The organism is Mesorhizobium sp. B2-3-12 (assembly GCF_006442205.1).
GTDB lineage: Bacteria > Pseudomonadota > Alphaproteobacteria > Rhizobiales > Rhizobiaceae > Mesorhizobium.
Map to the genome: position 1 here is coordinate 1 of NZ_VFVR01000004.1, position 56,491 is coordinate 56,491.

Here is a 56,491-nt window from a genome sequence, read left to right on the forward strand (position 1 = left end):
CGATAGGATCAGGTCGTGATTTGACATTTGCGGCGCGGGACTGGGATCTAGGATGGCCGGGTGCGGATAGAATTCGCGCCCGGCTGTTCCCGTCTACTTCTGTGCTTCGGCCGCGTCGGCCATCGCATTGGCGCCGTCCTCGGGTGACATGTCGGGAGTCGCCACGAACTCCGTGATGGCGTCCATGATCGCGCCGCGCATCTTCTGCGGGATGGTCATATTGTGCGCCATCGAGCGGACCAGCGTGCCGTCCTTGATCGAGGCCTGCAGATCCTTCTGCGAGAGCTGCTGGCACGGATTGAAGCCGTTCGACAGATCGATATCAAGGCGCGCGGGGATCGAGCCCTTGGCCTGGTTGAAGACCGTCTGGAAGTCCGGCGACAGGATCAGGCTGGCAAGCAGCTTCTGGCCGTCGATGTAATCCTGGTCCTTTTGCTTGAAGAACACGACCGAGTCCGAGTTGAGGATGAAGCCGGGTTTGCCCCAATCGGTCGGTGCCTGGGCGCAGACATAGTCCGTGCCTTCCTTGAAGCCGGCGGCGGTCAGCAGGCCGATTGTCCAGTCGCCCATGATGTGGAAGGCCGCGTCACCCTTGCCCACGAGCGCCGACATCGAATCCCAGTCGCGGCCAACCATGCCCGGATCCATGTACTTGGTTGTCATCAGGCGCATCTGCTGGAAGGCCTTGACCATCCCCGGGCTGCGCATGGATTCGACATCGCCCTCGACGAAGGCCTTGCGATAGAGATCGATGTCCTGGCCGTAGAGCACGACCTCGAACACCGTCGAATCCGTCCAGTCGGCGGTCGAATGCGAGATGCAGATCTTGCCGGAGGCGATAATCTTGTCGCAGGCTGCATTGAATTCGGCCCAGGTCTTGGGCATTTCCTTCACACCGGCGGCCTGCATGACCTTCGGCGAGGCCCAGAGCCAGTTGATGCGGTGGATGTTCATGGGGGCGGCGACCCATTTGCCTGTCGGCTTCATCACCGGAAGCAATTCCGGCGCGACCACTTTCTCCCATCCTTCCGAAGCCGCCAGTTCGTCGAGATCAGCGGTCATGCCGGTCTTGTTCCACTCGGCGATTTCCGGACCTTTCAACTGCACGGCGGGCGGGGCATTGCCGGCGATCACGTCGGCGCGCAGCTTGGCCAGCGTATTGGCTGTGTGACCGGCGATCGAGGTCTGTTCCCACTTGCCGCCCTTGGCGGTGAACATCTCGCCGAGCTTGGCGATCGCCTGGGCGTCCGATCCAGTCGCCCATTGGTGCAGTAGGTTCGTCTTGGGCTCGGCGAAGGCTGCCCCGGCGGCAAAGGTGCATGCAAGAGCGGCCGCGAGGGCGGTCATGACGCAATTCATAGTTTCACTCCCATATGGTGTTGCACGGTTCGTATCGACCGCTTATGGCCGCGGTTTGAGGCCGCCGCCGGCGAGATGCGTTAATCTCGAGTTCTTTCCAAGATGACATATTGGAGCTATCAGTCAACGATGTTTATGTTGGTCCATGACAAAACCCTCGCTTAGAGCCTGGCTGATCGACAGGCCGTCCGCATCGCCGGAGAGCATGATCGTGCGCTGCCTGAGCGAGCGCGGCGCCCTCTCGGCGTCGCAGATCGCACGCGTCACCGGCCTGGCGCGCTCGACGGTCTCAACCGCGCTCAATGGCTTGAGAAAATCGGGCATGGTGATCGACACCCCGACCAGTCGCGAGGGGATCAGGGCTATCGGGAGGCCAGCCGCGGCCGTGACGCTCAATCCGACGGCGGGTACCTGCGTCGGAATTCACCTGGGACTTCACGAGATGCGGCTGATCGTTGCCGATGTCTCGCATTCCGTCATCGTCGAACAAACTATCCCCATGGCACTGGACTACCAACCGCAACAGGCGGCCCAGATGGCCAAATCGGCAATTGCGCAATCTTACGAGGAAAATGGTCTGCCGGTGGCGGGGCTCCTGGGGGTTGGGATTTCCGTCTCTGGTCCTGTCAGCCGCGATGGAATGGTCCTGCGCGCGAGCATCGTTCCAACATGGGCCGGCGTCAACATACCAGATGTGTTCGGACCCATCTTGGAGCAGCCCATCTTCGCCGACAACGAGAGCAATTGCTCGGCCATTGCGGAACTGATGTGGGGTGCGGCAGTCGGCCATGACGATTTCGTGCTGTTCAAGATCGATCTGGGGGTCGGTGGCGCCATTGTCCAGAATGGCCGGCTGGTCACGGGCATTGCCGGCGGCGCCGGCGAATTCGGGCACATCAGCATCGATCCTGGCGGCGATCTTTGTCGGTGCGGCAATCGCGGATGCCTGGAACTCTATGCGAGTTTTGCCCGGCCGCTGGAACAGATTTCGCGTGTTGTGCGGCGGCAGGTCACGATGGACGATGTCATCATGATGGCCAGGGAGGGCGACGTCAGGGCGTTGCGGATGATCGAGGACACCGCCGAGATCGCCGGCCGGGGTCTCGGCTTGATCGGCTCGGTGCTCAATCCGCCGCTCATCATCATCGGGGGCCAGATGGCGTTGGCGGGCGACATTCTGTTGACGCCGCTGATCGCGTCCTATGAACGCCACACGCTCATCAAGTCCCGCGATATCGCTCCGGCGCTTCGCACGCGCATAATCGTTGGCAAGCACACCGAGAACGATGCATTGCTGGGCGCGGTCGGCCTCGTCCTGAGACACCAGACGAAGGAACTCTCGCTCGGCTGATCGGCTTGGGTCACGTCGCGACATGCCTGGGGCCGTCGATCGCCCGCCGACGTCCACGCGGAGATTATGGGCAGCCTGAATGCGGCCATTCATACCAAATGCGCCGGCCGGGCTCTGGACGTGCGCCGGCATGACCGGGGTCGGGGATCGCCGCCAGCCAGACTTCCAACGCCTGCGAGCCACGGACCAGGATTTCGGGTATGGGCCACGCGCTCGTCAAGGTCCCGACTTCACGGCGTTCAATCGAGAGGAGATATGGCCCCGCACCTTTGCTCACGAACGGACAGCCAAAGTCCGTCGTGTCCAAGCACCAACGCTCTCACGCTTGCGGAAACCACGCTCACTGTAGGGCGGATGGCTGACCGTCAGAGCCTCACGAACCGATAGACGAGGCGATCGGTCTCGCCCTTGATCGAGGGATCGAACACCTTGATCGAGTGCGGATCGTCCTTGTTCGCGAGCATGGTGCTTTCCGCGTCCAATACGAAGCCGGCCGCCTCCACCTCCTCGCGAACGGATGCAGGCTCAATCCGATGCAACGACTGGGCGTCGCTCGTGCCGGCCCCTAGGGCGGCGGCGTGATCCACGATGACGTAGGACCCGCCGGGCTTGAGCCGCTGATGGACGGCTCGATTGAAGTCGGCCGCCGTAGCACCCCTGGCCTGGATCAGTGCGGTGTGGAGATCGTGGTAGAACAGGTGCAGCCACAGGACATCCGCTGGCTGCGTGACATCCGGCATCGCCACAAGGTCCGCCGAGACGGCTTCGACGTTCTCTCGGCCCGGCTCCTTCGCCAGCGTCCGCATGCGGCCAACCGGATCGTTCTTGAAATGAGCGACTTCGGCCGGCACGAAGCTGTAGACTCGTCCTTGGGGGCCCACGATGTCCGAGAAGAGACGGGTCCAGTCGCCGTCGCCTGGATAGACGTCAATGACGGTGGAGCCCGCATCGATGCGTGCGAACCGGATCAACTCGGATAGCTTGGATGGGTCGTACATCGGGATCTCCTTTCGGTCTGGACGTTCTTTTCGCTACCCATGGAGATTCTCCATTTCCCACGGATCGGATCGCGCGCGATCCGATCCGTGCGTCCTTCCTCAGTCAAACTTGATCAGATCCTTGAAGATCAGATGGCCCCAGCTGTTTCCGCGGGCCTGGACCAGCAGCCCACCTTCCGACAGCCCGCCAAGTTTGATCGGCGAGAAGCCGAGATTTTCCGCGAGCGCACCAATCTCCGCCGCGGCAGCGTCATCGTCGCTCGCCAGGAACACCACTCTCCTGCCACCATGCACGGCCGGGGCTTGGTCGAGGGTGGCAGCGATCAAATGGTTGAAGCCTTTGACCAGCCTTGCACCAGAGAATGCCTGCGCGATGAACTTGGAAGAAGGCTGTCCTCCCAGTTGCTCAGGGGGCACGCCATAGGCATTGGTTACATCGACGATGGTCTTCCCCTGCCAGGTGGGCAGCGCCTTCGCGACGTCCGGATGCGACTCGAAACGAACTGCCAAAAAGATGATGTCCGCCTTGACGGCTTCCGCCAGTGTTTTGGGAATGATCGTGGGTCCGATCGCGGCGGCCGCGGATGCAAAGCTTTCGGGGTCGCGCGTGGTTGCCACGGATACTTCGATGCCGTTGCGGGCAAACGCCTTGGCCAGGGCCTTGCCGATATTGCCGAAGCCGATGATTGCGTAGCTCATGATGTTTCTCCGATCGTGTGTGATGCCAGGGGTCAGACTTGCGCCAGCCCTCCGTCGACGGCGAGATCCACGCCGGTGATGTAAGAACTTTCATTGGAGGCGAGGAACGTGACAGCAGCCGCGATTTCCTCTGGCTGGCCCCTGCGGCCCATGGGGACCTGCGAGGCGAATTGGGCGGCCGCCTGCTCAGCTTGCTCAGGCGTAAGGCCCGTCGTTGTCGCCAGGGCGGGGGTCTCGATCGGTCCCGGGCTCATCGTATTCACCCTGATCTTGCGGTCCTTCAGCTCCAGTGTCCAAGCGCGCGCGAAGTTGCGCACAGCCGCCTTGGTCGCGGCGTAAACGCTGAACCCGGGCAGCCCCATCACGTTCGAAACCGAAGAGGTCAGGATAATCGAACCGCCGTCCCGGAAGAGGGGAAGGGCTTTCTGCACCGTAAAGAATAGCCCCTTCACGTTCACATCGAAGGTCTGGTCGAAATGCGCCTCCGTCGCCGCAGCGAGCGGAGCGATTGTCCCCGCGCCCGCGTTCGCGAAGAGAACGTCGATGTGACCATGTTTCTCTTTCACGACGGCGTAGAGCCGGTCCAGATCGTCCAGGCGCGCCACGTCGCCGACGACCGCCGTAACGTTTTCTTTGATGGCGGCGGCGGCCTCCTTCAGCTCTTTCTCGCGTCGGCCGGTGATCACGACGTGCGCGCCTTCTTCCACGAAGCGCTTGGCCGTGGCCAACCCGATCCCGCTGCTGCCGCCGGTGATGACTGCGATCTTACCTGCAAGTCTTTCCATGATGTTTATCCTTCGTTGTGCGTGTGCCAGGCTTGGGACCAAGAGGGGGTCAGAGCTGCGCCAGGCCGCCGTCGACGGCGACTTCGCTGGCGGTCATGAAGCTGCTGTCCGACGATGCGAGAAAGGCGGCCACGGCCCCAATCTCCGCCGGATCCGCCATGCGCTGGAGCGGAGTCATCGAGGCGAAGGCCTTCTGGCCCTCCTCGCCCAGCGCTTCCTTCGCGAGTTCGGTCGCCGTCGCCCCGGGCGACAGCACGTTTACACGGATGCCGGTTCCCTTCAGGTCCTCTGCCCAGGTCCGCGCGAGATTGCGCACCGCCGCCTTGCTCGCGCTGTATGCGGTGAATGCGGGCGCGCCCGTCGTGCCGGCGCTCGATCCGGTCAGGATGATCGAACCGCCCTTGCCCATCAGCGGCAGCGCCTTCTGGACCGTGAAGATCGTACCCTTCACATTGGTGTCGAAAGTTTCGTCAATGTGCTCGGGGGTGATCTTGCCGAGCGCAAGCGGGCTTCCCGTCCCGGCATTGGCGAAGACGATGTCGAGGGTTCCGCGCTCGGCCTTCACCGCCGTGTAGAGCCTGTCGAGGTCGGCCAGATCGGACACAGAGCCGTTCACCGCGCGGGAATTGGACCCGAGGTCGGCCACAGCGGCGTCAAGCGCTTCCTGCCGACGACCGAAGATGAAGACGAAGGCGCCCTCCGCGATGAAGCGCTTTGCAGCGGCGAGGCCGATGCCGGTAGCGCCGCCGGTGATCACGGCGGTCTTTCCATTCAGTCTGTTCATGTCATGCATCCTTCGTGGACTTGCTCAGAAACCGGAGAAATGCTTGCCCTCAAGCTTTCCCATGCCTTCTCTTGTCGTGGGTCGGGACCGCATCTGGCCCGAGACCCTCGAAATGGGTCCGGCGGCATCAGTTGTTGAGTGCGCAAGCACGCACATCGGTGGTGCAAAATCGATCCGGGTGACCGACTGACGCCAGCCGCGGCGATCGGTTTCTGCCGTTCGAAATTGGGCCGCGCTCGTCGACAAGGCTATGATGACGGCCGTACTGCTGTACGATGGGCTGGATAAGGGCTTTGAAAGGCGCACCGCGCGGTGCCGGATTGCACCATGATCGACTGGGATGACGTTCGCTACTTTCTTGCCGCCGCACGCGGAGGCTCGGTGCGGGCTGCCGCCAAGCGGCTCGGTGTGAACCACGCGACCGTGCTGCGACGCATCGCTCATCTCGAGGAACGCCTCGGGGCGCAGATGTTCGAAAAGCTGCCTTCGGGCTACCGCCTGACGGCTGCGGGCGAGGAGGTCCTCGATCTCGCGCACCAGATGGAAGCGTCGTCGCACTTGCTGGAGACGCGCGTCTTCGGTCGCGACCAGAGCGCGCGCGGGCTTTTGCGGGTGACGCTTCCACCGTTCCTCGCCACACACTTGCTCATGCCGGATCTTGCCGACTTCGCGCGTTTGCATCCGGACATCGAGATGGAAATCTTGACGTCCGGCGAGGTGGCGAATCTGACCAACCGAGAGGCCGACGTCGCGATCCGCATTGTCGCCGACCGCAAAACCCTGCCGCTCAATCTTCACGCCCTAAAGGGACCGCAGTTGTTCAGCGGCGTCTACATGTCTCGCGATCGACTAGTCGCATTGCGTGCGGGCACGCCTGATCCCATCCGTTGGATCGTCATAGACAGTCATGGAATTCCGGACTGGGCGCGTGACGGAGAAGTTCACACCACGGGAGCTCCGTTCAGGACGCCGGACGCCGAGACGCAGATCATCGCGGCACAGCAAGGGATCGGGATGACGAAACTGCCGTGCTTCGTCGGAGATACCGACCCCCTGCTGGTGAGAGTGCCGGGCACCAATCTGCCCATGCATGGGACACTCTGGCTTCTCACGCAAGGGGAGACGCGCAAGACGAAGCGCGTGCGGCTCTTCACCGAGTTCGTATCCCGCAGGCTCGCCGCGCACGCTCCGCTTCTCGCCGGGCTGTCCATGTCGCGCGACTGACGCCTGGAGCAATTCCAGGAAAAGTGTGTACGGTTTTCCCGGGAGAAGCGCGTAGCGCTTCCCCTTGGGAATTGCGTGAAAACAAAGAGTTAGAGCGGGTCGGCGATTCCATCAGACGCTGAACCGCTCTAGCGGGTCACAGGCGACGCCGGTTGCGGAACCGAGCAAGCAAATGCGGGGATTTGCGTCGAGTGAGCCCTTGCTGAACGAGGGAGAGAGCTCGTCCGTCAATCAAAATTTCGGGTTGGCTTTCCGCCAAGCCTCATACTCGTCATTGGCACTTGGGTGCAGCGGATAATAGCGTTGCAACGACCCGCCTTCCATGAGCTTCGCGCGCGAGAATTCCTCCCAATCGTGATGCTTCCGGGATTCCTCGATCACCTTCGCGGCCATTGCGACGGGAAGCACCACCACCCCGTCGTCGTCGGCGACGATGATGTCGCCGGGGATCACCGTGACACCGCCGCAGGCAATGGGAACGTTGACGGCGTTGGGATAGATGCTGGTTTGCACATGGTAGTTGGGCGTCCAGCCGCGCAGCCAGAGGGCCAGATCGAGCTTTTCGACATTGGGCCGGTCGCGCATGCACCCGTCGATGACGATCCCCGCGCCGCCTCTGCCCTTGAAGTAGGTCGACATCATGTCGCCGAAGACGCCCGAACTCATGTCGCCGCGCGCGTCGACCACGACCACATCGCCCTCCTGCGCATGGTAGAGCACGTGCCGGTGCAACTGTGTCTCCGGATCGGCATATTCTCCCTCGTTGAAAAGGTCGGGCCGCTGCGGCAGGAACTGCAGCGTCAGCGCCGGCCCCACGATCGACTTGCCGTGGTTCTGCGCCACCGGGCCGACCATGTGCGGATTGCGGAAGCCCATATGGCCAAGCGTGCCGGCAACCGTCGCGGCGCCGATCTCGCTTAGCGCGTCGATCAGGTCCTTGGGCGGCCGCGTGATGTCGGAAGTATGGGTCATTGTGGACTCCGATTGAAAGGAAACTACCAGTTCGTGACAGAACCATCGCGGCGCTTGAGGTGGGGCGCTTCCCAGAAACGGAAGCTCTGCGCCTGGACCGCCTCTTCGTTGACCTCGACGCCGAGCCCCGGCAGATCGGTAACGGGATAATCGGGGCCGTCGAGCCGTGGTTGCACCGGAAAGAATTCGGAATTGTCGAAGCCCAGCTTTGTTTCGGGCGCCCTGGTCTCCAGCCACGCGAAATTGGGTACCGCGGCGGCCAGATGCACGGTCGCGGCCGTGCACACCGGACCGAGCGGATTGTGCGGCATCAGGTCCACATAGTGCGCTTCGCTCCAGCCGGCGACTTTCATCGCTTCGGTGAAGCCGCCGACATTGCAGATGTCGAGCCGGTTGAACTGGTGGATGCCGCGCTCGATATAGGGCAGGAACTGCCACTTGCTGGCAAACTCCTCGCCGATGGCAAAGGGGATGTCGATCATCTTGCGCAGGGCCTCGTAGGCTTCCGGCGTCTCGTCGCGTATCGGCTCCTCGAGGAAGTCGAGCACGCCGCGGTCGAGCTTGTTGCAGAAGCTCGCCGCCTCCGCCACCGACAGCCGATGATGATAGTCGATGCCGAGCACGACGTCGTCGCCGAGCGCCCGGCGCGCCTTGTTCAGCATCGTCGCCGTAGGGCCGATCGACTCGCGGGGCTCGAAGATGTCCTTGCTGTCTTGCCCAACGGGAAAGAAGCGGATCGCCTGCCAGCCCTGCGCGCGCAATTCGCGGGCCCGTTCGACGGCCACGTCGCCCTCGGCCTCGTCTCCCGTCGAGGCGAAGGTGGGGATTCGGTCACGCTGCTTGCCACCGAGCAGCTCGTAGACCGGCACCCCCAGCGCCTTGCCCTTGATGTCGTGAAGGGCGATGTCGATGGCCGATATCGCCGCCTGGAGAACGCGTCCGCCCTCGAAATACTGGCTGCGATAAACCTCCTGCCAGATCCGCCCGGTCTGCATCGGGTCGCGGCCGATGAGAAACTCGCGATAGTGCTCGACCGCGCCAGCCACGGCCTTCTCGCGACCGCTCAAGCCGCTCTCGCCCCAACCAGAGATGCCCTGGTCGGTCTCGATCTTGACCAGCATCTGGTTGCGCGTTCCCACCCACACCGGATAGGGCTTGATCGCGGTGATCTTAAGCTTCGTAGTCATCCACGCCCACGTCCCACAAGCGTCCGCCCTGTCTCAGTCGGCCTCGAGGGCCATTTCGGTTTCACCGTCGAACAGATGCATCCGCTCCTGGTCGAACTCGAGCCAGATCCGCTCGTCGGGCGCCACGGCAATGTTCGGCGGCACGCTGACATTGACGATGGCACCGGACAGGAACGCCTGCACGAAGGTGACGTCTCCGGTTGGCTCCACCGTGTAGACCTTGGCCGGGATGCTGCCTGGCACCGCGCTCTTGTGCAGCTTGATCGTCGAGTGGCGTGCGCCGAGCACGACCTTTTTGGTCGCTGCCTTCGTGACCTTCTGGACGTTGCGCGGCGAGAGCCCGAGGCTCCAGCCCTCCGCGCTGGTCAACGCGGTGCCGCCGTTTGCCGTCGATGTTTCCAGCGGAATGAGGCTCATTGCCGGGCTGCCGATGAAACTGGCGACGAACATGTTCACCGGATGGGCAAAGACCTGAGCAGGCGAGTCGTATTGCTGCAGGAAGCCACCGTTCATCACCGCCATCTTGTCGGCCATCGTCACGGCTTCGAGCTGGTCGTGCGTCACATAGATGATCGTCGCCTTGAGGTCCTGGTGGAAGCGCTTGATCTCCGACCGCATCTGTACGCGCAGTTTGGCGTCGAGGTTGGAGAGCGGCTCGTCCATGAGGAACACGGCTGGGTCGCGCACGAGGGCGCGGCCCAGGGCCACACGCTGCTGCTGGCCACCCGAAAGTTCGCGAGGCTTGCGCTCGAGCAGGTGCGTCATGTCGAGCACCCGCGCCGCCTCCTTGACCTTCTTGTCGATCTCGTCCCTCGGCAGTTTGCGCATCTGCAGCGGGAACGCCAGGTTCATGTAAACCGACTTTTGCGGATAGAGCGCATAGTTCTGGAACACCATTGCGATGTCGCGGTCCTTGGGATCGAGGTCGTTGACCACCCGGTCGCCGATGACGATGTCGCCCGAGGTGATCGAGGTCAGCCCCGCGACAAGATTGAGCGTGGTTGTCTTGCCGCAGCCCGACGGGCCGACGAGCGCAACGAACTCGCCGTCGTTGACCGTCAGCGAAACGTCGTTGACGGCCTTGAAGCTGCCGTAGGTCTTGACGAGATCTTTGAGGACCACGTGGGCCATTGGCAACTCCCTAATGCTTGACCGCGCCTTCTGTCAGGGCGCGTACGAAGTATCGTTGCAGGACGAGGAAAAGCACCACGACGGGCACGCTCATCATGAAGCTCGCCGCCATCAGGCCTGGAAAGTCCGTCGTATTTTCCGAGAAGAAGCGCTGGATGCCGACCGGCAGCGTCAGCTGCTCGTTCTTTGAGAGGAAGGTGTAGGCGTAGATGTACTCGTTCCACGCGCCGATGAAGGAATAGATCGCGGTGGCGATGATCCCCGGCGTCGAAAGCGGCATCACGATCATGATGAATGCCTGGAACCGTGTTGCCCCGTCGATGCGCGCCGCCTGCTCGAGCTGCACCGGGATGTTGTCGTAAAACCCCTTGAGCAGCCAGATCGCCAGCGGCAGGCCGAAGGTGAGATAGGTCAGGATCAGCGAGCCATGCGTGTTCACCAGCCCGATCGCGCGCATCAGGATGAAGAGCGGTACGAGAAAGATCACCGCCGGGAACATGTTGCGCAGCAGCACGGCGAAGAACAGGAAGTTGCGTCCCGGGAACGTGAAGCGCGAAAATGCGTAGGCCGCGGGGACAGCCACGATCACGGAAAGGATCGTCGTGACGGTCGACACGAAAAGGCTGTTCCAGAAGAAGCGCAGGAAGTCCTGGCCGACGCTGTTCTGCGGATCCAGCAGCTTCTGGTAGCTGGCAAGCGTAGGCTCGTCCGGCCACCATTGCGGCGGGAATTGCGTCGCCGCGAAGCCGGACTTGATCGAGGTGATCAGCATCCAGATCATTGGCACGGCGGTGTAGAGCAGCATGAACAAGAGGAAGATCCGCCCCGCCCACCGCCATCCGTCGATGCGCATACGGCGACGGGTCTGGCCCCGAGCGGTGGCCTCGGCGATCGTGCTCATGCGCTCCCCTCTTTCCGCTCGTTGCCGCTCAGTGCACGGACGTAGAAGTAGCCCAGCGCCATCAGGATGAGGAACAGGAGCACCGAATAGGCCGACGCCACGCCCCAGCGCTGCCGGCCGAAGGCAAGCTCGTAAATGTGGGTTATCCAGATATGCGATGCGTTCGACGGCCCGCCCGCGGTCATGATCCAGGGGATGATGAAGGAATTGAAGTTGGCCACCGCAAGCAACAGGATCGTGACCACCGAGACGTTGCGCAAGTGCGGGAAGGTGACGTGCCAGAAGCGCTGCCATGCGTTGGCCCCGTCGACCTTGGCGGCGCGCAACAACTGCTCGGGGACTGTCTGGAGGCCGGCCATCATCATGATCATGGCAAACGGGAATTCGCGCCAGATGTTGACGACGATCAGGGAGGGCAGCACCGTGCTGACGTTGTCGATGAAATTGGGCGGCCGGTCGGTCAATCCGAGGCCGACCAGCACCGCGCCGATGATGCCGAAATCCGAATGGTAGATCCACTTCCAGATATAGGAGGCGGCGACCGCGCTGATCACCCAGGGAATGATCAGGATGGCGCGCAGGACGCCTCGGCCGACAAAGTCCCGGTGCAGCGCCAGCGCCGTGGCAAACCCCAGGACAAAGGAGATGAAGGTGGACCCGAATGTCCAGATCAAAGTGTTCCAGGTGACTTTCCAGAACACCTCGCTGGTCAGGATGGTGGTGTAATTGTCGAAGCCGATGAAGGTCTTGTCGCGGAGCTGCAGGCCGGGCGGCGTCTTATAGAACGACAGCTCGATCGTGTAGTAGATCGGATAGGCGATGACGACGAGCATCACGGCGATCGCCGGGAGCACGTATGCGTAGTCGGCGCGATGCGCCCAGATATTCCGCAACGCACCGGATCTGACGGGTTGTAATTTTCGGCGAGCCTCGGTCTTGCCGGTCACGATCGTCACTGTGGCGTGCCCTTGTTCTTCGGAACGAACCGGCCGCGCTCTCGGCGCGGCCGGCCAGATCGGAGGTCAGGTCCGGACTAGAGTCCGCCCATCAGGTCTTTCACCTTCTTGGCCGCGTCGTCCGCTGCCTGATCGACCGTCATCGCTCCGGTCAGGGCATTCTGCAGCATGTCCGGGACGATGATGTTCATGATCTCGGGGGACTCCGGCAGCGCCGGGAACGGGATGCCGTACGGAAGCATGGAGGTCGTGACGTCGAGGAACTTGATATGCTCCAGACGTTCCTTCATCCATTTGGTCTTGAAGCCGTTGAGGTTGCCCGGGTTCGAGCCGGCATAGGCCATCTTCAGCGACCATTCCGGACTCGCCCACATGCAGATCATCGCCTTCGCGGCCGGCTCGTCCACTTTTCCGCCCTCGACATATTCTGGCTTCAGGATGTGAATGTTCGAGCCGCCGAACACGACGGCGCGCTTGCCGTCGGGGCCAGTCGGGATCAGGCCGTAGCGCATGTTGTCGATGACGGTCTGCGCCTTTTCCTTGTCGGTGCCGGTCGCCTTCGCCTGCAGGTCGAGCATGACGTTGTAGTCGGACGGGTGCGAGACCATCATGCCCAACTGGCCGGCGACGAACAGAGGCTGGTTGTCGGCCTGCTGGTTGGTAAGTGCCGAGACCGGGACCGACTTGTCGCGGACATACATATCGTAGGAGGCTTGCAGCGCCGCCTTGCTCTGCGGGCTGTCGAGCTCCACCTCCTTGTAAGTCGGATTCGCCGTGGCTTCGTCGAAGACGCCGCCGCCATAGGCCCACAGCTGCGGCATGAAGCGATAGGGCGTGTTGCCGGCATTCTTGCGAGCCACGAGACCGTAACCGGCAATGCCGAGCTTGTCGTGGATCTGCTTGGAATATTTGACGACGTCGTCCCAGGTTGCCGGAGCCTTGTCCGGATCGAGACCCGCACGCTTGAAGATGTCGGCATTCCAGATGAACGCCATCGTCTCGTTGTTCGTCGGTACGCCGTAGGTAACTCCATCCCAGGTCACGGCCTTCATGGCGCCGGGCCAGAAATCCTCGGTCGAATAGCCAACATCCTCCGGCTTGAGCGGCTGCAGATAGCCCTTCGAGGCAAATTCGGTACCGCCCAGGATTTGCAGACGCACCGCCATCGGCGCGGCATTGCCCAGGAGTGCCGTGCGGAATTTGTCGAGAAGGTCGTTATAGGTGAGGGCCTGTTCCTCGAGCTGGATGTTTGGATAGGTCTTGCGGAAAGTCTCGAAGAAATCCTTGTAGTATTGGCGCAGGAGGTCGGGATCGCCCTCGAACACGCCCTGATACCAGAAGGTCAGTCGCCCCTTGTAATCCAGCGGGGTGACCTTGGCGCAATCGCCGGCCGTATCGAAATCCTGAGTTCCGGCGATGGAGCGCACATATTCGGGCGACCACTTGCTCAGGTCGACCGGTGGCGCACCCAGCGCGGATGTGGACATAAGCGATGTCGTCAAAATACCGACCACAGTGCCGCGCAGGACCGCACTGCCGAGCATGATCCTCGTCATAGGTATCCTCCCTGGTTCTCCGCCCCGCGATCGCGAGGGCGGTTCTTTCAGCATAGTGTATCCTCCCGATCATTTAGTACGTTTTCAGAACATGGATTGCCTGTCAACGCACCAGATCGTACATTGTTTATGGAAACCATGCGTGATATCGGGCAGACTGTGTGTCAATTTGGGGAGCCCGGCCTTGGCCGAAACAGACGATTTCAAGGCAAAACCACCTGCGGGGATCGACGCTATCGGAGCCTCGAGCGAGGGCGCCTCCCTTTACGAACTGATAAGGGAAGACATCATCGAGGGACGGCTCGCCGCCAATGAACGGCTTGTCGTCACCGATCTCGCCCGCCGCCACGGCACTTCGACCAACCCCGTGCGCGAGGCCCTCCAGCTGTTGCGGGGCGAGGGGTTCGTCATCTTCTCGCCCAACCGCGGCGCGCGCGTGAGACCCATCGATCAGGATTTCGTCCGCGATATCTACGAGATCGGCGTTCTGATCGAGCCGGCTCTGACGCGATGGTTCGTGGGTATGGCTACCGGCGAGGACATCGCCGAACTGGAACGTATCCAAGGCCTGATTGAAGAGAACAATTTCGCCGACACGCTCAGGCACAGCGAGTTGGATACCGCTTTTCACACCGTGATGTACCAGCGGCATTATAACCGCCATGCCGCCGAGCTCTGGTGGAAGCATCGCGAAGTGCTGCGGGCGGTGAGCCGGCGTTTCAATTTCACGCTGGCGCGGCGTGCCGCGATCATTCGCGAGCACCGCGAACTCATCGCGCTTATCAAAGCGGGGGAGGCGGACAAGGCGGCCGAACTCATTGCCCGCCATGTCGAGGGTTCCGGCCGGCATGTTCTCGAACAGATGCGTGCGCGCAACGCCGCTCGGGCCGGATAAGACGGGCCCAGTCAGAATGGCCCGCCCATTCCAGACAAAGGAGTTGAGATGAAAATCACGAGCGTTCGGCCGTGGCTGATCAAATCCGGTGCTTCGTACTGGGGGGAATTCCTGTTCGTCGAGGTGACGACCGACGAAGGCGTGAGCGGCTGGGGGGAGATCACCACGACCACCAAGCTCGCCAACCGCGCCCTCTGCACGATCCTTCGGCAGATCGGAGCTGCGGTGACAGGCGAGGATCCGGCGCGCATCGAGTATCTCTGGCACAAGATCTTCCGCGGCTTCACCTATATGGGCAGTCGTGGCGCCGCGGTCGAATGCGTGAGCGCGATCGACATAGCCCTCTGGGACATCAGGGGCAAAGTCCTCGGCAAGCCGATCCACGAGCTGTTGGGCGGGCCGGTCCGCGATGAAATCGCGCTCTATACCCACCCCAACCAGGCCAAATTCACCAGCAAGGAGGCTGTGGTGCGCGAAATCCTGGACATCGTCGAGTCCGGACACACCGCGCTCAAGTTCGATCCTTTTCCCCACCAGGGTCGCTACGCCGACGGCGTGTCGCGTGAACAGCGGGACGGCTATCTCGAGGGCGGCATGGCCCGCAAGGACGAGCGCGAGGCGGCCGAACTCACGGCTCTGATCCGCGAAACGGCGGGCCCGGATGTCGACATCCTCATCGACGCGCATGGCCGTTTCGACGTGCCCACAGCCATTCGGCTCTGTCGCAGCCTCGAGGAAGCCGGCCAGATCGACTGGTTCGAGGAGCCCTGCCCGCCAGAGAGCCTCAACGCCCTCAAGCAGGTGCGCGAGAAGGTCAGTGCCGCTATCTCGTGGGGCGAGCGCGGCCACACGAAGTGGGATTTCGTGCCGGTCCTCGAGAACAAGCTCGCCGACTACATCATGCCCGACGTCACCTGGACCGGCGGGATCACCGAACTCAAGAAGATTTCCGCTCTGTGCGAAGCTTACTACATCCCGGTCTCACCCCATGATGCCGCGGGGCCGATAAACGTGGTTGCGGGAGCACAGGTGATGATGACCGTTCCCAACTTCTACAAGCTCGAAACGTCGGAGTGGAATTTGGGCAAGTACGATCATCTTATCGACAGGCCGCTCGACGTTTCGAACGGCAGCCTGAAGCTGTCGTCGAGGCCGGGTCTCGGCATCGAGATGAACCGCGATTACCTGCAAGCCCATGAGATCGAACTGGGCTAGCAGCATCATCGGCAGTATGCGGGCGACAGGTCCGCCGACCAGAACGAGGATCAATCATGCCAAAGACGGATGGAGCCGACGAGGCCCTCAACCGGGTCAGCACCAACTCGAAGCCGTCCGAGCTTCGCATCACCGACATGCGGGTGGCCGAAATCGTCGGCGCGCCGTTCACCTCGGCGCTGCTCAAGATCTACACCAACCAGGGCATCGTCGGGCTTGGCGAGGTGCGCGATGGCGCAAGCGCCACCTACGCGCTGATGCTGAAGAGCCGGCTGCTTGGCGAGAACCCTTGCGACATCGACCGCCTGTTTCGCCGGATCAAGCAGTTCGGTGGGCACGGCCGGCAAGGCGGCGGCGTTTCGGCGGTCGAGATCGCCCTCTGGGATCTCGCCGGCAAGGCCTATGGCGTCCCCATCTACCAGATGCTTGGAGGACGGTTCCGCGACAAGGTGCGGGTCTATTGCGATACCGACGCCGAGAAACCGAGCGGCACCGAAACCGGCAAGCGCCTCAAGCAGCGCATGGACCGGGGTTTCACCTTCCTCAAGATGGACCTGGGCTTGATGCAGATCGCCCATGTCCCGGGCGCCGTGGCCGCGCCGGCCGGCGCGCTCGAAGGGTTTCATGCCAATCCGCGCGGCCGTGGCGGCACGCTCGAGGAACGCAAGGCCCGCAATCTCGCCTACGATGCGCAGAACGTGCAGCACCCGTTCACGGGCCTGCATTTCACCGAAAAGGGGATCGATCTGCTCGAACAGTACATCCACGAGGTTCGCGAGGTGATCGGATACGAGATCCCGCTCGCCATCGACCATGTCGGCCACATTTCGCTGCAGGATGGCATACGTCTGTCGCGCCGTATCGAGAAATACGTTCCGGCCTGGCTGGAGGACGTGATCCCCTGGCAATACACCGAGCAGTACCGGCAATTGCAGCAGGCTACCACGGTGCCGATCTGCACCGGCGAGGACATCTACCTCAAGGAAGGCTTCGAGCCGCTGCTCAAGAGCGGCGGCCTCTCGGTCATCCACCCGGACCTGCTCACCAGCGGGGGCATTCTCGAGACCAAGAAGATCGGCGATATGGCGCAGGATCACGGTGTCGCCATGGCGATCCATATGGCCGAAAGTCCGATCGCCGCGATGGCCGCCGCGCACGTCGCCACCGCGACCGAGAACTTCCTGGCGCTCGAATACCACTCCGCCGATGTCGACTGGTGGGACGATATCGTCACCGGCCTTCCCAAGCCGCTCGTCAAGGACGGCTTCATCACCGTGCCCGACAAGCCGGGGCTGGGCATAGACGATGTGGTCGACGAGGTGATCAGCCAGCATCTGCAGCCTGGTGTCACCGGGATATGGCAATCCACCGAGCATTGGGGCAATGAATACAGCTGGGACCGGACCTGGAGTTAGCCCAGACCTCTGCCCTCATTCCCCAGGCTAACAGGGCCAACGACCGACCATTCGTGTCGACCTCTCCGAAGGGAGAGGCGAAGAAAGAAACGGACGAAACCATGATCTACGAACTGCGTATCTACGACTGCCTGCCGGGCAGGCTGCCGGCTTTGCTCAAGCGCTTTTCCGAGCAAACGCTGGCCATCTGGGAGAGGCATGGCATCCGCCAAGCCGGGTTTTTCACCACGGCGATCGGCGAAAACAGCAATCGCCTCACCTATTTCCTGGCCTGGGAATCGCTGGCCGAGCGTGAAGCGAAATGGACGGCTTTCGTCACCGATCCGACATGGCACAGGGCCCGGGACGAGTCCGAGCGCGACGGGCAGATCGTCGCCAATATCAGCAGCCAGCTGCTCACGCCGACAGCTTTCTCGTCCGTGAAATAGGACTGCGCCATGAAGATCACCGACCTTCGCTGTGCCGTCATCGGCAAGCATCCCATCGTTCGCGTCGTAACCGACGAGGGCCTCTACGGCCTGGGAGAAGTCGAGTTCACCAAGACCTATCTCAAGCCTTGGGTGCTGCATTTCCGCGAGGCGCTGATCGGCGAGGATCCGACCGACGTCGAGCGGGTGGTGCTGAAGATCCGCCAGCGCGGCTCGTTCAAGCCGTATGGCGCGGCGGTCAGTGCAATCGAGCATGCGCTTTGGGACATTGCCGGCAAGGCCGCGGGCGTGCCGGTATACAAACTCCTCGGCGGCAAGGTGCGCGACAAGGTGCGCGTCTATAACGGCTCGATCCGCCAGAAACGCACGGGTGACCGGCCGGAGGACTACGCCGCCGACGTCAAATGGATGATGGAGCAGCCGCAGAACTTCTTCATGGTCAAGCAGGGGATTTCGTTCCATTCCAACATGAAGGACACCGTCGAGGACTTCCATTACGGCGTGACGCAGAAGAAGGCCGGCTATCACGGCGCCATGGATCAGGGCATGATCAGCGAGCGCGGTTTCAACCACATGCTCGACTGCGTGATCGCGATGAAGGAAGTGCTGGGCGACAAGGTCAGCCTGGCCCTCGACTGCGGCCCGGGCTGGATGCTGCCCGACGCGATCAAGTTCGCCCGCGCGGTCGAGAAGTACAATTTGATGTGGCTCGAGGACATGCTGACCGGCGACTATGTGCCGTGGGTCAATCCGCAGGCCTACCGGGAACTGACCACCTCGACCTCGACGCCGATTCATACCGGCGAGCAGATCTACCTCCGGCACAATTTCAAGGAACTGATCGAGACGCAGGCGGTGCGCGTCATCGGCCCCGATCCTGCCGACATCGGCGGTATCGCCGAGCTCAAATGGGTCGCCGAGCACGCCTATATGCATTCGATCCTGATGGCGCCGCACGGCACCGCGAACGGCCTGCTGGGCCTCGGCGCGCTGATCAATGTCTGCGCGACCTTGCCCGCCAACTACGTGGCGTTCGAATATCCCAGTGCTTCCGACCCCTGGTGGGAGGAACTGGTGATCGGTTTGCCGCCACGGATCGTCACGGACAGCATGGTGGACCTGCTGGAAGCGCCAGGGCTGGGCCTCGATATCGATGCCGAAGCGGCCAGGAAGTATCTCGCGGCGGAGGACGCGGGCTTCTTCGACTGAACCCACTCTTCGAGCGATAGCCGTGCTTGACCTTCGGGCATCGTCATCGCGGTGTCGCGTGGCGCCGCTCTCGACTCGATCCCGGGAGACACTTCGAACCATCGCTGAACATTCTGCTACGTTCGCCGGGGAATGGCCTCCGCGAAGAAATCGGTCACTTGGCGGACGCGGGCCGGAACGAAACGGCGTTTCGGCCAGACGAGACTTATATCCCTGACATCGCCCATAAATCCATCGAGGATGGTAACGACGTCGCGGTGGCTGAGTTCGTCAGCAAGAGAAACCTTGGCGAACAGGCCAATTCCAACGCCGGCCAGAACAGCAGCCCGGATGGTTTCGACACTGTTAGACCAGAGGTTCCCCCGAACCGGCACGCTGAATCGACCTTCTTGCCCCACGAACGGCCAATTCGCCGCCTCCGTCAGGCCGCCATACAAAAGGCAATTGTGCTCAACGAGCTCCGCCGGGGTCTTTGGGGTTCCATGGCGCTCGAAATAGCGGCGGGATCCGACGCAGACGAGGGGAGTGATCGCCACGCGCCTGACAACCGCGTCGGGTTCGGTGACAGGTCCAAGTCGTATCGCCAGGTCGATCCGGTCTTCCACCATATCTCGCACGATATCCGAGAGAACGAGATCCACCTGAAGGCCAGGGTTGAGCGACAACAGGTCGGGGATGAGCGGCAAAACATGAAGACGGCCAAAAGTGCCAGATACGGCGATCCTGATTAGACCCGAAACACCCAACGCGCTGCTGGTCAGTTCGCTATCGGCGTCCTGCATCTCGTCAACAAGCGGCTTTGTCCGATCATAGTATCTCCGCCCTTGATCCGTAAGGGTCACCCGGCGTGTGCTCCTGTTGAACAGCCTCACGCCCAGGCGCTTTTCCAACGCAGCGATGGCTTTACTGACGGCGGATTGTGAGTCCCCGGTTATGCGGGCCGCGGCGGAAAAACCGCCTGCTTCAACCACGGCTATGAAGGCGCTCAGTTCGTTGAACCGGTCCATCCCATTCCTCCTGGGAATTAATGTTATGGCAATTTAGGCCATTATCTCCGGTTCGAACATCACCCAAATACAGGTTTCTCCGCAACCAAAGGAAGGGTGTCATGAATATCGAACTTACTGGCCGCGCGGCGGTCGTTACTGGGTCCACGGCAGGTATCGGCCGAGCCATTGCGGAAGGGTTGGCGCGCGCCGGTGCCGCGGTCGTGATCAACGGCCGCCGCGAGGACAGGGTCGCCGCAACGCTTGGTGAGTTGCGCAAGCTTTTCCCAAAGGGTGAGTTCACCGGCGTTACCGCCGATCTTGCGACCCCGGAAGGCGCGGCGGAGTTGTTCGCGCGGGCGCCGGATGCGGACATTCTCGTCAACAATGTGGGCACGGGGCGCCCGAAGCCGTTCTTCGAAATTGGCGACGGCGAGTGGATCGATCTTTTCGAGCTGAACGTCATGAGCGGCATTCGCGCCGCCCGTCACTATGTGCCGAACATGACGAAGCGCGGCTGGGGGCGTGTCGTCTTCATCAGCAGCGAGTCCGCGCTCGCAATACCCAAGGACATGATCGACTATGCCATGACCAAAACGGCTCAGCTCGCCATTGCGAGGGGCTTGGCCGAGGAGGTCGGCGGAACGGGCGTCACCGTCAATTCGGTTCTCCCTGGTCCGACGAATTCGGAAATCATGAGTGGTTGGATGAAGGCGGCCGCGAAAGAGCAAGGCATTACACAACAGGAAGCCGAGCAGCAGTTCTTGAAGACGTTGCGCCCGACATCGCTCCTCAATCGCTTTGCGACGACTGAGGAAGTCGCGAACTTGGTCGTCTATGTCTGCTCGGAGCAGGCATCCGGGACAACCGGCACTTCCTTGCGTGTCGACGGTGGTGTCGTTCGGACAATCGCATAGGGCGCCACGCCTTCAAAGGCCGGCGGCGGCGGCCTTCCGGGCCTTATCGCAACCGGCGCGAGGGCCACACGACCGACGGCGACGGACCACTGACTTCGACCGCGTCTTGGCGGTAGACCCGGTCGCGTCGAAGTGAAAGCGAACGGCGCATCCAAAAATGCGCCGGTCGGCAAGTGTGTCAGCTATGCCGGATCTCGGTCCCCAGAACCTTCAGGCACTCGCGTATGAAGGCGGCCAGGGCTGTCCAGCCCTTGGCCGACACCATCGTTCCGTCGACATAGGCCTCCGTCGGCGAGAGGTCGACATAAGTGCCTCCGGCCAGCGTCACTTCGGGTTCGCAAGCAGCGAGCGCGCCGACCTTCTTGCCGCGCACGACGCCGTCCACGGCAATCAGGATCTGAACCCCATGGCAGATCGTGAAAATCGGCTTCTGGGTATCGTGGAAGTGGCGCACCATGGCTTGCACCCGCTTGTCGGTGCGGATGTATTCCGGGCCGCGGCCGCCGGCGCAATAGACGGCGTGGTATTGATCGAGCTGCTTTTCCGCCTCCGCGAACGTCTTGTTGATCACCTGAAAATGGCCGAGCTTTTCGGTGTAGGTCTGGTCGCCCTCGAAGTCGTGCAGCGAGGTCTTGATGAGGTCTCCGGCCTTCTTGTCCGGGCAGACCACGTGGACGGTGTGGCCGACGGCTTCCATAGCCTGCTGGTAGACGAAGATCTCGTACTCCTCGGTGAACTCGCCGGTGAGCATCAATATTTTCTTGCCTGACATAGTCGGTTCCTCCGTCGTGTGAAAAGGGCGGGGCGAACCCATGCTGCGCCCCGCATTGGCTTTGTCCGTCCTCGGAATTGAGAGTTGGGGACGTGGTATTCCTCGGTGCTGTGTTTGGTGGTCAGCGGCGCGGACATCGGTTTCGCCTCAATCGAAGGCCGGCAGCAGGCGATCGCGCGAGTGCTCGATGTGGGCGCGCATTGCTTTCGCGGCGGCATCGGGATCGGCCGCGCCGAACGCGGCGAGGATTGCCTCGTGCTCGTCCAGCGCCTCCTCGGTCACGCGGGAGTGGTACATCAGGCGGAATATGTGGAAGTGGGTGTGTTGATAACCCAGCGTCTCGCGAATGAGTTCGTTTTCGGCGTATTCCATGATCTTGTCGTGGAAAATCGCGTCCTGGCGGGCGAAGTTTGAATAGCGCAGGCGCTCGTCCTTGCCTTCGCGGCGCGACATCACGCCTGCCGCCTCGAGCAGTGTGCCGAGTTTGGCCTCGTCCATCGCCGCGGCGGCCTTCGCCGCGCCGTGCGGTTCGAGCAGGAGACGCATTTCGTACAATTCGTCGAAACGGCGCCGGGTGATCTGCGGTGCGGCGCGGTATCCAATCAGATGCGTCTTCAGAACCAGGCCTTCGCCTTCGAGACGCCCAAGCGCCTCGCGGATCGGCGTATGGGAAACGTCGAATTCCTTGACCAGGTTGTCGACGGTGATGCGTGAACCGGGCGCGATCTTCAGCGACATCAGCTGCGCGAAGATGGCCTCGTAAACGTCCTCGGAAAGGCTGCTCGCGCGCTGGATGCGACCCGCTCCCGTGGGCGTCTCACCATTATTGCTCAAACTGACAGGTTGCATCTTTCGCCTCTCGACAGGGGACTGCTAACACGAGGGTTTGACCGATGCAATACTATATCCTATACGATTTTATCGGCGCCGCTCAGTTCGGACCTTCGGTGCGGATTTGCAATGCGAGTTTTCGACACCCCCAAGGATGCAGCCTGCCATGAGCCTTCTCACAGCCCTCCGGCTCCCCCGCGAAATTCTGTTCGGAAAGGGGCAGCGTCATGCACTGCCGGCCGTGGCCGGTCGCCTTGGCCGACGCGCCCTGGTCTGCACCGACGAGCGTTTCGCCGGCACGCCCGTGTTCGCTGAAATCATGGAATCCCTCCAGGCCGCGTCCATCGACGTGATGGTTCACGACGGTGTCCTCCCGGACGTGCCGCGCGACTCGGTGGCGGCCGGCGTCGAGGAAGCGAGAGGCTTCGAGCCCGACATGGTGATCGGCATCGGTGGCGGCAGCTGTCTCGATTTCGCCAAATGCGCCGCCTTGCTGATCAGCCACGGTGGCGAGCTGAAGGATTATTACGGCGAGTTCAAAGTCCCCGGACCGACGCTGCCGCTGATTGCCGTGCCGACCACGGCCGGTACAGGATCGGAGGTGACGCCCGTCGCGGTGATATCCGATCCGGACCGGACGCTCAAAGTCGGCATATCAAGCCCCCATCTCATTGCCGCAATTGCCATCTGCGACCCCGAACTGACGATGAGCTGTCCGCCGGGCCTGACCGCGATTGCCGGTGCCGACGCGCTCACCCATGCGATCGAGGCCTTCACGGCCATGCGCCGGGACGGAGACTTCAGCCTGCCGCAGCGCCACGTTTTCATCGGCAAGACGCCGTTGACCGATCATTTCGCGCTGCTGGCCGTCAAACTTCTCGGCCGTAGTCTGGAGAAGGCGTGCACCGACGGCGGCGACGCCGAGGCGCGTGCCGACGTGATGATGGGAGCGCTGGCCGCGGGTTGCGCGTTCGGCACCGCCGGCACGGCGGCGGCGCATGCGGTGCAATACCCGGCCGGCGCGCTGACACACACGCCGCACGGGCTGGGGGTGGCGACAATGATGCCTTATGTCATGAGCTATAACAGCCGTGTGGCCGCGGCGGAAATCGCCGAGATAGGGATCGCCCTTGGCCTTGAGCCGAACGGCCGCGGTGCCGACGAAATGGCGCGCGCGACCATCGAGGAGATCAGGCGCTTGTTTGCGGCGATCGGGATAACCCCGACGTTGGCCGGGCTGGGACTTCCGGCCGACAGGCTCGACTGGACCGCCGAGCAGGCGCTCGGCATCGATCGCCTGATCAAGAACAACCCGCGCCCATTCGACCTCGCCGCCATGCGCCGCCTTGTGCAGGCGGCCTATGACGGCGATCTCACCGCTTGCGCCATGTGAACGTCAGGAACAAGACGATGAACCTTCCCTACAATGCCTTCCATCTCGATCAGGATCCCTACGATGTGCGGGGTTTCTCGCACCGGCTCTACATTGGCGGACAATGGCTGCCGTCTTCCGACGGCGGGCTCATCGAGGTTACCGATCCATCCTCCGGTGCGGTGATCGCGGCGGTTCCGGATGCGACCCTGGAGGACGCCGCCGCCGCCGTCGAGGCCGCCGCCAAGGCCGCCAAGGCCTGGCGTGAGACCGCGCCACGCAAGCGCTCGGAGGTACTCAGGCGCTGTTTCGAACTGATGGTCGAGCGGTCGGAGACGCTTGCCATGCTGATTTCGCTGGAGAACGGCAAGGCCCTGCGCGACGCGCGCGGCGAGGTCGCTTACGCAGCCGAATTCTTTCGCTGGAACGCCGAGGAAGCCGTTCGCATCACTGGCGAGTTTGGCACCGCTCCATCCGGTACCAACCGGATCGTGGTCGACTACCAGCCGATCGGCATCTGCGTCCTCATCACGCCTTGGAATTTCCCAGCCGCGATGGCGACACGCAAGATCGCGCCGGCCCTCGCGGCAGGCTGCACGGTCATTCTGAAGCCGGCAAGCGAGACCCCGCTGACCGCCTACGCACTCGCCGCGCTCTACAGCGAAGCCGGCGTGCCGGACGGTGTCGTCAATGTGCTGACAACGTCGGCACCTGGGCTCCTGACGTCGGCCATGCTGGCCGATCCGCGCGTCAGGAAGCTCTCCTTTACCGGTTCGACCGGCGTCGGCCGCACCTTGCTCGCCGAAGCCGCCAAACATGTGATTTCCTGTTCCATGGAGCTTGGCGGCAATGCACCCTTCATTGTCTTCGACGATGCCGATCTCGATGCGGCCCTCGACGGCGCCATGATCGCCAAGATGCGCAATGCCGGCGAAGCCTGTACGGCCGCCAACCGCATCTACGTTCAGTCGGGCATCCACGATGCGTTCGCCGACGGCCTGTCCCGGCGCATGGCCGCGCTCAAGATCGGCGCCGGCACCAAGGCGGACACCGAATGTGGGCCTATGATCACCAAGAAGGCGGTCGACAAGATCGACCGGCTGGTCAGGGACGCGGTCAACCGGGGGGCCAAGGTACTGTGCGGGGGCTCGGTGCTTGAAGAAGATGGCTTTTTCTATCCTCCGACGGTCCTGTCCGAAGTCTCGCCGGACGCCGATATGGCGCATGAGGAAATCTTCGGCCCGGTGGCGCCCATCACCCGCTTCGAAAGCGAGGCGCAGGCCATCCTCCATGCCAACAATACCGAATACGGCCTCGCCGCCTATCTCTACACGCGTGATGTGGCGCGCGGCATGCGGGTGGCCTCGGAGATCGAGGCCGGCATGATCGGCCTCAACCGCGGATTGATGTCGGATCCCGCCGCGCCCTTTGGCGGAGTCAAGCAGAGTGGCCTCGGGCGGGAAGGGGGCCAGCACCACGGCATTGCCGAATTCATGGAGGCCAAATACATCGCTGTAACCTTCTGAGTGGACTCCATGTCGAAAGATCCTTTTCGCACCCGCGACCACGTTGCCGATTTCGATGACATCGTGGCCGATATCGTTGCCCGCAGCACTACGACGCGGACTTCGTTGCCCATGCTGGCGGATGTCGCCTATGGGCCGCACGAGGCCGAACGCCTCGACCTGTTCTTTCCGGAAGGGCCGCGTCACGACCTCGCGGTGCACGTCTTCATCCATGGCGGCTATTGGCGCATGTTCACCAGAAGCGATTATTCCTACGTTGCCGAAACGGTAACGGGCGCCGGGGCAATCGCGGTCGTGATCGACTATGCGCTGATGCCTGACGTCAGGATGGCGGCGATCGTCGACCAGATCCGGCGCGCGAGGCAATGGGTGCGGGATAATATCGCCAGCCATGGCGGCGATCCCGGTCGGCTAAGCGTCAGCGGCCATTCCGCCGGGGCGCATCTGGCGACTTTTTTGTTCAACGAGGGTTCGGCATATCCGCCCTCGGCGGCACTTCTGCTCGGCGGGCTGTATGATCTGAAGCCCCTTCAGCATTCCTTCCTCGAGCCTTTGATAGGTCTCACCGACACGGAAGTTGAGGCATTTTCGCCGATGAGCAAGGTCCACTCGTCGCAAACAAAGGTAGCGGTATTGGTCGGCGAACGGGAAACGGAACCGTTTCACCTGCAGGCCAGATTGTTTGCCGATCGCCTGACGGAGCAGGGTCTGACAGCCTCGAGGGGCATCGTCGGGGGGCGCAATCATATGGATAGCGTCCGAGATTTGGGGCAGCGCGGGACAATCGCGGGCGACTGGCTTCGCCAGCTCATCCTGGCCGGATGAACTCGACCCGAGTCGGCCTACCTGCTCCTGCCTGCCTGAAAGTTCCCGCGGTTTGCGCATGAGCAGGCCCATGCCGAGCACCAGCCTCTTCCTTGGCTTGTTGACGACCTCATCCTTGAGCACCTGCTGCCCAGCGCATGAAATATATTTCACTATTTGAATTATATTGACACTACGCGCCGGGGCTGTAATGTCCCGATCGTCGGCTTTCGGAGGAAGGCCGGCTTCATCAAATCCATACGGCAGCGCTCGCAGGCGCCTGCGACGGTCATTGAGGATGGCTTCGGCCAAGGGAGGAAACTTGCGCAAATTTCTGAGCACGCTCGCAATCGCGGCGGCTGCATCGACCTGCTTTGGGCCGATGCTGGCACGCGCCGAAACCGCCAACCCGTTCAAATGCGAGCCGGGTGAAAAATACGTCATGAACGTCATGGTTTCGGGTGTCGAATATTGGTTCCCGGTCTATGAAATGTTCAAGCAGGCCGGCCAGCAGTTCGGCTGCGAGACCGCCTATACCGGCACGCCCGAATATGACGTCAACAAGCAGATCGCCAGCTTCGACCAGGCGCTGGCACAGAAGCCCGCCGGCATATTGGTGCATCCGATGAACTCCGATCCGTTCATCGAACCGATCAACCGCGCCATCGAACAGGGCACCGCCGTGGTGACCTTCGCCGCCGACTCGCCGAATTCCAAGCGGGTCTCCTACATCACCTCCGACAACAATGCCGAGGGCACCTATGCCGCCGACGCCGTTGCCAAGGCGATGGACGGCAAGGGCGAATATGCCGTGCTGGAGAACCCTGGCCAGGACAATCACGACAAGCGCGTCAACGCCTTTGTCGCCCGTATGGAAGCCAAATGGCCCGAGATGAAGCTCGTCGGCCGCGCCGCTTCGAACCAGGATCCGACCAAGGCCTATCAGGCCGTTCTGAGCCTGGCCCAGGCGCATCCTGACCTTGGTGCCGTGTTCATGCCGGAAGCAAATTCGGCCATCGGCGCCGCCCAGGCCGCCAAGGAAGGGGGTGGCAAGATCCGCGTCATGCTCGCCGACGTCAACGCCAAGATCCTCGACATGATCAAGGCCGGCGAGATCTTCGGATCGGTCAATCCAAACCAGGGCATGCAGGGCTATATGGGCTTCATGCTGTTGTGGATGGCCAAGCATCCCGGCCTGATCGACCCGATGAACGACGCCAAAAGCTCGGGCTTCAACCCCATGAGCGTGCCCTTCGTCGACAATGGCTTCTCCATTGTCTCCAAGGACAATGCGGATGACTTCTACTGGGACAAATACCTGAAGCGTCGCGGTACCAAGGGCATCGAGGAATAGTCTCGATTTCCCTCTCCGATCCTCGCGGGTCGGGCCAAACCGGGAAGGAGGCTTCTGCCTCCTTCCTCCCCGCAAGCGTCCATTGCAGGAGCATGGCGTGACCCACGCGCCCATTCTTGAAATCCGTGGCCTGTCCAAGGCGTTTGGCCCTGTCAAGGCGCTGAGCGACGTACAGTTCACGCTGCGACGCGGCGAAATCCACGCGCTGTGCGGCGAGAATGGTGCTGGCAAGTCGACGTTGATGAATATGATCGCCGGTGTGCTGCAGCCCGATGAGGGCGACATACTGATCGATGGCGAGCGTGTTTCGATCCACTCGCCCGCCGCCGCCCAGCGCCTCGGTATCGCGCTCGTTCATCAGGAGATCGCGCTCTGTCAGGACGCGACGGTCGCCGAAAATATCTACATGGCGGCGATCAACGTCCGGCGCGCGCCGCTGATGAATTTCCAGAAGCTCCACGCCGATGCCCAGAAGGTCATGGACCTGCTTGCGCCCATTCCGGTGCGCACCAGGGTCGCGGATCTTTCCATTTCCAACCAGCAGCTCGTCGAGATCGCCAAGGCGCTGACGCTCGACTGCAAGGTGCTGATGCTCGACGAGCCCACGGCGGCACTGACCGAGAGCGAAGCGCGCCGCCTGTTTTCGATCGTGCGCGGCCTCAAGGAGCGCGGCATCTCGGTGGTCTATATCAGCCACCGCATGGCGGAAATCTTCTCGCTATGCGACCGCATCACCGTCTTCCGCGATGGCCGCTACGTGGCCACCGACCCGATCGCCGCCGTTTCGCCCGATGACGTGGTGCGCAAGATGGTCGGCCGCGAAATCACCCAGCTCTATCCCGACAAGCTGGCACCGCAAGAGCCAGGGCGGGTGATCCTGTCCGTAAAGGGGCTATCCGACGGCCGCCGCTTCACGGATGTCGATCTCGAGCTGCGCGCTGGTGAAATTCTGGGCATGGGCGGCCTGATCGGCGCCGGCCGCAGCGAGATCGCGCAAACGATCTGCGGCCTGCGGCCAATGACGTCAGGAACCGTCGCGCTCGATGGAAAGCAGCTGCGTCCGCGCGGCTATGGCGATGCGGTCAAGGTGGGGCTGGTCTATCTCTCGGAGGATCGCAAAGGCTCCGGCGTGTTCCTCGATCTGCCGATCGCGGCGAACATCTCGGCGCTCGACCTCGCCAGGCTGACCGGCTCGCTCGGCCTGCTCGACCGCAAGGCCGAGGATCGCCAGGCGCGGGAGTTGACCGGCAGGCTCGGCGTACGGATGGCCGGCATCGAGGCCGCCGTCTCGACACTGAGCGGCGGCAACCAGCAAAAGGTCGCCATCGCCAAGCAGCTGTCCGTCAGTCCCAAGGTCATCATCATGGACGAGCCGACACGCGGCATCGATGTCGGCGCCAAGGTCGAAATCCACCGGCTGCTGCGCCAACTTGCCGGCAGCGGTGTCGGCGTCGTCGTCATCTCGTCGGAACTGCCGGAGCTGATCGGCCTGTGCGACCGCGTCATGGTTGTGCGCGAAGGCAGGATCGCCGGCGAACTCGCCGCCGACGAACTCGGCGAGGAAGCCATCATCATGCTCGCCTCGGGCGTCCAGGACAGTTCAGATCAAAGGCAGGCCCAGAATGTCGCCTAGGGAATCGGGGGAAGCGCTCGTGCATGCCGAGATCAAGGCCGCCGGTGATGTGCGGCGCATCAATTTCGCCCGCCTCGCATCGATGCGCGAGGCCGGGCTGATCGTCATCATCCTGGCGCTGTGCATTGCCATGAGCTTTGCCTCGCCGCACTTCCTGACATGGGGCAATTTCCGCGCCATGCTGATGAGCTTTTCCATCGAAGGCATCGTCGTCGTCGGCATGACCATCCTGCTCATCGTTGGCGGTATCGACCTGTCGGTTGGCTCGGTCGTGTGCTTCTCGATGGTGGTCTCCGGCGCGCTGTTCCTCGCTGGACTCGATCCCTGGACGGCAAGCCTGATCGGCATTGGCGTCAGCGCGCTGATCGGCGCGGCGATGGGCTTCTTCGTCACGGTGATAGGCCTCAATCATTTCATCACGTCGCTCGCGGCCATGGTCATCGTGCGCGGCATGTGCCTGATCGTTACCAAGGGCACGCCGCTGTCGCTGTTCACGCTGCCGTCTTCGTTCAAGGCGATCGGCCAAGGCAGCTTCAACGGCTTGCCCTATGTCATCATCATCTTTGTCGTCGTGGTGGCGATCTTCGACTTCCTGCTGCGCCGCGCCACCGCCTTCCGCAAGGTCTTCTACACCGGCTCCAACGAGAAGGCCGCGCAGTTCTCCGGCATCCGGACCAACCAGGTGAAGTTCTGGGTCACGGTGCTGTGCTCGACGCTGGCCGGGCTGGCCGGCGTCATCTACATGGCGCGCTTCGGCGCGGCGACGCCGACCTTCGGCGCTGGCATGGAACTCAACATCATCGCCGCGGCCGTCATCGGCGGCGCCTCGCTCAACGGCGGCTCCGGCACCATCTTCGGGGCGATCCTCGGCATGGCGCTGCTCTCGGTGGTGACCAGCTCGCTCATCCTGCTCGATGTATCGGTCTATTGGCAGGACATGATCAAGGGATGCATCCTGCTCGCAGCCGTATCGATCGATCACTTCCTGCACCGCAAGAAGTCCTGAACTTCAAAGGCACCGAACAAGGCCATGGCCCCTCCCAACACCCGCGATGACATCGCCGCTGTCCGCCAGATGCACCAGGCGCTTGTCCTGCATTATGTCGAAGGCAAGACCCAGGCCGAGATCGCCGTCGAACTCGGAATCTCGCACGCCACCGTCAACCGGCTCATCAAGCGCGGCCACCAGCTCGGTCTTGTCGAAATCAAGATCAAGTCACCGATCGACCATCTGGTCGAGCTGGAGGCGCGGCTGGTGGCGCTGGGCGGCATCGAGCGGGCGGTGGTGGTGCCGTCCGTCTCCGAAAATCCGCACACGGCCCTGCAGCGGGTCGGCGAGGCGGCGGCTGGGCTGCTGCTCGACACCATCAAGGATGGCGACACCATTTCGATCACGGGTGGCAAAGGTGTCAGCGCGCTGGTCGCGGGTCTCAAGCCGGGACGCCGATACGATGTCGAGATCATCCCCGCCACGGGACTGGTGCAGGGCAAGCACTATACCGACGTCAATCACGTCGCCTCGCTGATGGCCGACAAGCTTGGCGGTCGTGCCTTCCAGATCCATGCGCCGCTGTTTGCCGATACCGCGCAGCAGCGCGAGATGTTGATGGGGATCAGCTCCGTCGCCGCCGTCTTTCGCAAGGCGCGCGAGGCCGATGTGGCGGTGGTGGGTGTCGGCTCCATCCTGACCGACGATTCGAGCTATTACGATCTGCATCCGTCCTCGAATGCCGACCGCCGGGCGATCGAGAAATCCGGGGCGACGGGCGAGCTGCTCGCCCATCTCATCGATCGCCGGGGCAAGCTCTGCAACTACTCGCTCAACCGTTCGCTGGTCTCGCTGACCCTCGACGAGTTCGCCAGCATCCCGCGCTCGATCGGCATCGCGAGCGGACCCAGCAAGGTCGCACCGATCCTCGCCGCCATGCGCGGCAACCATCTAGACACCATCGTCACGGACGAGGCCTCCGGGCTCCAGATCCTCGAGTTGGCGAAACAGGAGGCAGCATGAATTCTCGACAGATCCAGCGACAGATCGGCACGTCAGGCATATCGGCGTCGGCCGTAGGCCTGGGCACATGGGCGATTGGCGGATGGATGTGGGGCGGCACCGACGAGCAGGAATCGGTGCGCGCTATCGAAGCCTCGATCGACGCCGGCCTCAGCCTGATCGACACCGCACCGGCCTACGGCCTTGGCCGCAGCGAGGCGATCGTCGGGGCCGCCATCAAGGGCAAGCGCGATAAGGTCGTGATCGCGACGAAGTGCGGACTGAACTGGCATTCCGGCAAGGGCGGCCATTTCTTCGACCAGGATGGCAAGCCGGTGCATCGCTACCTCGGCGCCGATGGCATCGCCTATGAAGTCGAGCAGAGTCTGCGGCGTCTCGGCACGGATCATATCGACCTCTACATCACCCATTGGCAGGACCCGACGACACCGATCGCCGAAACGATGACGGTGCTGGAGAGACTGAAGGCGGCCGGCAAGATCCGCGCCATAGGTGCCAGCAATGTCAGTGCCGACGACCTCGGTCACTACATCGCCGCCGGCCAGCTCGATGCGATCCAGGAACGCTACTCGATGATCGACCGCGAAATCGAGAGCAGCCTGCTGCCGATCACGCGCCGCCATGACATCGCCACCCTCAGCTACTCGTCGCTGGCGCTGGGCCTGCTCACCGGCACGGTCGACGCGGCGCGCGCATTCGGCGGAGATGACCAGCGCAAGGACAATCCGCGCTTCTCAACGGCCAACCGGCAGAAGGTGGCAAGGCTGAAAGCGGCCATCGCCCCGATAGCCGCCCAACACCAGGCTTCGATGGCTCAGATCGTCATCGCCTGGACGCTCGCCCAACCGGGCATCACCTTCGCCCTGTGCGGCGCGCGCAATCCTGCGCAAGCGCTCGACAATGCGCTGGCCGCGGAGATCACGCTTGCGGCAAGCGAGCTCCAGGCAATCGACGCCGCGGTCGCCGCGCATCTCACCGCGATGGATGCCTGAGCAAAAAAAGGCAGCAGCCCCGATGAACCGTAGCCAAATAACAGCCGGTCTGCGCGACCGGCCAGACATTGCCGTGCTCGTCATCGGTGGCGGCATCAACGGCATCAGTGTCTTTCGCGAACTGGCTTTGCAAGGTGTCGATGTCGTGCTGGCGGAAAAGGGCGACTCTTGCGGCGGCGCCAGCGCCGCGCTTTCGCGCATGGTGCATGGCGGCCTGCGCTATCTCGAGAACGGTGAGTTCAAGCTGGTGCGTGAATCGCTTCTGGAACGCGATCGGCTGCTGAGGAACGCGCCGCACTATGTCGCCCCCTTGCCGACGATGGTGCCGATCTTCGATATCTTCTCCGGTCTCGCCAATGGCGCGGTGCGGTTCCTCGGCTTGACGCGGCGGCCGAGCCGGCGCGGCGCGCTCGTCATCAAGACTGGACTTGCCATGTATGACCTGTTCACCTCCGGGCGGCGTTTGATGCAGACGCACAGCTTCAGGGGACGCACCGAGACGTTGAAGACCTGGCCGGCGATCAACCCGGCGATCCGCAATTCGGCGACCTATTACGACGCCTGGGTCAGCCGACCCGAACGCCTCGGCCTGGAGATGCTGCTGGAGGCCACGGTAAGCGGCGCGCGCGCTCTGAACTATGCGAAAGTGTCGTCGAGCGGCGAGGGGCTCGCCATCACCGACACGCTGACGGGCGAGCGATTGCCGGTGCGGCCGCGGCTGATCGTCAACGCCACGGGCGGCTGGATCGACCTCACCAACCAGGCGATCGGGGCGTCGGCTCCCAGGATGATGGGCGGTACCAAGGGCTCGCACCTCATCGTCGACAATGCCGAACTCCATGCCGCGCTTGGCGGACATATGGTCTACTACGAAAACGAGGACGGGCGCATCTGCATCCTGTTTCCCTATCTCGGCAAGGTGCTGATCGGCTCGACCGATATCAGGGTCGACGACCCGGACCAAGTTCGCTGCGAGGAAGACGAGCAGCGCTACATCCTGCAGTCGCTTGCCTTTGTCTTCCCCTCCATCAAGATCGGCGAAAACCAGATCGTGTTCCGCTTCGCCGGCGTGCGCCCCTTGCCCGCCAGCGACGACAGCTTCACCGGCCGCATACCGCGCGATCATTTTTGCGAGTTCGTCGAGGCGATCGGGCATCTGCCGGCCACGCTCTGCATGATCGGTGGCAAGTGGACGACGTTTCGTTCGTTCGGAGCATTGGCGGCTGACAGTGTGCTGGAGCGACTGAGGCTCGAACGCAGTGTGGGTACGGAGGATATGGCCATTGGCGGCGGCCGCGACTTCCCGGTCGATCCGGAGCGCTGGTGCGCGTCGTTCGCGCTTGAATACGGCCTGTCGGTCGAGCGCGCACGAATGCTTCTGCAGCGCTACGGCACGTCGGCCCGGAAGGTCGTTGCGCATCCGGCGGGCGAACAGATGCTGCCGCGGTCCGATTACTCGGCGGGCGAAATCCGGCAGATCATCGAGCATGAGCAGGTCGAATGCCTTGCCGACTTGTTCCTGCGCCGCACCACCATCGCCATTTCGGGCGGCCTGAGCTTCGACCTTATCAACGCCGTTCTCGACATGCTGGCGGCCCACAAAGGCTGGAACGCCAGCGAGGCCGCCGCCGAATGCTCGACCTTCCTCGCCTTGCTGGCCGACCGGCACGGCATCGACCTCCAGACGCATCAAAGGAGCGCCCTATGCGCGTGAACAAGAAAGTCCGCATGAACCGGCTGTTCGGTGGTGGCCGCTGCCTCGACGTTGCCATCGATCATGGTGTCTGCAACGAACCGGGCTTCCTTGCCGGGCTCGAGGACGTGGCCGCCGTCGTCGATCATCTGGTCAAGGCCGGGCCTGATGCCATCCAGATGAACTATGGCCAGGCCGACCTGCTGCAGGACGTCCCGGGCAAGGACAAGCCGGCGCTGGTCATGCGCATCGACATGGGTAATCCCTACAACAAAACGCGCCACCGGGCGATGTGGGCGGTGCTGCAGAACGAGGCCGAGCCGTTGCTTGGCGCCATCGAGATGGATGCGGCCTGCGTGGTCGTCAATTTGTTCATGTTGCCCGACGAGCCGGACCTGTTCAGGCAATGCGTGCAGAACATCGCCCGGGTGCGCGCCGATTGCGAGAAGTACGGCCTGCCGTTGATGATCGAACCGTTGGCCATGCTGCCGGTCGCCGAGCATGGCGGCTACATGGTCGACGGCGACGCCGAAAAGATCGTTACCCTGACCCGGCTGGCCCGCGAGATGGGCGCCGATATCATCAAGGCCGACCCGACCACCGATCCCAACGATTTCCACCGTGTGGTCGAGGCCGCACGCTGCCCGGTATTGGTGCGCGGCGGCGGCAAGGAGGATTTGCGCGCCGTGTTCGACAAATCGGCGGCACTGATGGCGCAGGGCGCCCTTGGCATGGTCTATGGCCGCAACATCTACCAGCATGCCAATCCGAGCGCGGTCGTGCGCGGGCTGATGGCGATCATTCACGACGACGCCGATGGCGCCGCCGCCTGGGACCTGTACAAACAGGCATAGGCCGGCAGGAGGAGCCAATGGGGAAATACATTCTCGGCCTCGATGCCGGCAACACCGTCATCAAGGCCATTCTCTTCGATCTCTCGGGGCGCGAACTGGCGCAGTCCGCACGCGACGGCCGCTCATCCATGCCGAAGCCCGGCCATGTCGAGCGCGATCTCGACGAGCTGTGGCGCAACGCGGTTGCGGTCATCGGCCATTGCATCGCCGAGGCCGGCGTCGACGCCGGCGAGGTCGCCGCCGTCGGTTGTGCCGGTCACGGCAATGGGCTCTACGCGCTCGATCGCGAGGGCGCGCCGCTGATCGGCATCCAGTCGCTCGACACGCGCGCCGTCGGCATCGTTGCCGAATGGGCGGAGCGGCATGTCGGCGACCGCACCTATGTCCACTGCCTGCAACGGCCGTGGGCAGCACAGACGCCGACCCTGCTTGCCTGGCTCAAGCGCTTTTCACCGGCGCTGTTCGCAAGGATCGGCACGGTCTTCCTGTGCAAGGATTTCGTCGTCAACCGCCTGACCGGCGTGCGCGGCAGCGACACATCCGACATGTCGGGCTGCGGCCTGCTGCGGATGCTGGACCGCCGCTATGAGCCGGATCTGCTTGCCGCCTACGGGCTTGACGATTGCATGGAGCGGCTGCCCCCGGTGCTGGAATCCGCCGATATCGCCGGCCATGTCACGGAGGAGGTGGCGGCTCTGACGGGCCTGCACGCCGGTCGTGGCCGGGTTGTTCGACGTCGTCGCCAGCGCCGTCGGTTCCGGCGTGACCAGGACAGGTGCCGCCTCGGTCATCGCCGGCACCTGGAGCATCAACCAGGTCATCACCGACAAGCCGATCCGCGACCCTTCGATCTTCATGCTGTCGACCTTCGATCGTGAGCGTTATCTGGCGATCGAATCCAGCGCGACCTCGGCCGCCAATCTCGAATGGATCGTGCGCGAATTCCTCGAGCATGGCGGCGAGGCCGGCAAGTCGCCGTTCGAATCGTGCAGCGAACTCGTCGCGTCCGTCGACCCCGACGGCGATATCCCGATCTATCATCCCTTTCTTTACGGCTCGCAGCAGAATGGCCACGCACGCGCCGGTTTCTATGGCATTGCCGGCTGGCACGGCCGCGCGCATTTGCTGCGCGCGCTGTTCGAGGGGGTTGCCTTCGAACACAAGCGCCATGTCGAGACGCTGCACAAGGCGGGTGCCGATTTCGACGAGGTGGTGCTGTCCGGCGGCGGCTCGCGCAGCTGGATCTGGGCGCAGATCTTCGCCGATGTGCTCGGCGTGCCCGTTACCGTGGCGCGCAGCCGCGAGACCGGAGCGCTGGGGGCGGCGATCGCGGCGGGCACCGGCGTCGGCATCTTCGCGGATTACAGCGCCGGCGCCGCCGCCATGACGGCGGCGGCCCGCCACTTCGTCCCCAACGCGGCGGTTGCCGAGGCGTACGCACGGCGGTATCAGCTCTACAGCGAGATCAACAGCGCGATGGTGCCGCTATGGGAGCGCTTCGCCGGACTGCAGGCCCGCCCGTGACCGAAACTTTGCCCTCTTCGTTCGGCAGTTACGACTACGTCATCGTTGGCGCTGGCTCGGCCGGCTGCGTGCTCGCCAACCGGCTTTCGGCCGACCCGCGCAACCGGGTCCTGCTCATCGAGGCCGGTGGCAGCGACCGCTATCACTGGGTCGATATCCCGATCGGTTACCTCTTTTGCATGGGCAATCCACGCACCGACTGGATGATGAAGACCGAGCCGGAGGCCGGCCTCAACGGACGCAGCCTCAATTATCCGCGCGGCAAGGTGCTCGGCGGCTGTTCGTCGATCAACGGCATGATTTACATGCGCGGCCAGGCCGCCGACTATGACGGATGGCGCCAGGCCGGCAATGCCGGTTGGGGCTGGGACGATGTCCTGCCCTACTTCCTCAAGTCGGAGGACTACCATGGCGGCAAGGGCGCCATGCATGGCAGCGGCGGCGAATGGCGGGTCGAACGGCAACGCCTGTCATGGCCGATCCTCGACGCGTTCCGCGACGCCGCCGAGGAACTCGGCATTCCCCGCATCGACGATTTCAACACCGGCACCAATGAAGGCTCGGGCTATTTCGAGGTCAACCAGCGGCGGGGCGTGCGCTGGAATACATCGAAGGCGTTTTTGCGCGGCATCGCGGCGCGCAAGAACCTGCGCATCGTGACCGGAGCCGACACGGAACGGCTCGAATTCGAGGGCCGGCGCGTCACCGGACTGATCTTCCGCCAAGGCGACAGTCTGCACAGGGTCGGCGCCGGACAAACGATCCTTGCAGCGGGTGCCATCAACTCACCCAAGATCCTCGAACTCTCCGGCGTCGGCCGTCCCGACCTGCTTTCGGGCATTGGCATCGATGTTCATCATGCCTTGCCTGGTGTTGGCGAAAACCTGCAGGACCATCTGCAGATCCGCACGGTCTTCAAGGTCTCGAATGCCGCCACGCTCAACCAGCGCTACCACAATCTGGCCAGCCGCGCGTCGATGGGGCTGGAATATGCGTTGAAGCGCAGCGGGCCGTTGTCGATGGCGCCGAGCCAGCTCGGCATCTTCGCCAGGAGCGATCCGCGCCTCGCGACACCCGATCTCGAATATCACGTGCAGCCGCTGAGCACCGACCGGCTGGGCGAACCGCTGCATCGCTTTCCCGCGGTCACCGTCTCAGTCTGCAATCTGCGTCCGGAAAGCCGGGGCAGCGTGCATATGGGATCGCCCGATCCGCGCTTGGCGACGAAGATCCGGCCGAACTATCTCTCCACGGACGGAGATCGCGGCGTCGCCATCGCGTCGCTGCGCCATGTCCGCGGTTTGATGAAGGCAAAGGCGGTGGCCCGCTTCGCGCCCGAGGAGATGCTGCCCGGCACGCAATATGACAGCGACGAAGACCTCATCCGCAAGGCCGGCGATATCGGTACGACGATCTTCCACCCCGTCGGCACTTGCAAGATGGGTTTCGACACGATGGCGGTGGTCGACGATCGGCTGCGTGTTCACGGGCTTGCCGGACTGCGCGTGGTCGATGCCTCGATCATGCCGACGATCGTCTCGGGCAACACCAACTCTCCGGTCGTGATGATCGCCGAGAAGGCCGCGGAGATGATCCTGCTGGATTCGCGCCAGTAATGTTCTGGCGACGTTGGGTGCGCCGCGCCCGGCTTGCCGGTCGATGGGCGGCTGTCGTCGATCGGTAGGCAAAAGCCTCGTTAAGCCTCTCGCAACTCCTGCGGCGTAATCTGTCCGCCAGATTGCGAGGCACCATGAAACGCAAATCCCTATTGCTTTTCGCCTTCCCGGCTTTTGTCCTGCTGATCCTGGCGATGGAGCGAGTGGCCACGCTCCTGCTCGGAGCCTATCCCGCAAGTCCCGATATGTGGAAGATCTGGCTTACCTTGCACCAGTCGTCGGGAATGGTCTGGCAGCAGGTTGATCTCTATCTGGGCGGGTCGATGGGCCTGGATTTCGCCTTGCTGGGCGCTGCCCTTTCCCTCTGCTGGATGGCAAGTCAGGCCAGAAGGTCGGCGGCTTTCTTTCTGGCCAACCATGGCGCCCTGATCCTCGCGGCGTCGATGATTTTCATCGGCGGCCGCTCGCAGACCGCCAGCACCATTGCCGCGTTCACGGCGCCGAGCGGCTTTCAGTTCTCGCTGATGATGGACTTCACCTGGCTGAACTGCCTGCTGGCGGTCATCGGGGTCACCGCCTGCGCCTATTGCCACCTTGCCTATGTCCGTGAACTCGGCATGCGCGTTGAAGCGCGGCGCGTCCGGATCATGGCACTGCAGCGGGATCTCTAGCGCAGCTACGCCGCCACGCCGAAGTCCGACCTAGTTTATCCCGACCTAGTTTATCTTGTGATAGGTGACCTTGCCTTCCGGGGATACGGTCCGCTGGTAGTTGGAGCTTGGCGCGGGAGGCGCTGCCGACGCCTGTCTCCTTCGCGTCACGCGCGGCATGTCCTCGACGGCAGGTTCCGCCTCGGTGGCGCTGGCAACCGCCGCCGTGTCTTCGGCGGGCGAGGGGAACTCCACCACGCGCGGCTCGTCGCCACCGTGATTTCCCGACATGTCCGGTGCCTGCCGGGCCAGGTTGGCGTTGACCTCGCCGAAGCTTGCCCGCAGCCGGTCGTCCAGCGCCTCGAACCGGCTTTGAAATCCGTTGTTGACGGTGTCCAGCCGCGCGCTCATGCGCTGCTCGAACTGGCCGAGGTCTTCCAGCCGCGCCTCGATTGCGCGCAGGTCGTTGATGCCACGGTAGAGAAAGACGGCCGCGGTGGCGTTCAGAAGGGCAAACAGCGTCAGGCCGACGCAGACGGCAACGGCAAGTCTGGACCGGCTCTTCTCCCTGTCGAGCAATGGCGCCTCGATGGCCACCACCAGTTCGTCCGGATCGCTGATCGTTGTCATTGGACCACCACCTTGGTGCCGACAGGCACGCGCCTGAAAAGATCGATGACATCGGTATTGGTCAGGCGAAAACAGCCCGACGTCCCGTCGAAACCCACGCCCGAAGGGTCGTTGGTGCCATGGATGCGATAGAGCGTGTCGCGACCATCCCGAAGCAGATAGAGCGCCCTTGCGCCGAGCGGATTGTATGGCCCCGAAGGAACCATGTCAGGCAATTCCGGCTGGCGCGCGCGCATCTCCCTGGGCGGGCGCCACGCCGGCCATTCGGTCTTTGCCCCCACCTGGACAGTACCCGTCCAGCCGAAGCCGTCGCGTCCGACGCTGATCCGGTAGCGCAGGGCCTCGCCCTTGCCGGTCACCAGATAGAGCGCCTTTTCCTGCTTGCGGATGATGATGGTTCCGATCTTCTCGGCGGTGGGAAACGCCACCGTCTTGCGCAGGCTGGGACCCATGGCCGGCAGAGGCGGGCGGCTGTCCGCCCACGCGGTCTGTCCGGCCGCCGGCGCCAGCGCCAGGCCGAGGAGGCAGGCGGCCGTCAGCCGAAAGCGATGGCGGCTAGCGGGCCGCATCGTCGAGCCGCTCGCGGAACATCTTCTTCAAATCCTTGTTGAAGCGCGCCCGCCCATCCACTTCGGACGGCAGCATGGCGCGGTTCAGGGCGTCGGCCAGCAGGGCGTTGTCGAGCGCGACCGACTTGATGTTCGGCGCCTTGAAGATCTTCTCCAGCTCGCCGCGCGAGAAGTGGTTGCCGAACCATTTGCGCTTGTGCTTGTTGGCCACCAGCGTGATCGAGACGGCATTGCCGCGCAGCTCGCGGATTTTCTTGTAGAGCCGTTTGCCTTGCCGCAGCGAGGCGACGTTGAGCTCGAAGACGATGAAAATCTCGTCGCTCGTCGACAGCACGGAATTGTGCCAGGGCGTCTCGATGTTCGGCAGGTCGATGACGATGTCGTCGAAACGGTAGGCGACGAGGTCGAGCAGCCGGAAGACGAAATCCGCGCCCTGCGGCTCGAACGGCAGTTGCGGCCGCTCGAAGGCGTAGAGCGTCAGGCCGGATGGCCGCGACAGCTTGATGACGTCCATCAGTTCGACATCGAGCCGATCCGGCTGGCCGATGATGCCCGCAAGGTCGAACTGGTTGAACAGGTTGAGATAGGCGCCGCAATTGGCGCTCTGGAAGTCGAGGTCGACCAGGCAGGTCGAGGCACCGCGCTCGGTCGATTTCGAGGCCAGGAATTCGGCCGCCGATAGCGCCAGCGTCGTGGCGCCGGCGCCGCCGCTGGCGCCGATGAAGGTGACGATACGGCTCTTGGTGCCCTGGTTGCCGCTGTCGTGGAAGGTGACGGCGTTGAGCAGTTCCTTGCCGTCGAGCGGCTTGTGCAGCCAGTCGGAGGCGTTCATGCGCACCAGCACGCGCGTCCGCCCCGACGTCAGTTCGTCGGAAACCGCAATCAGCGGCACGCTGGCCCACAGCGCGCGCGCCTCGACGATGCCTGGATTGCCGAGCAATTCGCCATTGCCGAGATCGAGGATGACGATGCCCGGGCGCGTGTCGGCCGGCGGCCCCTTGAGGAAGTCGCCCGTCTCGGCAACCCGCACATCATAGATCGCCAACGCGTCGAGCCGCGTCGCCACCTCGCGCTTGAAACTAGGATCGGACGAAAACAGCGCGACCTGCTTTCGCTTGGTGGGCAGGACTTTGGTGTTGATGGCGTTCATGATGGCGCGCTCGTTTTCAGGTCTTCGCCCGTGACCGTGCTCAGCATGGAGGGCATGTTGATATTGCCGAACCCGAGCAGTCCGCCCAGGAAGAAGAACTGGAAAGTCCGGTTTTGCAGATTGACCGTGATAGTCGGCACAGGACCGCTGAGCCTGGTCTGGAATCCAAGTCCTGTCGCCGCATAGGTAATGACGACATTGGTTCGCAGGAGGTCCGGAAAGAAATGGCACATACCAGGCCGCTGAGTTCCTGTGGGCGGCGGGCAGGCATCGTCGTTGGTGACGGCCGTATCGCCTCTGAAGATGCGACTGAAGGCATTGGCGTCGAAGTTGGCGGAGCTGCCATTGCAGTCCCCGATGCTGCCGGTATATTTGCAGACGAACGGGGCGTAAGCGTCGGCCGCAACCGGCGCGCCCGGGACCGAGATTGGCGCCGCGGCGGCAAGCACCGTTGCCGGCACCACGGGATCTGAAATCGAGGCCAGCCTTGCGCCGACCTGGACGGCCTTGGTTGCACCATTCCATTGATATAGGGCGTAACCGAAATCGACGAAGCCGAGCGTCAGCGCAAAAAGTAAAGGCGCCACGATGGCCATCTCGACCATGGCCGTGCCGTGTTCTGATTTTGCGAAGCGTCTCATCATCAGAATCGGATCAGCCGCTCCTGATGGGAGCCGCTCAGGGTGATCGGTCCGATGTTGAGAAACGCCAACATGCCCACACCGCTATAGGGATAGGTTCCTGTCGCACTGACGATGCACACTTGGGGAGTCACCGACCGATATTGGGTAACGCCGGCAACGACAGCGTCGTGGCAAGAGCCGCTGGCACCGATGGTCACCGTCACATTCGCTGTCTGCCAACCCCCGACGCGCGGGCTGGTCGTCACCACGCCGTTAACTACAGTCGGTGCGGGCGTGCCGTAGACCGCGATGTTCTTCGCAACATTGGTACAGTCGATCGCCGAAAAACCCGAACTCGCATAATCGGTGTACAACTGGCTGTTACAGCGAGCTCCGAATCGGGCAGCGTCGGTAAGGCCCGCTTCCATCAGCAGTTTGTCGTGTATCAGATTGCCAAACTCGAATACCCCGGCCGACAGCAACAGCATCAACGGGGCGACGATCGTCATTTCGACAAGCACCGCGCCACGCTGGTCTCGACGGAATTTCGTTAGATGACGTCCCACGTTTCGAGACATCGCCGTCACCTGTAGAGCTGCGCTTCGTCGCGCAGGAAATTGTCAAGTGTGCCACTCCCACCTTTGCCGGTGATGTCGACGAGTTCGACATAGATGTTCTTGCCGGTGTCTTTAATGGGCTCGGTGATGAAGAAGCTGGCGAATCTGCGAGCAGGAACGGTGGCGCGGCCCTTGAAGCTTGTGCCGCTAGCCTGGAGGGCTTTGCAGTCGAGGATCGCGCCATAGAGCAGGCGCCGATCAACCGTCGTGATTGGAGAGCCTGCCGCCCCGGGAGGCGTGCCTTTTTCACCACTGACGGCGGCGTCACCGACAATGTTGTCGGAGGTGTTGCCGTCGCCATTGGGGTCATTCTCGTACCGGTAGGTTTCGTATCGAGTTGGAAGGTCGTCGCCAGTGCCGGCGAGGGCGGTCGGCAAATTGCCAGCGCCATTGCCCGAATTTCGTAACGGATGGTTCGCTTTCCAATATCGGGAAGGATTCCAGTCGCCTGCTCCCATCCGGCCGCCCATCATGGTGCAACTGCCGGTGATCTGGCAGGAGTCACGCTCTAGGCCGACGCCCTTGGTGGGGTCGGTCTCGTAGTTGACCTTGTTGCTCGCGACATATTGGTCCCAGTTTGTCGCACCCTTGCGCACGTTGAAGGCTGGCCCGTCTGAATACTTCGACGAGTTGATGCCGAAACGCGAGTTGATGCCATCTTGCACTGGACCAGCGTTCTGGCCCGGCTCGGTCTGGACGCCATCGCGCGAATAGCAATTTTGCGGCTTGGAATCGGCGAGCATCCTTTCCAACTCGTTCGCGCCGGTGCCAAATGGCGAGGATAGGAAGGCGAAGTTCCCTGGCGCGTAGGAACCGTCGCCGCGTAGCACGATTTGCCGGCGACGATACTTTCTTGTCTGTGCGGCCTGCTCCAGCGTCACGCCGCCAGTGAGGCTGGTGTCTTCATATGGGTTGCACATAAAGACCGGCGTGTAGTCGCAAACGCTCGATCCGAAGCCCGCGACAGCGCTGGCGCCGATGTTCCAATTCCCGCTGCTTCCAGGATTGAGGAAAGACACAGGAAAAATCGCTGCGAAGCCGACCGGCTTAACATCGATCTGAACGAATCTCGCCGTCGAGGCATAGGTTACCTCGTCGGTGATGACATAATTGGCTGGGATTGGCGCGTTGTCGGCGGGCAGGGCGTTGAGATACCGTCTCGTAACGCCAGCGGCAGCAAGCGTCTGTGGTCCTGGCGTCGCAGAATCGGAAAAGCTGTACTGGTTCGAGACGAGCGTCTGAATGGCGCGGTCGGCTCGGACGATGCTGTCGGAACTGCCGTCGAGCTCCGCCGCGCCAGCCAAGGAAAATGCATCCGCCCCCTTCTGCAGGTCGAAATGCATGTTGTTGACCCGGCTCGTGTCGATAACGAGCAGCGAGAAACCTATGATTGCTGGCAGCGTGATGCTGACCAGGATGAGCGCTATCCCCCTCTGATCTTTCCAGAACGCGCGAATGGTCCCCAACATGACCTTACTCTCTGCTTTCTTGCGCCAAGGCCCTCGCATGCCAGGCGCCCTCCGCATCCTTCCGTTCAGTTCACGGCGTCGTCACGCCCGCCCCGCCGACATTGACCGTGATAGCCGGCGGTGGCGGTGGCGGCGGTGGGAATTTGTAATTGTGTGCGATAGCGGCAGCGCGCGCGCCGTCGCCTTCTATGTGTGTGTTTTTCGAAGCCGGATTGAGCGGATCGACCGTCTGCAGCATCGAATTGAACTTCTGCGTGTCGCCGGCCGCCAAAGTCACCGAGTCATAATGGTTCAGATAGTCCGCGGCGCAGCCCGTCAGCAGGCCGGTGCACAGAGTGAGGAACAAGGCGCTATTTCTTGACATAGAGCATCTTGTCCTTCGATTTGAAGTCCAGCATGTGGCCATAGGGCCCGGTGACGCCGTCGCCTTGCTCGTACTTGCGGATCATGTCCTTGTTCACCTCGAGCTGGCCAAGCACAAAAAATTCGGGATCGTTGGCGGGCCGTGTCTTGTCGAAAGGCGTCGCCAACTGCTCGCCGGGCTTCACCGGCCGCACGATGTGCGGCGTGACGATCACGACCAATTCGGTCTCTTCCTTCTGGCTGCTCGAATTGCGAAACAGCGTGCCGATCACAGGTACCTGGCCCAGCCACGGCACCTGGTTCTGAAGCTTGGTGGTCTTGCTGGACAGAAGTCCACCGACCGCGAAGCTCTGGCCGTCGCGCAGTTCCACGACGGTTTCCAATTTGCGGTTGGTGAAGATCGGATCGCCTGCGGTTGTGAAGCCGGTCAGGTCGCTGACCTCAGGCGCCAGCTGGATGTGGATCTTGTCGTCGGCAAGCACGACCGGCGTGAACAGAAGATTGACGCCGAATTGCTTGTACTCGATCTGGATCTCGCCATCCTTGTTGACGCTGCGGATCGGGACCTGTCCCCCCGCGTTGAAGCTGGCCGGCTCGCCGGAAAGCGTGGTCAGGTTTGGCTCGGCCAGCGTGCGCACCACGCCCTTGGCCTCCAGCGCCTCGATGATCAGGTCGACTTTGATGTTGCTGTCGATAACGCGGGTGATCAGCGCTGCAAACGGATTGCTGTTCGACAACAGGCCGCTGATAATATTGCCTGGTCCGGCAACCACATTGTCTTCGTCAACGGCGGCAATGCCTGTCCCGGTTCTGGTCGTGCCGCTGCCGTTTTTGCTCCGGATGGACACGCCGAGATCGCGACCGGCATTGCGCTTTGCCTCCAGCACGCGGACTTCGAGATTGACCTGCTGGCTGTCATCCACCGTAACGGCATTGATGATGGCGTCGGGCCCATACTGCTGCGCTACTTCCATGATGGCCGCCAGCGTCGCGCCGTCCTTGACATGACCGCCAAGCCGCACCCGTCCATTGACCGAGCCGATCTCGATACGCGACCTTGGCGAAACCTGGCGGATTGCCGCCGCCATGTCGCTCACGTCGACGCCGACCTCGATCTGCAGGGCGCCGAGCGAGCGCTTGTCGGTGGAAAACAGGTTGACCGTGGTGGTGCCGGCACCCTTGCCGATGACATAGAGGGTACGGTCGGTCATCGGCTGCGCATCGGCGATCTTTTCGTCGCCGACGACGATGTCGCCGAGATTGGCGCTCACTTGGATCGTCACCGATTGCGACATCGGCAGGAAAATCCGATGCACGCTGGGGGTCGACACGTCGATGAAACGGTCGGCCGCATCGGCCTTGAGGCTCGATAGCATTACCGTTGCCATACAAGACAACGCGGCCGCCGCTATCCTCCAAAAACCCTGCATCCCCGTCTCCCCATCGCTGCCGGCGGCAGCCCCCTTTTTATTAGCCGTAGCTTATCATGGTTGTCGCGGCACGTCATATGTCTCGAGCTTCACGCCTCGAAAAACCCCGACCGTCGCCCGCGCCGGCGGCTCAGGCTGCACATATTTGACAACTTCCTTGACTGCTTGCTGCGGTGCGGCCGTCACCACGACCGGAGCGGGCTTGACCTTCCCCAGCTCGTCAAGACGGCTTCCGACCCTTTCAACAGCCTGCGTTAGCCCTGCAATCTTGTCGTCCGCACGCTTGCGTTCTTCGGCCGCCGCCGCTTCCTCGGCTGCTTTCTTGTCCAGTTCGGCCTGCCTTTTGGCAACGTCGTCGGGCGTTTCGCCGGTCAGATCGGAAAGCGTTACCCGTTCGGTCGTCTCGCCCTTACTGGCCGCGGCCTGGCGCAGCGCCAGCGACAACTGCCCGGCGCCAGCCGCCAAGGTCAGCTTCTGCGCATCCTTGGTACTAGCCTCCAGGGTCACCGACTTCACGACTGTCGGGCTATCCTTGCTCACATCGGCCACCTGGTCGATCGCGAGCACCTTCATGCTCTGCAGCAGTACGTCGACGAAACTCCGGTCCGCGCCGTCATCGCCGCGCACGCTGCGGGTCAGCAGCACGTCCACACGATCGCCAGGGAAGACGAAACCCGCAACGCCGAGAACGTCGTTCACCCTGATGGAAACGGCCTTCATGCCTTCGCCGAGCACTGCCGAAAGCGTGGCGCGCTGGCCAGGTCCAGTAATCTTGCTGGCCAGGACAGGTTCGTTGGCACTAATGGTTTGAAGAGCCTGCCTCGTGCCTTCGCCTGCCAAGGCTTCCTTCGTTGTCTTGAAGGCGCCGGTTGGAACCGCGCCTGCCGGCCAAGCCACTTCGCGCAATTTATCCGCGGTGAGCGTGTCGCCGAACTTCAGCGGCATTGCCGCCACGACGACCGTACTACCTTGAACGAGGCCCGTTTGCGCCATGGCACTACGCTGGCCGGCCAGCCAGATATTGACCAGCACAACTGCCAGAACGCCGAACACGCCGGCGAGGACGATCATGATAAGCGTATTGGCGCGCATGCCCAAAGCCCCAAGCCCCAGCGCGGGATTCGCCCGCTGCGATTGGATTCAGGCCCGGCTCGAACGAGCCGGGCCTGAATGTACTCAGGCGATCAGGTGCCGACGCCCGTAGATGCGACGCAGGTGCCAGTCCCCTTGTCGAGTGCGGTGCAGAGATCCGAGAAACGAGCGTTTACCCAGGCACCAATGGCGATGACTGTCAGGATCGATGCAACGGCGATAATGCCGATAAGGATGGAATATTCGACCATGGCAGCGCCGTTTTCATCGTCGCGGAACTGCCGGGTCATCGTCATGAGCTTGTTCATGTCAATTTCTCCCTTTGGAGGTTACAACCCGACGAGACAGAGCACGGGATGAAATCCATACCCAAGCATCCCCCGTCATCTCGATCCTAGGTCCCGAGAAAACACGGAGTCAAACCGGATTAACGGTTCCTTAACTTTCCAATACATGAACTTGCGAGCAGAACGCAGCCCCGAAAGCCAGCAAGAGCTTGATTCGTCTGATTTTTCAAGCGGCCTTAACCATTCGTTCACAATTATGTCCACAATCTAATGAAGCTATCTCTACTTTAGCAATCTAGCATATCCCTTTATATCTAAGGGGTTACGGCCGGTCCTAGGGTGGATTCCCATGCCTGCTGTCGCCGGGCGCAGAGGACGCTTCAAAGTCTAGATCCCGCTTCTGCGTCCGAGGCTGATAAGCGGCGAATAAAAACGATATTCTTTTCCGCTGGCTCTTAACTATGTTGAAAGTATTGACCAGGGGCGGATCGTTCGGGCGCTTGTGCCCCGGGTGGTTAACGTTTAGTTTCCACTAATATAAGGGTTAGGGGAGCATACGGGATTATGCTGGGGCGGTTCATCAAGGGGCAAGGCGCGCAGCCGGGCGTGGCAAACGCGGAGACGCTGACAGTTCTGCCTGTCGCTCCCGCCCTTTCTCCAGCAGCCGATATCGAATCCCACGGCGACGCTTTCCTGACGCTCAAGGTCGAAATCCATCGCCATCTGATCGACCGGTTCAACCTGACCGCGCTCGAAAGTGCTTCCAAGGATGAGATCTTGGATGAGATCCGTCCCATTGTGCGCGAGTTCGTTCGCGGCCGAAACGTACCGCTGAATGCACGCGAACTCGATCAGCTGACCAGCGACACGGCGGACGAAATGCTCGGACTGGGGCCGATCGAGCCTTTGCTCAAGGATGAATCCATCACGGATATCCTGATCAACACCCACAAGCGCGTTTTCATCGAGCGGCGTGGCATCGTCGAAGAAACGCCAATCCGGTTTCGGGATGAGGCGCATCTGCTGCGCGTCATCAACAAGATCGTTTCGGCTATCGGCAGGCGCGTCGATGAATCATCGCCGATGGTCGATGCTCGGCTGGAGGACGGCTCTCGCGTCAACATCGCGGTGCGGCCGATTTCGGTGGATGGCCCACTGGTGTCGATCCGCAAGTTCTCGAAGAACCCCTATTCGCTCGAGCGTTTGATGGCATTCAATTCGATCCGGCCGCCGATGATCGAACTGCTGCGGATCGCCGTCCAAGCGCGCAAATCGATCCTGGTTTCGGGCGGCACCGGCAGCGGCAAGACGACGTTGCTCAATGCCTTGTCGAGCTACATACCCTCGAAGGAGCGGCTGATCACCATCGAGGATGCGGCCGAACTGCAATTGCAGCAGCCGCATGTCGGCAGGCTGGAGACGCGCCCGCCCAATGTCGAGGGCAGGGGCGAGGTACGTCAGCGCGAATTGTTGAAGAATGCGCTGCGCATGCGGCCCGACCGGATCATCGTCGGCGAGGTGCGCGGCGAGGAAGCTTTCGACATGCTGCAGGCCATGAACACTGGCCACGAGGGGTCGATGACCACAATCCATGCCAACACGCCGCGCGACGCGATCTCGCGGCTGGAACAGATGGTCGGCATGGCCGGAATGCCGATGACGCATGAGTCAATCCGGGCGCAGATTGCCTCCGCCATCGATATTATCGTGCAGACACAGCGTCTTTCGGACGGCGGCCGGCGTGTCACCTCCATATCGGAGCTGACTGGCATGGAGGGCAATGTCGTCCAGCTTCAGGAGATCTATCATTTCGTCCGCCGTGAGGTCACAGCCGAGGGCAAGGTCATCGGAGACTTTCGCGCAACGGGTGTCCGTCCGCGCTTCGCTCCGGAGGCCGCGACGCTTGGCCATCATTTTGCCAAGGACGCCTTCAACCCGCAGGTTGCCCTCTGATGCTGACTGGTCAAGCTCTGCTGTATTTCATCTATATGCTGGCGGCAGCCTCGGTCATTCTCACCGGCGAAGCCCTTTATCTTTCATTTGCCGGCCGCCGCTCCCGGTCTCTGGCAGTTAATCGTCGATTGAAGCGGCTCGCCGGCGAGGTTCCGGCCGAACAAACGTTGCAGGGGTTGCTGCGAGAACGCGGCCTCACGGACTCCGGCGACTTTCTTTTTGGACTGGTCTGGTTGAACAGGCTCTATACCCAATCCGGTATCACCGGAAATCCATTGACTTTCGCTGCGACATTTCTGCTTGCAGGGCTGGCGATGGCGTTGCTGCTGTTACTCTTCAATTCTTCCGCTTTGGCGTCACTTCTTATCTTTCTGATCTTGGGGCTTGTCCTGCCACTTGTCGTCCTCCGGCGCGCCCGCAACAAACGAATCCGGAAGTTTGCCAAGCAACTGCCGGATGCGCTCGACATGATCGTTCGTTCGCTGCGCGCCGGACATCCAGCTTCCGTGGCAGTTGGTCTCGTCGCCCGAGAAATGCCCGATCCGCTCGGCACCGAGTTCGGCATCGTCTCCGATGAAATCACCTTTGGCCTCAGCATCGAGCAGGCGGTGCGAAAGCTTTCGCAGCGTGTCGGATTCGAGGGTCTTCAGCTGCTGTCGGTATCGCTGTCGATCCAGGCCAAGACGGGCGGCAATTTGACCGAAATTCTGACCAATCTTTCCTCGGTCCTGCGTGAACGGCAGAAATTGCGAATGAAAATCAAGGCGCTTTCGGCCGAAGGTCGCGTCTCCGCGTGGATCATCTCCTTGTTTCCTGTTGTGATGTTCTTCACGCTTCAAATCCTGGCCCCGGCCTACTACGGCGGTGTCTGGGGCAACCCGCTCGTTTTCCCGATACTTCTGCTCTTTGGTTTGTGGGCGCTGCTTGGCGACTTCATCATGTACCGGATGGTTACTTTCGATTTCTGACTGGGAGCGACGAACAAATTGTTTTCGAACATTCAGGACCTGGGCTTCTTGGTGTCCATTGCCGTCTTTGTGGCGGCGATGTCCCTTTTCCTGTTCGGCGCGCTTGTCTTTTTACCGGCCCTTCAAACACGAAAGCTCGTCGCGCAGAGCCTCAAAAGCGAAGGAATGACCGATCGCCGCTCGATGCTCGGACAAGACCAGCTTGCCAAGCTTGCCGCGCAACGGCCGGTCGAGGCGTACTTCAAGTCGGTCGAGAAGGAGCGGGAAGAGCCGAACGCCTTGGAAGCGAAACTGTTTCGCGCCGGCTTTTATAAATCGAGCGCACCGCTGATTTATACGTTGTCCCGCCTTGTCGCGGTCTGCGTCGGTTTTCTGGCGATGTATGCACTCCTGTCGCGGGTTCTGCCGCCGCAACTGCCCGGTTTCATCACTCTTGCCGGTTCTGCCCTGTTCGGCCTTGCCACCATGGTGATTCCCTCAATTCTGCTCGACCGTTTCGAGAACAGCCAGAAACAGATCTATCGTCGAGCCTTCCCCGACTTCATGGACATGATGATCACCTGCGCCGATGCCGGCATGAGCCTGGAGGGGGCAGTCGAACGCGTCAGCCAGGAAATGGCCGCCACCCACAAATGGCTGGGCATCCAACTGTCGATCATGAATTTGCAGCTGCGTGCTGGCAAGCCGTTGCGGGAAGCGCTGCGCGAACTTTCAGATCGCATCGGGCTTGACGAGGCGCGGGCACTGGCGGTCTTGTTCCGTCAATCGGAAGAACTCGGCACCAGCCTCACCGATGCCTTGCGTGTTTATAGCGCCGAGATGCGTGGGCAAAGGATTCTGAGTGCCGAGGAACGGGCCAACTCTCTTCCCGTCAAAATGATGATCCCGCTGGGCCTGTGCATCTTCCCGGTCGTCATGATGGTGATCATGTTGCCGGTGATCATCCGGATGAAGGGCATTTTCTTCTAAATGGGTATATGCTTTGATTCTAAAATAGAGTCGCAGGACTCTTGGGGGATAAAAATGACAGGGCCAATGCGCCTCGCAACCGTCGTCGCGGCCAGTCTGCTGATGGCGGCGCTTGCCGGCTGTCAGACAAACGGCGTGGACGCCACTGGCGGTGTCGTGCGCACCAACGAGCCCTCGAAAGGCGACGTGACGTCCTTCGGCGATGCATTCGACGGGTTGAAGACTGTCGGCGACGTCGAATACTACGCTTCGGACCAAGCCGTCGCGGAGGCCAAGAACCAGTTCCGCGCCGAAAACTACGGCAATTCCGGCGCCTTGTTCTTCAAGGCGACGCAGCTTGCGCCCAACGACGGCGGCGCATGGATGGGCTTGGCGGCTTCCTGCGACCGCATCCACCGCTTCGACCTCGCCGACCGTGCCTATGGCCGCGCATTCAAGCTGATGGGGCCGTCGCCCGAATACTACAACAATGTCGGCTATTCCGATCTGCTGCGCGGCAAGCTGCAGGACGCGCGCGGCAATTTCCTCAAGGCCTATGAGCTGGCGCCCAACGATCCGACCGTGGCCAACAATCTGAAACTGCTCTCGTCAAGCGTGCAGAACATCGAGCGCTGAACGTGCTGCTGACCGAAGCGATAGTGCTGAAGCTACTGGCCGCGGCCCTGCTCGCGCGGATCGCCTGGCTCGACTTCACCACCCAGAAAATATCCAACCGCGACGTGCTGCTGCTGCTCTGCCTCGGGCTCGGATCGCTCCTGCTTCTGTCGCTCCAATCCGCATCGTGGTGGGATATGGGCTTGAGCGCGGTGGCCGGCCTGTTGCTGTTTCTGGCGCTCTTCCCATTCTGGTTGCTGCGCAAGATCGGTGCCGGCGATGTCAAGTTGCTGGCGGTCGTGCCGCTTCTGATCGGCGGTAGCGGGTTGACGGTATTTTCGCTGCTGCTGCTGGTTTTTGCCCTCGCCACGGCCCTGGTCGTGAAGAACCCGCTGCTGCTGCCTCAAAGTGCCTTCCGCGTCTACGTCCAGCATCTCGACCAGAGAGGCGTGGTGCCTTTCGGCGTGCCGATCTCGGCGGCCGCGATCTGCACGATAGCGCTGCAGATCTACTGGAGTTTTGTCTTGGCCAACAGCTCCGGAATCCTTGGCCAGCTCAATTAGCTCCTCGTTGCTGCGATGCCGCTCGGCGTTACGGTCCGACGATCTTGTAAGCACACGTCCAAATCGTAAAAACGATAGCGATTTTGCGCCACGACAGGGTGGTTGCGGATAAGCCACAACGGCCCGTCTCCACCGGATTCCGAAAGCGAGCGGAAACATGGCTCGGGCCCGCACGAAATATTACGTGACGGAACGTCTGGGCCGCCAGTTTATTTGGCCATGGAGCCGGGTCGCCTCGGGCAAATCCCCGAGTAGATGGGATGCGGCGCCTGCTGCCACCCTTCCGGCCGATCGCCAACAGAGAGAGACAGATTTATGCCCGATCCGAGAGACCCCGATCCCAATCGCGACGTGCCCATGCCGGCTCCCAATTGGAAGCCCAAGCCGATCGGCGAACCAGAGCCGGAAGAATTGCCCGATGAGGCGCCGTTACCCAATCCTGACGAAAACGAAGAGCCCCCGATGCATGCGGTCGGCTGACCGGCACTGAACATTGATAGATCAGTCCTCGTCGAAGCGGCCGCCTTCCCTTGATGGATCGCGTGAAAGGACCGCCTCCTCGACATCGTCGGGCAATGCCTCGTCGCTTTCCTGGTAGGCGTTGTCGTCATCTTCCTCGGGCAATTCGCCGTCAGCCTCGTCTTCCACCTCGACGTCGTCGGGAAGGATTTTCGCACCTGCCAGTGCGTCCCAGTCCTGCTGCTCGATCACGGGACCTTCCGTTGCAGCCGGGTCGTCACTCTGAACCGCGGGTTGTTCTGTTTTGCGGGGGGCCATCGTCGTTCTCCGAATCGTCGTTCCCCGAGTCCGGGGAGTTTGCCCCGGATCGCCTGAGGCGGCCGGGGCAACAGCTCGCCAGCTAGGCGGCCTGTTCCAGGGCACGCTCGTTGACGCCGCCCTCGCCAAGGCTGGAAAGCGCCTCGTCGGTCGCCGTCTCCTCCTCCAGGGTTTGATTGAGGAGTTTGACCACGTCGCTCTTGCCGAGCTGTTCGGCCCAGGCGATCAGCGTCCCGTAACGCGCGATCTCGTAATGCTCGACGGCCTGCGCTGCGCCAACCAGTCCGGCGTCCAGCGCCGGGGCGCCCTTGTATTCCTCGAGGATTTCCGAACCTTCCTCGAGAATGCCGTCGATGGCGGGACAGGTCTTGCCCCGGGCCGGCTTGTCGAGAAGCTCGAAGACCTGTTCGAGCCGATCGACCTGGCCCTCGGTCTCCGCCAGATGTTTCTGGAACGCCGCGACAAGATCCTCGGATTCGGCGCCCTTCGCCATTTTCGGCAGCGCCTTCAGGATTTTCTTCTCGGCGTAATAGATGTCCTTCAGCCCGTCGAGGAACAGGGCTTCAAGATCTTTCGTTGCCGCTTTCTTCGCAGTCGCCATGATTGTCTTCTCCAATTGTCGTGAAGCTCACCAGCGCGGTGTAGCTGGGGCACAACTTGCTATCGTGGCGGTTGTTCCAACCGCCTCGCAAACAGGCTGCCGCCAGCTCGCCGAGCGCGCCCGCGGGGCGAACTTCCTCACCGGATCTGCCGCATGGTGCACTGGCGCGGCGCCTTGTCCGGCCGCCAGCGCAGCAGCTTGGTGCCATGGCGGAACCTGTTGCCGGTGACGTGATCGAAGCGGACCTCGACCACAAGCTCCGGCCGCAGGGGCTCCCATTCGCCGCTGCGTTCGGTGCTCCAGCGGCTCGGTCCCCCCGGTGCCTTGCCGGTGAAACCGGGTCCGCCTCGTAACTTCTCCAGCGTTCGGGTGACGCCGGCCCGGTCATCCCTGCCGATGGTCGAGGTAAAGCCGACATGGTCGAGTTTGCCGCCCTCATCGTAGAGGCCGAGCAGCAGCGAGCCGACCTCCTTACTGCCGGTCAGATAGCGAAATCCGCCGACCACGCAGTCGGCCGTTCGCAGCCGTTTGACCTTGACCATCGCGCGTTCCCCCGGCCGGTAGGGGTCGGCCAGCAATTTGGCGACCACGCCGTCGGTGGGACCGTGGCCGGCGCCCTCCAGCCAGCGCCTGGCCGCAGCTGGATCGGTCGCGCTGGGCGAGAGCCGCAAGCCAGGCTCGGCGCAATCCCGAACGAACCCCTCGACCGCCCGGCGGCGGCGCGACAACGGCTCGCCAAGCAGGCTCGTGCCGCCCGGCGCGGCCAGCATGTCGAACAGGATCAGCCGGGCCGGCGTTTGCGCGCTCAGCTTGCGTATGCGGCTTTCGGCCGGGTGAAGCCGCATCTGCAGCGCGTCGAAGGAAAGCTGGCCTTCGAGTTCGATGACGATTTCGCCGTCCACAACGAAGTTGCGGGCCTCGACCTGCCGCAGCATGGCGACGAGTTCGGGGAAGTAACGGCCGAGGGGTTTGCCGGATTTGGCGCGCAAATCAACGTCCCTGTCGCCTTTGAAGGCGAGGCAGCGAAAGCCGTCCCATTTGGGTTCGTATTGCCAAAGGCCTTCCCCTTCCGGCAACGCATCGGCGGCCTTTGCCTCCATGGGAGGCGTGTCCAGGGGAAGGGCAAAGCTGTCCGTCATTGGCTGTACCATGGCCTCCGGGCGTTGCGCCCGCACGATGCGCGGCGGCGGCTTCAGGCGCCGAGATCGATCAAAGCCACCCCGAATTCGGCTCGTTTGCGGCGGCGCAGGTGAGCCGGCGCTTCCACCACCGTGATTTCCAATGTCGGCAGAACGGTGCCCTCGAGGAGATGACCGCCTCTCGTCGTGCCATCGCTCAAGCCAAGCACGGTGTGGACATGAAGACTTGGCTTGCCGTCATCGCCCGTGGCAACGTCGCCGATCGCGCTCAGGACCTCGCATTGTTGCTCGACCGGGATTTTTCGATAGTTCTTTGCCTCCAGGTCGAACCAGCCCACAGCGGCGCTTTGGAACGCGCCGATCGCGGTCAGGGAAGCGCTGCCGATCTTCTGGTCCACCGCGAAGCTGGTCAGCGCCGAAAATGCCTCTTCGCCCGGGTCGAGCACCACCACGAATGTCCGTTGGCCGTTCGCCTCGTTGACGAGTCGCGATTTCATGGCGGCGTCCGATCCTGGAGGTCGTTCAATGGGCGTGGTGTTCGGCGTTCCTTTTGCGCGTCGCCGCCGCCTTCTTTGCCCATTCTGATCGGCTGGCGGCCGATCGGGAAGCCGACGCCTTGCCGCCGGTCTTGCCACCCTTGTGCGCCGCTGGATGACCGGTGTGCTTGCCGCGCCCGGAGCCGCCTTCTTTCTTGCCGCCACCATCGTCCTTGTTGACCGTCGCCCATGCGCGTCGCTCGGCTTCCTTGTCGGAGACGCCGCGCTTCTCATAGCCTTCGGCGATATGGTCGGCCTTGCGTTCCTGCTTGTCGGTGTACTTGGATTTCTCGCCTCGGGGCATGATCGTCTCTCCTTCTCGATGGAGGTTGAACGTCAGGTTAGCGCCAGGGTTCCAACGCGGGCGGCAAACCGGCCGTTCCTGACATCGCCCAGGACCGTGGCCGGCTGTTACGCCTCGGGCGCCGTCGCGGGTGCCGTGTAGCGCCGGCGGACAGCATCCAGAACCCGCTTGCGGCTCTCCTCGGCCGAGAGCTTGCTGTCCTTTTCCGCCTCGGCGGTTTCGCGGGCGAGGTCCTTGTCCCTGATCTGCTGCCGGAACCATTTCGAATAGTCGCCCGCGCGCAGATGAAACTCCCAGGTCTTGTCGTCTATGCCTTCGGCCATCTGGGCAAAGATCATCAAGTTGTGGGCCCTCAGGTTCATCGCGTCGTCGGGACCACGGAAATAGAAGCTGCCGGTCTCGTCGATCTGGCCCTCGGCATATTTGCGGCTATGGCGCTTGAGCGACTGGCGAGGTTCGATCACCTTGACCGTCTTGATTTTCTTGCCCGGTCCCGGGCGCCAGAACAGAACCCGGTCGCCCTTCGGGGTGGGAATGTCCTTGGGGGCCTCGATGCCGGTCTCGCGGCAGAAGGCCTTCACCACGTCCTTCGCCTTCGGGCCAAGGGCGATGACCGCCGTAACCAGACGCAGGGCGTCGGTCGAAATTGCTTCGGGATGGACGGTGATCAGGATCGTGCCCGGCAGTTCCAGGGAGAGCACCGAGCGCGTGTCGTCGCGCCGCTTCGGAAGAAGATGGTGCGCCTCGTCGATGACCAGCCAATGCGGCCTTGCGGTGCGGCGGCGGAAGCTGCCGAGGCCAGGCAGCAGGTCGGCAAAGAAATCGGGCCGTTCGTTGACACGCAGCGCCAGCCCGTTGACGACGACATTGCTGTCGGCCTTGGCGATCAGATCCAGCACCTGCGCCTTTGTCGGCGCGCTCGATCCGTCCCCCAGCCGAACGGCACCCTCGAGGCCATCATAGTCGCCCTCGGGGTCGAAGACGCAAAACTGGAACCGGCTCTCGACGAAGCGTTCCGTCAGTGCCGTGGCCAGCGTGGATTTGCCGATGCCCGAACTGCCGGCGATGAGCACGGTTTCGGTTGGCGACAGATAGATGTCATCGCCACCCGACGATCCCAGGACAATGCCGTCATGACGCTTCGGCACAATCCCGTGGTCGCGCTTGATGAGCTTGTCGATCAGTTCCTCGACGCCTTTGCCGCGTGCGCCGCGCGTGACCAGGTTTGCGGTGCTCTTGACCGCGGGAATGGCATTG

The 56,491-nt window shown here is 62.4% G+C and carries 55 protein-coding genes and 1 pseudogene (1 of these 56 cut by a window edge); 26 read left to right on the top strand and 30 right to left on the bottom strand.

Annotated elements, in window-relative coordinates:
* Window positions 1–93: 93 nt before the first annotated feature.
* A complete protein-coding gene (locus FJ948_RS13400) occupies window positions 94–1,347 on the bottom strand; it encodes an ABC transporter substrate-binding protein (protein ID WP_246677513.1) in 1,254 nt (417 codons plus the stop codon).
* Window positions 1,348–1,504: 157 nt separating this feature from the next.
* Here FJ948_RS13400 and FJ948_RS13405 point away from each other — a divergent pair, with 157 nt between their 5' ends.
* Window positions 1,505–2,710: an ROK family transcriptional regulator gene (locus tag FJ948_RS13405; RefSeq protein ID WP_140705084.1), complete on the top strand. Its 1,206-nt coding sequence runs from the start codon at window positions 1,505–1,507 to the stop codon at window positions 2,708–2,710.
* Between the two features lie 365 nt (window positions 2,711–3,075).
* Here FJ948_RS13405 and FJ948_RS13410 read toward each other — a convergent pair whose 3' ends face one another.
* The 4 genes from FJ948_RS13410 to FJ948_RS13425 form a co-directional block, all read right to left on the bottom strand.
* The gene (locus FJ948_RS13410; RefSeq protein ID WP_140705086.1) at window positions 3,076–3,708 is read right to left on the bottom strand and encodes a class I SAM-dependent methyltransferase; all 633 of its coding nucleotides are present in this window, start codon (window positions 3,706–3,708) and stop codon (window positions 3,076–3,078) included.
* Between the two features lie 99 nt (window positions 3,709–3,807).
* Window positions 3,808–4,407, bottom strand: a complete 600-nt coding sequence (locus FJ948_RS13415; RefSeq protein ID WP_140705088.1) for an NAD(P)-binding domain-containing protein — start codon at window positions 4,405–4,407, stop codon at window positions 3,808–3,810.
* 32 nt (window positions 4,408–4,439) lie between these two features.
* Window positions 4,440–5,192 carry a glucose 1-dehydrogenase gene (locus tag FJ948_RS13420; protein ID WP_140705090.1) on the bottom strand — a complete coding sequence of 251 codons (753 nt, stop codon included), beginning with the start codon at window positions 5,190–5,192 and terminating at the stop codon, window positions 4,440–4,442.
* 49 nt (window positions 5,193–5,241) lie between these two features.
* Window positions 5,242–5,976, bottom strand: coding sequence for an SDR family oxidoreductase (locus FJ948_RS13425; protein ID WP_140705092.1), 735 nt, complete (start codon window positions 5,974–5,976; stop codon window positions 5,242–5,244).
* A gap of 327 nt (window positions 5,977–6,303) precedes the next feature.
* On the opposite strand from FJ948_RS13425, the gene FJ948_RS13430 reads away from it, so the two are divergent.
* Window positions 6,304–7,200, top strand: a complete 897-nt coding sequence (locus FJ948_RS13430) for a LysR family transcriptional regulator (RefSeq protein ID WP_140705094.1) — start codon at window positions 6,304–6,306, stop codon at window positions 7,198–7,200.
* A gap of 231 nt (window positions 7,201–7,431) precedes the next feature.
* On the opposite strand, the gene FJ948_RS13435 is transcribed toward FJ948_RS13430, so the two are convergent.
* The 6 genes from FJ948_RS13435 to FJ948_RS13460 form a co-directional block, all read right to left on the bottom strand.
* On the bottom strand, window positions 7,432–8,172 hold the full coding sequence (locus FJ948_RS13435) for a ribonuclease activity regulator RraA (RefSeq protein WP_140705096.1): 741 nt from the start codon (window positions 8,170–8,172) through the stop codon (window positions 7,432–7,434).
* A gap of 23 nt (window positions 8,173–8,195) precedes the next feature.
* The gene (locus FJ948_RS13440; RefSeq protein WP_140705098.1) at window positions 8,196–9,359 is read right to left on the bottom strand and encodes a mandelate racemase/muconate lactonizing enzyme family protein; all 1,164 of its coding nucleotides are present in this window, start codon (window positions 9,357–9,359) and stop codon (window positions 8,196–8,198) included.
* A gap of 33 nt (window positions 9,360–9,392) precedes the next feature.
* Window positions 9,393–10,490 (bottom strand): ABC transporter ATP-binding protein, encoded by a 1,098-nt coding sequence (locus FJ948_RS13445; RefSeq protein ID WP_140705100.1) that lies wholly within the window; start codon window positions 10,488–10,490, stop codon window positions 9,393–9,395.
* A gap of 10 nt (window positions 10,491–10,500) precedes the next feature.
* Window positions 10,501–11,391, bottom strand: a complete 891-nt coding sequence (locus FJ948_RS13450; protein WP_140705102.1) for a carbohydrate ABC transporter permease — start codon at window positions 11,389–11,391, stop codon at window positions 10,501–10,503.
* Window positions 11,388–12,347: a sugar ABC transporter permease gene (locus FJ948_RS13455; protein WP_140705104.1), complete on the bottom strand. Its 960-nt coding sequence runs from the start codon at window positions 12,345–12,347 to the stop codon at window positions 11,388–11,390. Before FJ948_RS13455 ends, FJ948_RS13450 begins: the two co-directional genes overlap by 4 nt.
* A 77-nt stretch (window positions 12,348–12,424) precedes the next feature.
* The gene (locus FJ948_RS13460) at window positions 12,425–13,903 is read right to left on the bottom strand and encodes a sugar ABC transporter substrate-binding protein (RefSeq protein WP_140705106.1); all 1,479 of its coding nucleotides are present in this window, start codon (window positions 13,901–13,903) and stop codon (window positions 12,425–12,427) included.
* A 184-nt stretch (window positions 13,904–14,087) separates the two neighbouring features.
* Between FJ948_RS13460 and FJ948_RS13465 the strand changes: the two genes are divergently transcribed.
* The 5 genes from FJ948_RS13465 (at window position 14,088) to FJ948_RS13485 (ending at window position 19,065) form a co-directional block, all read left to right on the top strand.
* A complete protein-coding gene (locus tag FJ948_RS13465; protein ID WP_140705108.1) occupies window positions 14,088–14,798 on the top strand; it encodes a GntR family transcriptional regulator in 711 nt (236 codons plus the stop codon).
* A 48-nt stretch (window positions 14,799–14,846) separates the two neighbouring features.
* Window positions 14,847–16,013, top strand: a complete 1,167-nt coding sequence (locus tag FJ948_RS13470; RefSeq protein ID WP_140705110.1) for a mandelate racemase/muconate lactonizing enzyme family protein — start codon at window positions 14,847–14,849, stop codon at window positions 16,011–16,013.
* Between the two features lie 56 nt (window positions 16,014–16,069).
* Window positions 16,070–17,428 (top strand): mandelate racemase/muconate lactonizing enzyme family protein, encoded by a 1,359-nt coding sequence (locus FJ948_RS13475; protein WP_140705112.1) that lies wholly within the window; start codon window positions 16,070–16,072, stop codon window positions 17,426–17,428.
* A 101-nt stretch (window positions 17,429–17,529) separates the two neighbouring features.
* Window positions 17,530–17,856, top strand: coding sequence for an NIPSNAP family protein (locus tag FJ948_RS13480; RefSeq protein ID WP_140705114.1), 327 nt, complete (start codon window positions 17,530–17,532; stop codon window positions 17,854–17,856).
* A gap of 9 nt (window positions 17,857–17,865) precedes the next feature.
* Window positions 17,866–19,065, top strand: a complete 1,200-nt coding sequence (locus tag FJ948_RS13485; RefSeq protein ID WP_140705116.1) for a mandelate racemase/muconate lactonizing enzyme family protein — start codon at window positions 17,866–17,868, stop codon at window positions 19,063–19,065.
* A gap of 116 nt (window positions 19,066–19,181) precedes the next feature.
* Here the strand turns inward: FJ948_RS13485 and FJ948_RS13490 are convergent, their stop codons facing one another.
* A complete protein-coding gene (locus FJ948_RS13490; RefSeq protein ID WP_140705118.1) occupies window positions 19,182–20,072 on the bottom strand; it encodes a LysR family transcriptional regulator in 891 nt (296 codons plus the stop codon).
* 101 nt (window positions 20,073–20,173) lie between these two features.
* Between FJ948_RS13490 and FJ948_RS13495 the strand changes: the two genes are divergently transcribed.
* The gene (locus FJ948_RS13495) at window positions 20,174–20,968 is read left to right on the top strand and encodes an SDR family oxidoreductase (RefSeq protein ID WP_140705120.1); all 795 of its coding nucleotides are present in this window, start codon (window positions 20,174–20,176) and stop codon (window positions 20,966–20,968) included.
* Window positions 20,969–21,146: 178 nt separating this feature from the next.
* Here FJ948_RS13495 and FJ948_RS13500 read toward each other — a convergent pair whose 3' ends face one another.
* Together FJ948_RS13500 and FJ948_RS13505 are read right to left on the bottom strand one after the other, a co-directional pair.
* Window positions 21,147–21,740: a DJ-1/PfpI family protein gene (locus tag FJ948_RS13500; protein ID WP_140705122.1), complete on the bottom strand. Its 594-nt coding sequence runs from the start codon at window positions 21,738–21,740 to the stop codon at window positions 21,147–21,149.
* Between the two features lie 147 nt (window positions 21,741–21,887).
* Window positions 21,888–22,589, bottom strand: a complete 702-nt coding sequence (locus tag FJ948_RS13505) for a GntR family transcriptional regulator (RefSeq protein WP_140705124.1) — start codon at window positions 22,587–22,589, stop codon at window positions 21,888–21,890.
* 148 nt (window positions 22,590–22,737) lie between these two features.
* Here FJ948_RS13505 and FJ948_RS13510 point away from each other — a divergent pair, with 148 nt between their 5' ends.
* The 13 genes and pseudogenes from FJ948_RS13510 (at window position 22,738) to FJ948_RS13570 (ending at window position 38,621) form a co-directional block, all read left to right on the top strand.
* Entirely contained in the window at window positions 22,738–23,964 is a 1,227-nt protein-coding gene (locus tag FJ948_RS13510; RefSeq protein WP_140705888.1) for an iron-containing alcohol dehydrogenase, read from the top strand.
* Between the two features lie 17 nt (window positions 23,965–23,981).
* Window positions 23,982–25,469 (top strand): NAD-dependent succinate-semialdehyde dehydrogenase, encoded by a 1,488-nt coding sequence (locus tag FJ948_RS13515; protein WP_140705126.1) that lies wholly within the window; start codon window positions 23,982–23,984, stop codon window positions 25,467–25,469.
* Window positions 25,470–25,478: 9 nt separating this feature from the next.
* Entirely contained in the window at window positions 25,479–26,294 is an 816-nt protein-coding gene (locus FJ948_RS13520) for an alpha/beta hydrolase (protein WP_140705128.1), read from the top strand.
* Between the two features lie 301 nt (window positions 26,295–26,595).
* The gene (locus tag FJ948_RS13525; protein ID WP_140705130.1) at window positions 26,596–27,627 is read left to right on the top strand and encodes a substrate-binding domain-containing protein; all 1,032 of its coding nucleotides are present in this window, start codon (window positions 26,596–26,598) and stop codon (window positions 27,625–27,627) included.
* Between the two features lie 97 nt (window positions 27,628–27,724).
* Window positions 27,725–29,260, top strand: a complete 1,536-nt coding sequence (locus FJ948_RS13530; RefSeq protein WP_140705132.1) for a sugar ABC transporter ATP-binding protein — start codon at window positions 27,725–27,727, stop codon at window positions 29,258–29,260.
* Between the two features lie 19 nt (window positions 29,261–29,279).
* On the top strand, window positions 29,280–30,266 hold the full coding sequence (locus FJ948_RS13535) for an ABC transporter permease (RefSeq protein WP_140705890.1): 987 nt from the start codon (window positions 29,280–29,282) through the stop codon (window positions 30,264–30,266).
* A gap of 24 nt (window positions 30,267–30,290) precedes the next feature.
* Window positions 30,291–31,271 (top strand): sugar-binding transcriptional regulator, encoded by a 981-nt coding sequence (locus FJ948_RS13540; RefSeq protein ID WP_140705134.1) that lies wholly within the window; start codon window positions 30,291–30,293, stop codon window positions 31,269–31,271.
* On the top strand, window positions 31,268–32,263 hold the full coding sequence (locus tag FJ948_RS13545) for an aldo/keto reductase (protein WP_140705136.1): 996 nt from the start codon (window positions 31,268–31,270) through the stop codon (window positions 32,261–32,263). The genes FJ948_RS13540 and FJ948_RS13545 overlap by 4 nt, the downstream gene beginning before the upstream one ends.
* Before the next feature lie 22 nt (window positions 32,264–32,285).
* Window positions 32,286–33,977 (top strand): glycerol-3-phosphate dehydrogenase/oxidase, encoded by a 1,692-nt coding sequence (locus tag FJ948_RS13550; RefSeq protein WP_140705138.1) that lies wholly within the window; start codon window positions 32,286–32,288, stop codon window positions 33,975–33,977.
* 14 nt (window positions 33,978–33,991) lie between these two features.
* Window positions 33,992–34,810: an aldolase gene (locus FJ948_RS13555; RefSeq protein ID WP_181173678.1), complete on the top strand. Its 819-nt coding sequence runs from the start codon at window positions 33,992–33,994 to the stop codon at window positions 34,808–34,810.
* A gap of 17 nt (window positions 34,811–34,827) precedes the next feature.
* Window positions 34,828–36,334, top strand: a pseudogene (locus FJ948_RS13560) (FGGY-family carbohydrate kinase).
* Window positions 36,298–37,950, top strand: coding sequence for a GMC family oxidoreductase (locus FJ948_RS13565; RefSeq protein ID WP_246677514.1), 1,653 nt, complete (start codon window positions 36,298–36,300; stop codon window positions 37,948–37,950). The pseudogene FJ948_RS13560 and the gene FJ948_RS13565 overlap by 37 nt, the downstream one beginning before the upstream one ends.
* Window positions 37,951–38,084: 134 nt before the next feature.
* Window positions 38,085–38,621 carry a hypothetical protein gene (locus FJ948_RS13570; RefSeq protein WP_140705144.1) on the top strand — a complete coding sequence of 179 codons (537 nt, stop codon included), beginning with the start codon at window positions 38,085–38,087 and terminating at the stop codon, window positions 38,619–38,621.
* A 45-nt stretch (window positions 38,622–38,666) separates the two neighbouring features.
* On the opposite strand, the gene FJ948_RS13575 is transcribed toward FJ948_RS13570, so the two are convergent.
* The 10 genes from FJ948_RS13575 to FJ948_RS13620 form a co-directional block, all read right to left on the bottom strand.
* On the bottom strand, window positions 38,667–39,230 hold the full coding sequence (locus FJ948_RS13575; protein ID WP_140705146.1) for a hypothetical protein: 564 nt from the start codon (window positions 39,228–39,230) through the stop codon (window positions 38,667–38,669).
* On the bottom strand, window positions 39,227–39,799 hold the full coding sequence (locus tag FJ948_RS13580) for a L,D-transpeptidase (protein WP_140705148.1): 573 nt from the start codon (window positions 39,797–39,799) through the stop codon (window positions 39,227–39,229). The genes FJ948_RS13575 and FJ948_RS13580 overlap by 4 nt, the downstream gene beginning before the upstream one ends.
* Window positions 39,786–40,949 carry an AAA family ATPase gene (locus FJ948_RS13585; protein ID WP_140705150.1) on the bottom strand — a complete coding sequence of 388 codons (1,164 nt, stop codon included), beginning with the start codon at window positions 40,947–40,949 and terminating at the stop codon, window positions 39,786–39,788. The genes FJ948_RS13580 and FJ948_RS13585 overlap by 14 nt, the downstream gene beginning before the upstream one ends.
* Window positions 40,946–41,593 (bottom strand): TadE/TadG family type IV pilus assembly protein, encoded by a 648-nt coding sequence (locus FJ948_RS13590; RefSeq protein ID WP_140705152.1) that lies wholly within the window; start codon window positions 41,591–41,593, stop codon window positions 40,946–40,948. The genes FJ948_RS13585 and FJ948_RS13590 overlap by 4 nt, the downstream gene beginning before the upstream one ends.
* Window positions 41,593–42,150, bottom strand: coding sequence for a TadE/TadG family type IV pilus assembly protein (locus tag FJ948_RS13595; RefSeq protein WP_224693082.1), 558 nt, complete (start codon window positions 42,148–42,150; stop codon window positions 41,593–41,595). The genes FJ948_RS13590 and FJ948_RS13595 overlap by 1 nt, the downstream gene beginning before the upstream one ends.
* A 5-nt stretch (window positions 42,151–42,155) precedes the next feature.
* On the bottom strand, window positions 42,156–43,658 hold the full coding sequence (locus FJ948_RS13600; RefSeq protein WP_140705156.1) for a pilus assembly protein TadG-related protein: 1,503 nt from the start codon (window positions 43,656–43,658) through the stop codon (window positions 42,156–42,158).
* A gap of 70 nt (window positions 43,659–43,728) precedes the next feature.
* Window positions 43,729–44,022, bottom strand: a complete 294-nt coding sequence (locus FJ948_RS13605; RefSeq protein ID WP_140705158.1) for a hypothetical protein — start codon at window positions 44,020–44,022, stop codon at window positions 43,729–43,731.
* Window positions 44,009–45,451 carry a type II and III secretion system protein family protein gene (locus FJ948_RS13610; RefSeq protein ID WP_140705160.1) on the bottom strand — a complete coding sequence of 481 codons (1,443 nt, stop codon included), beginning with the start codon at window positions 45,449–45,451 and terminating at the stop codon, window positions 44,009–44,011. Before FJ948_RS13610 ends, FJ948_RS13605 begins: the two co-directional genes overlap by 14 nt.
* Window positions 45,452–45,505: 54 nt before the next feature.
* Window positions 45,506–46,543 carry a Flp pilus assembly protein CpaB gene (gene cpaB, locus FJ948_RS13615; protein WP_140705162.1) on the bottom strand — a complete coding sequence of 346 codons (1,038 nt, stop codon included), beginning with the start codon at window positions 46,541–46,543 and terminating at the stop codon, window positions 45,506–45,508.
* A 92-nt stretch (window positions 46,544–46,635) separates the two neighbouring features.
* Window positions 46,636–46,851 carry a Flp family type IVb pilin gene (locus FJ948_RS13620; RefSeq protein ID WP_140705164.1) on the bottom strand — a complete coding sequence of 72 codons (216 nt, stop codon included), beginning with the start codon at window positions 46,849–46,851 and terminating at the stop codon, window positions 46,636–46,638.
* Window positions 46,852–47,394: 543 nt separating this feature from the next.
* On the opposite strand from FJ948_RS13620, the gene FJ948_RS13625 reads away from it, so the two are divergent.
* From FJ948_RS13625 to FJ948_RS13645, 5 genes are read left to right on the top strand one after another with little or no spacing between them, the layout of a single operon-like run.
* Entirely contained in the window at window positions 47,395–48,783 is a 1,389-nt protein-coding gene (locus tag FJ948_RS13625; RefSeq protein WP_140705166.1) for a CpaF family protein, read from the top strand.
* Window positions 48,783–49,751, top strand: a complete 969-nt coding sequence (locus FJ948_RS13630) for a type II secretion system F family protein (protein WP_140705168.1) — start codon at window positions 48,783–48,785, stop codon at window positions 49,749–49,751. Before FJ948_RS13625 ends, FJ948_RS13630 begins: the two co-directional genes overlap by 1 nt.
* Window positions 49,752–49,769: 18 nt before the next feature.
* Entirely contained in the window at window positions 49,770–50,720 is a 951-nt protein-coding gene (locus FJ948_RS13635; RefSeq protein ID WP_140705170.1) for a type II secretion system F family protein, read from the top strand.
* Window positions 50,721–50,774: 54 nt separating this feature from the next.
* A complete protein-coding gene (locus FJ948_RS13640) occupies window positions 50,775–51,335 on the top strand; it encodes a tetratricopeptide repeat protein (protein ID WP_031240550.1) in 561 nt (186 codons plus the stop codon).
* A 2-nt stretch (window positions 51,336–51,337) separates the two neighbouring features.
* Window positions 51,338–51,877: a prepilin peptidase gene (locus tag FJ948_RS13645; protein ID WP_140705172.1), complete on the top strand. Its 540-nt coding sequence runs from the start codon at window positions 51,338–51,340 to the stop codon at window positions 51,875–51,877.
* A gap of 501 nt (window positions 51,878–52,378) precedes the next feature.
* Here FJ948_RS13645 and FJ948_RS13655 read toward each other — a convergent pair.
* The 6 genes from FJ948_RS13655 to FJ948_RS13680 form a co-directional block, all read right to left on the bottom strand.
* The gene (locus FJ948_RS13655; RefSeq protein WP_140705176.1) at window positions 52,379–52,654 is read right to left on the bottom strand and encodes a hypothetical protein; all 276 of its coding nucleotides are present in this window, start codon (window positions 52,652–52,654) and stop codon (window positions 52,379–52,381) included.
* 82 nt (window positions 52,655–52,736) lie between these two features.
* Window positions 52,737–53,255 carry a ferritin-like domain-containing protein gene (locus FJ948_RS13660; protein ID WP_140705178.1) on the bottom strand — a complete coding sequence of 173 codons (519 nt, stop codon included), beginning with the start codon at window positions 53,253–53,255 and terminating at the stop codon, window positions 52,737–52,739.
* 137 nt (window positions 53,256–53,392) lie between these two features.
* Window positions 53,393–54,394, bottom strand: coding sequence for an ATP-dependent DNA ligase (locus FJ948_RS13665; RefSeq protein ID WP_140705180.1), 1,002 nt, complete (start codon window positions 54,392–54,394; stop codon window positions 53,393–53,395).
* A gap of 53 nt (window positions 54,395–54,447) precedes the next feature.
* Window positions 54,448–54,891, bottom strand: coding sequence for a PPC domain-containing DNA-binding protein (locus FJ948_RS13670; RefSeq protein ID WP_140705182.1), 444 nt, complete (start codon window positions 54,889–54,891; stop codon window positions 54,448–54,450).
* Between the two features lie 25 nt (window positions 54,892–54,916).
* Entirely contained in the window at window positions 54,917–55,234 is a 318-nt protein-coding gene (locus FJ948_RS13675) for a plasmid stabilization protein (RefSeq protein ID WP_140705184.1), read from the bottom strand.
* 107 nt (window positions 55,235–55,341) lie between these two features.
* On the bottom strand, window positions 55,342–56,491 hold the 3' portion of the coding sequence (locus tag FJ948_RS13680; protein WP_140705186.1) for an HAD family hydrolase. The gene runs 563 nt beyond the window's last position; only the last 1,150 of its 1,713 coding nucleotides appear in the window; its start codon lies off the right edge, out of view; it ends in the stop codon at window positions 55,342–55,344.

Coding starts and splice junctions, on each gene's coding strand:
- FJ948_RS13400 (WP_246677513.1), bottom strand. CDS start 1,347: ATGACCGCCCTCGCGGCCGCTCTTGCATGCACCTTTGCCGCCGGGGCA.
- FJ948_RS13405 (WP_140705084.1), top strand. CDS start 1,505: ATGACAAAACCCTCGCTTAGAGCCTGGCTGATCGACAGGCCGTCCGCA.
- FJ948_RS13410 (WP_140705086.1), bottom strand. CDS start 3,708: ATGTACGACCCATCCAAGCTATCCGAGTTGATCCGGTTCGCACGCATC.
- FJ948_RS13415 (WP_140705088.1), bottom strand. CDS start 4,407: ATGAGCTACGCAATCATCGGCTTCGGCAATATCGGCAAGGCCCTGGCC.
- FJ948_RS13420 (WP_140705090.1), bottom strand. CDS start 5,192: ATGGAAAGACTTGCAGGTAAGATCGCAGTCATCACCGGCGGCAGCAGC.
- FJ948_RS13425 (WP_140705092.1), bottom strand. CDS start 5,976: ATGAACAGACTGAATGGAAAGACCGCCGTGATCACCGGCGGCGCTACC.
- FJ948_RS13430 (WP_140705094.1), top strand. CDS start 6,304: ATGATCGACTGGGATGACGTTCGCTACTTTCTTGCCGCCGCACGCGGA.
- FJ948_RS13435 (WP_140705096.1), bottom strand. CDS start 8,172: ATGACCCATACTTCCGACATCACGCGGCCGCCCAAGGACCTGATCGAC.
- FJ948_RS13440 (WP_140705098.1), bottom strand. CDS start 9,359: ATGACTACGAAGCTTAAGATCACCGCGATCAAGCCCTATCCGGTGTGG.
- FJ948_RS13445 (WP_140705100.1), bottom strand. CDS start 10,490: ATGGCCCACGTGGTCCTCAAAGATCTCGTCAAGACCTACGGCAGCTTC.
- FJ948_RS13450 (WP_140705102.1), bottom strand. CDS start 11,391: ATGAGCACGATCGCCGAGGCCACCGCTCGGGGCCAGACCCGTCGCCGT.
- FJ948_RS13460 (WP_140705106.1), bottom strand. CDS start 13,903: ATGACGAGGATCATGCTCGGCAGTGCGGTCCTGCGCGGCACTGTGGTC.
- FJ948_RS13470 (WP_140705110.1), top strand. CDS start 14,847: ATGAAAATCACGAGCGTTCGGCCGTGGCTGATCAAATCCGGTGCTTCG.
- FJ948_RS13475 (WP_140705112.1), top strand. CDS start 16,070: ATGCCAAAGACGGATGGAGCCGACGAGGCCCTCAACCGGGTCAGCACC.
- FJ948_RS13480 (WP_140705114.1), top strand. CDS start 17,530: ATGATCTACGAACTGCGTATCTACGACTGCCTGCCGGGCAGGCTGCCG.
- FJ948_RS13485 (WP_140705116.1), top strand. CDS start 17,866: ATGAAGATCACCGACCTTCGCTGTGCCGTCATCGGCAAGCATCCCATC.
- FJ948_RS13490 (WP_140705118.1), bottom strand. CDS start 20,072: ATGGACCGGTTCAACGAACTGAGCGCCTTCATAGCCGTGGTTGAAGCA.
- FJ948_RS13495 (WP_140705120.1), top strand. CDS start 20,174: ATGAATATCGAACTTACTGGCCGCGCGGCGGTCGTTACTGGGTCCACG.
- FJ948_RS13500 (WP_140705122.1), bottom strand. CDS start 21,740: ATGTCAGGCAAGAAAATATTGATGCTCACCGGCGAGTTCACCGAGGAG.
- FJ948_RS13505 (WP_140705124.1), bottom strand. CDS start 22,589: ATGCAACCTGTCAGTTTGAGCAATAATGGTGAGACGCCCACGGGAGCG.
- FJ948_RS13510 (WP_140705888.1), top strand. CDS start 22,738: ATGAGCCTTCTCACAGCCCTCCGGCTCCCCCGCGAAATTCTGTTCGGA.
- FJ948_RS13515 (WP_140705126.1), top strand. CDS start 23,982: ATGAACCTTCCCTACAATGCCTTCCATCTCGATCAGGATCCCTACGAT.
- FJ948_RS13520 (WP_140705128.1), top strand. CDS start 25,479: ATGTCGAAAGATCCTTTTCGCACCCGCGACCACGTTGCCGATTTCGAT.
- FJ948_RS13540 (WP_140705134.1), top strand. CDS start 30,291: ATGGCCCCTCCCAACACCCGCGATGACATCGCCGCTGTCCGCCAGATG.
- FJ948_RS13545 (WP_140705136.1), top strand. CDS start 31,268: ATGAATTCTCGACAGATCCAGCGACAGATCGGCACGTCAGGCATATCG.
- FJ948_RS13550 (WP_140705138.1), top strand. CDS start 32,286: ATGAACCGTAGCCAAATAACAGCCGGTCTGCGCGACCGGCCAGACATT.
- FJ948_RS13555 (WP_181173678.1), top strand. CDS start 33,992: ATGAACCGGCTGTTCGGTGGTGGCCGCTGCCTCGACGTTGCCATCGAT.
- FJ948_RS13565 (WP_246677514.1), top strand. CDS start 36,298: ATGGGAGCGCTTCGCCGGACTGCAGGCCCGCCCGTGACCGAAACTTTG.
- FJ948_RS13570 (WP_140705144.1), top strand. CDS start 38,085: ATGAAACGCAAATCCCTATTGCTTTTCGCCTTCCCGGCTTTTGTCCTG.
- FJ948_RS13575 (WP_140705146.1), bottom strand. CDS start 39,230: ATGACAACGATCAGCGATCCGGACGAACTGGTGGTGGCCATCGAGGCG.
- FJ948_RS13580 (WP_140705148.1), bottom strand. CDS start 39,799: ATGCGGCCCGCTAGCCGCCATCGCTTTCGGCTGACGGCCGCCTGCCTC.
- FJ948_RS13585 (WP_140705150.1), bottom strand. CDS start 40,949: ATGAACGCCATCAACACCAAAGTCCTGCCCACCAAGCGAAAGCAGGTC.
- FJ948_RS13590 (WP_140705152.1), bottom strand. CDS start 41,593: ATGATGAGACGCTTCGCAAAATCAGAACACGGCACGGCCATGGTCGAG.
- FJ948_RS13595 (WP_224693082.1), bottom strand. CDS start 42,150: ATGTCTCGAAACGTGGGACGTCATCTAACGAAATTCCGTCGAGACCAG.
- FJ948_RS13600 (WP_140705156.1), bottom strand. CDS start 43,658: ATGTTGGGGACCATTCGCGCGTTCTGGAAAGATCAGAGGGGGATAGCG.
- FJ948_RS13605 (WP_140705158.1), bottom strand. CDS start 44,022: ATGTCAAGAAATAGCGCCTTGTTCCTCACTCTGTGCACCGGCCTGCTG.
- FJ948_RS13610 (WP_140705160.1), bottom strand. CDS start 45,451: ATGCAGGGTTTTTGGAGGATAGCGGCGGCCGCGTTGTCTTGTATGGCA.
- cpaB (WP_140705162.1), bottom strand. CDS start 46,543: ATGCGCGCCAATACGCTTATCATGATCGTCCTCGCCGGCGTGTTCGGC.
- FJ948_RS13620 (WP_140705164.1), bottom strand. CDS start 46,851: ATGAACAAGCTCATGACGATGACCCGGCAGTTCCGCGACGATGAAAAC.
- FJ948_RS13625 (WP_140705166.1), top strand. CDS start 47,395: ATGCTGGGGCGGTTCATCAAGGGGCAAGGCGCGCAGCCGGGCGTGGCA.
- FJ948_RS13630 (WP_140705168.1), top strand. CDS start 48,783: ATGCTGACTGGTCAAGCTCTGCTGTATTTCATCTATATGCTGGCGGCA.
- FJ948_RS13640 (WP_031240550.1), top strand. CDS start 50,775: ATGACAGGGCCAATGCGCCTCGCAACCGTCGTCGCGGCCAGTCTGCTG.
- FJ948_RS13655 (WP_140705176.1), bottom strand. CDS start 52,654: ATGGCCCCCCGCAAAACAGAACAACCCGCGGTTCAGAGTGACGACCCG.
- FJ948_RS13660 (WP_140705178.1), bottom strand. CDS start 53,255: ATGGCGACTGCGAAGAAAGCGGCAACGAAAGATCTTGAAGCCCTGTTC.
- FJ948_RS13665 (WP_140705180.1), bottom strand. CDS start 54,394: ATGACGGACAGCTTTGCCCTTCCCCTGGACACGCCTCCCATGGAGGCA.
- FJ948_RS13670 (WP_140705182.1), bottom strand. CDS start 54,891: ATGAAATCGCGACTCGTCAACGAGGCGAACGGCCAACGGACATTCGTG.
- FJ948_RS13675 (WP_140705184.1), bottom strand. CDS start 55,234: ATGCCCCGAGGCGAGAAATCCAAGTACACCGACAAGCAGGAACGCAAG.